At 65.6% G+C, this 43,281-nt stretch carries 43 protein-coding genes and 2 pseudogenes; 23 read left to right on the top strand and 22 right to left on the bottom strand.

The features are described 5' to 3' along the window. Together C2U70_RS21175 and ubiA are read left to right on the top strand one after the other, a co-directional pair. Window positions 1–367 (top strand): annotated as a pseudogene (locus C2U70_RS21175) (hypothetical protein); the annotation flags it as partial. After that, window positions 364–1,296, top strand: coding sequence for a 4-hydroxybenzoate octaprenyltransferase (gene ubiA, locus C2U70_RS21170; protein WP_140980356.1), 933 nt, complete (start codon window positions 364–366; stop codon window positions 1,294–1,296). The pseudogene C2U70_RS21175 and the gene ubiA, both read left to right, overlap by 4 nt. A gap of 147 nt (window positions 1,297–1,443) precedes the next feature. Here the strand turns inward: ubiA and C2U70_RS21165 are convergent, their stop codons facing one another. After that, window positions 1,444–1,962 carry a DUF6101 family protein gene (locus tag C2U70_RS21165; RefSeq protein ID WP_140980355.1) on the bottom strand — a complete coding sequence of 173 codons (519 nt, stop codon included), beginning with the start codon at window positions 1,960–1,962 and terminating at the stop codon, window positions 1,444–1,446. A gap of 276 nt (window positions 1,963–2,238) precedes the next feature. On the opposite strand from C2U70_RS21165, the gene C2U70_RS21160 reads away from it, so the two are divergent. The 6 genes from C2U70_RS21160 to lpxK are packed head-to-tail and all read left to right on the top strand — an operon-like array spanning window position 2,239 to window position 7,768. Next, complete coding sequence (locus C2U70_RS21160) at window positions 2,239–3,636, top strand: TldD/PmbA family protein (protein WP_186294391.1); 1,398 nt, start codon at window positions 2,239–2,241, stop codon at window positions 3,634–3,636. Further along, window positions 3,623–4,441 (top strand): 3'(2'),5'-bisphosphate nucleotidase CysQ, encoded by an 819-nt coding sequence (locus tag C2U70_RS21155; protein ID WP_140980353.1) that lies wholly within the window; start codon window positions 3,623–3,625, stop codon window positions 4,439–4,441. The genes C2U70_RS21160 and C2U70_RS21155 overlap by 14 nt, the downstream gene beginning before the upstream one ends. Before the next feature lie 53 nt (window positions 4,442–4,494). Beyond that, complete coding sequence (locus C2U70_RS21150; RefSeq protein WP_140980352.1) at window positions 4,495–4,755, top strand: DUF4170 domain-containing protein; 261 nt, start codon at window positions 4,495–4,497, stop codon at window positions 4,753–4,755. Further along, a complete protein-coding gene (locus C2U70_RS21145) occupies window positions 4,752–5,465 on the top strand; it encodes a lysophospholipid acyltransferase family protein (RefSeq protein ID WP_140980351.1) in 714 nt (237 codons plus the stop codon). Before C2U70_RS21150 ends, C2U70_RS21145 begins: the two co-directional genes overlap by 4 nt. Next, window positions 5,428–6,762: a 3-deoxy-D-manno-octulosonic acid transferase gene (locus C2U70_RS21140; protein WP_140980350.1), complete on the top strand. Its 1,335-nt coding sequence runs from the start codon at window positions 5,428–5,430 to the stop codon at window positions 6,760–6,762. The genes C2U70_RS21145 and C2U70_RS21140 overlap by 38 nt, the downstream gene beginning before the upstream one ends. Beyond that, window positions 6,755–7,768: a tetraacyldisaccharide 4'-kinase gene (gene lpxK, locus C2U70_RS21135; protein ID WP_140980349.1), complete on the top strand. Its 1,014-nt coding sequence runs from the start codon at window positions 6,755–6,757 to the stop codon at window positions 7,766–7,768. Before C2U70_RS21140 ends, lpxK begins: the two co-directional genes overlap by 8 nt. 127 nt (window positions 7,769–7,895) lie before the next feature. On the opposite strand, the gene C2U70_RS21130 is transcribed toward lpxK, so the two are convergent. Beyond that, a complete protein-coding gene (locus tag C2U70_RS21130; protein WP_140980348.1) occupies window positions 7,896–8,123 on the bottom strand; it encodes a DUF2093 domain-containing protein in 228 nt (75 codons plus the stop codon). Between the two features lie 177 nt (window positions 8,124–8,300). Here C2U70_RS21130 and C2U70_RS21125 point away from each other — a divergent pair, with 177 nt between their 5' ends. Next, window positions 8,301–9,131, top strand: a complete 831-nt coding sequence (locus C2U70_RS21125) for a dienelactone hydrolase family protein (RefSeq protein ID WP_140980347.1) — start codon at window positions 8,301–8,303, stop codon at window positions 9,129–9,131. An 85-nt stretch (window positions 9,132–9,216) separates the two neighbouring features. Next, window positions 9,217–9,450: a hypothetical protein gene (locus C2U70_RS21120; RefSeq protein ID WP_140980346.1), complete on the top strand. Its 234-nt coding sequence runs from the start codon at window positions 9,217–9,219 to the stop codon at window positions 9,448–9,450. Window positions 9,451–9,586: 136 nt separating this feature from the next. On the opposite strand, the gene xseA is transcribed toward C2U70_RS21120, so the two are convergent. Further along, a complete protein-coding gene (gene xseA / locus C2U70_RS21115) occupies window positions 9,587–11,203 on the bottom strand; it encodes an exodeoxyribonuclease VII large subunit (protein WP_246666815.1) in 1,617 nt (538 codons plus the stop codon). Between the two features lie 136 nt (window positions 11,204–11,339). On the opposite strand from xseA, the gene C2U70_RS21110 reads away from it, so the two are divergent. The 5 genes from C2U70_RS21110 (at window position 11,340) to C2U70_RS21090 (ending at window position 15,829) form a co-directional block, all read left to right on the top strand. Continuing rightward, a complete protein-coding gene (locus C2U70_RS21110; RefSeq protein WP_140980344.1) occupies window positions 11,340–12,350 on the top strand; it encodes an alpha/beta hydrolase in 1,011 nt (336 codons plus the stop codon). Next, window positions 12,347–12,895, top strand: coding sequence for a hypothetical protein (locus tag C2U70_RS21105; protein ID WP_140980343.1), 549 nt, complete (start codon window positions 12,347–12,349; stop codon window positions 12,893–12,895). The genes C2U70_RS21110 and C2U70_RS21105 overlap by 4 nt, the downstream gene beginning before the upstream one ends. A 3-nt stretch (window positions 12,896–12,898) precedes the next feature. After that, window positions 12,899–13,198, top strand: a complete 300-nt coding sequence (locus C2U70_RS21100) for a winged helix-turn-helix domain-containing protein (RefSeq protein WP_140980342.1) — start codon at window positions 12,899–12,901, stop codon at window positions 13,196–13,198. 290 nt (window positions 13,199–13,488) lie between these two features. Further along, a complete protein-coding gene (gene purD, locus C2U70_RS21095; RefSeq protein ID WP_140980341.1) occupies window positions 13,489–14,772 on the top strand; it encodes a phosphoribosylamine--glycine ligase in 1,284 nt (427 codons plus the stop codon). Window positions 14,773–14,926: 154 nt separating this feature from the next. Beyond that, entirely contained in the window at window positions 14,927–15,829 is a 903-nt protein-coding gene (locus C2U70_RS21090) for an alpha/beta fold hydrolase (protein ID WP_140980340.1), read from the top strand. Window positions 15,830–15,940: 111 nt separating this feature from the next. On the opposite strand, the gene C2U70_RS21085 is transcribed toward C2U70_RS21090, so the two are convergent. Beyond that, on the bottom strand, window positions 15,941–16,399 hold the full coding sequence (locus C2U70_RS21085) for a nucleoside deaminase (protein WP_140980339.1): 459 nt from the start codon (window positions 16,397–16,399) through the stop codon (window positions 15,941–15,943). A 122-nt stretch (window positions 16,400–16,521) separates the two neighbouring features. Here C2U70_RS21085 and C2U70_RS21080 point away from each other — a divergent pair, with 122 nt between their 5' ends. Both C2U70_RS21080 and rsmD read left to right on the top strand, forming a co-directional pair. Continuing rightward, entirely contained in the window at window positions 16,522–18,603 is a 2,082-nt protein-coding gene (locus C2U70_RS21080; RefSeq protein ID WP_140980338.1) for a pseudouridine synthase, read from the top strand. A 1-nt stretch (window position 18,604) separates the two neighbouring features. After that, entirely contained in the window at window positions 18,605–19,162 is a 558-nt protein-coding gene (gene rsmD, locus C2U70_RS21075) for a 16S rRNA (guanine(966)-N(2))-methyltransferase RsmD (protein WP_140980337.1), read from the top strand. Between the two features lies 1 nt (window position 19,163). Here rsmD and mutL read toward each other — a convergent pair whose 3' ends face one another. The 4 genes from mutL to C2U70_RS21055 form a co-directional block, all read right to left on the bottom strand. Next, window positions 19,164–20,969 (bottom strand): DNA mismatch repair endonuclease MutL, encoded by a 1,806-nt coding sequence (gene mutL, locus C2U70_RS21070; protein ID WP_140980336.1) that lies wholly within the window; start codon window positions 20,967–20,969, stop codon window positions 19,164–19,166. 214 nt (window positions 20,970–21,183) lie between these two features. Further along, window positions 21,184–21,600 (bottom strand): alternative ribosome rescue aminoacyl-tRNA hydrolase ArfB, encoded by a 417-nt coding sequence (gene arfB, locus C2U70_RS21065; RefSeq protein WP_140980335.1) that lies wholly within the window; start codon window positions 21,598–21,600, stop codon window positions 21,184–21,186. Window positions 21,601–21,710: 110 nt separating this feature from the next. Beyond that, window positions 21,711–23,087, bottom strand: a complete 1,377-nt coding sequence (locus C2U70_RS21060; protein ID WP_246666814.1) for a M16 family metallopeptidase — start codon at window positions 23,085–23,087, stop codon at window positions 21,711–21,713. Then, window positions 23,084–24,343, bottom strand: a complete 1,260-nt coding sequence (locus tag C2U70_RS21055) for a M16 family metallopeptidase (RefSeq protein WP_246666813.1) — start codon at window positions 24,341–24,343, stop codon at window positions 23,084–23,086. The genes C2U70_RS21060 and C2U70_RS21055 overlap by 4 nt, the downstream gene beginning before the upstream one ends. Here C2U70_RS21055 and C2U70_RS33530 point away from each other — a divergent pair. After that, window positions 24,327–24,482, top strand: a complete 156-nt coding sequence (locus C2U70_RS33530) for a hypothetical protein (RefSeq protein WP_246666812.1) — start codon at window positions 24,327–24,329, stop codon at window positions 24,480–24,482. The two genes, C2U70_RS21055 and C2U70_RS33530, sit on opposite strands and share 17 nt — an antisense overlap. A gap of 186 nt (window positions 24,483–24,668) precedes the next feature. On the opposite strand, the gene C2U70_RS21050 is transcribed toward C2U70_RS33530, so the two are convergent. The 3 genes from C2U70_RS21050 to ileS form a co-directional block, all read right to left on the bottom strand. Beyond that, window positions 24,669–25,415, bottom strand: a complete 747-nt coding sequence (locus C2U70_RS21050; RefSeq protein WP_140980359.1) for a hypothetical protein — start codon at window positions 25,413–25,415, stop codon at window positions 24,669–24,671. A gap of 106 nt (window positions 25,416–25,521) precedes the next feature. After that, window positions 25,522–26,016 (bottom strand): signal peptidase II, encoded by a 495-nt coding sequence (gene lspA / locus C2U70_RS21045; protein WP_140980332.1) that lies wholly within the window; start codon window positions 26,014–26,016, stop codon window positions 25,522–25,524. A 170-nt stretch (window positions 26,017–26,186) separates the two neighbouring features. Next, window positions 26,187–29,186: an isoleucine--tRNA ligase gene (gene ileS, locus C2U70_RS21040; RefSeq protein WP_140980331.1), complete on the bottom strand. Its 3,000-nt coding sequence runs from the start codon at window positions 29,184–29,186 to the stop codon at window positions 26,187–26,189. A gap of 287 nt (window positions 29,187–29,473) precedes the next feature. Here ileS and C2U70_RS33735 point away from each other — a divergent pair. The 3 genes and pseudogenes from C2U70_RS33735 to C2U70_RS21030 form a co-directional block, all read left to right on the top strand. Further along, a pseudogene (locus C2U70_RS33735) lies at window positions 29,474–29,629 on the top strand (NepR family anti-sigma factor); the annotation flags it as partial. Between the two features lie 36 nt (window positions 29,630–29,665). Further along, the gene (locus C2U70_RS33730; protein WP_283810395.1) at window positions 29,666–29,887 is read left to right on the top strand and encodes an MbcA/ParS/Xre antitoxin family protein; all 222 of its coding nucleotides are present in this window, start codon (window positions 29,666–29,668) and stop codon (window positions 29,885–29,887) included. Between the two features lie 9 nt (window positions 29,888–29,896). Then, complete coding sequence (locus C2U70_RS21030) at window positions 29,897–30,337, top strand: RES family NAD+ phosphorylase (protein ID WP_140980330.1); 441 nt, start codon at window positions 29,897–29,899, stop codon at window positions 30,335–30,337. 9 nt (window positions 30,338–30,346) lie between these two features. Here C2U70_RS21030 and C2U70_RS21025 read toward each other — a convergent pair whose 3' ends face one another. Next, the gene (locus tag C2U70_RS21025; protein WP_140980329.1) at window positions 30,347–31,318 is read right to left on the bottom strand and encodes a bifunctional riboflavin kinase/FAD synthetase; all 972 of its coding nucleotides are present in this window, start codon (window positions 31,316–31,318) and stop codon (window positions 30,347–30,349) included. A 228-nt stretch (window positions 31,319–31,546) separates the two neighbouring features. Here C2U70_RS21025 and C2U70_RS21020 point away from each other — a divergent pair, with 228 nt between their 5' ends. Continuing rightward, a complete protein-coding gene (locus C2U70_RS21020; RefSeq protein WP_027551917.1) occupies window positions 31,547–31,942 on the top strand; it encodes a response regulator in 396 nt (131 codons plus the stop codon). Between the two features lie 145 nt (window positions 31,943–32,087). Here the strand turns inward: C2U70_RS21020 and C2U70_RS21015 are convergent, their stop codons facing one another. The 3 genes from C2U70_RS21015 to C2U70_RS21005 form a co-directional block, all read right to left on the bottom strand. Further along, window positions 32,088–32,942: a TIGR01459 family HAD-type hydrolase gene (locus C2U70_RS21015; RefSeq protein ID WP_140980328.1), complete on the bottom strand. Its 855-nt coding sequence runs from the start codon at window positions 32,940–32,942 to the stop codon at window positions 32,088–32,090. Between the two features lie 15 nt (window positions 32,943–32,957). Further along, complete coding sequence (locus C2U70_RS21010) at window positions 32,958–34,427, bottom strand: EAL domain-containing protein (RefSeq protein WP_140980327.1); 1,470 nt, start codon at window positions 34,425–34,427, stop codon at window positions 32,958–32,960. Window positions 34,428–34,765: 338 nt separating this feature from the next. Continuing rightward, entirely contained in the window at window positions 34,766–36,313 is a 1,548-nt protein-coding gene (locus C2U70_RS21005; RefSeq protein ID WP_186294390.1) for a winged helix-turn-helix domain-containing tetratricopeptide repeat protein, read from the bottom strand. A 122-nt stretch (window positions 36,314–36,435) separates the two neighbouring features. Here C2U70_RS21005 and C2U70_RS21000 point away from each other — a divergent pair, with 122 nt between their 5' ends. Beyond that, window positions 36,436–37,275, top strand: a complete 840-nt coding sequence (locus C2U70_RS21000; protein WP_140980326.1) for a class I SAM-dependent methyltransferase — start codon at window positions 36,436–36,438, stop codon at window positions 37,273–37,275. A gap of 30 nt (window positions 37,276–37,305) precedes the next feature. On the opposite strand, the gene C2U70_RS20995 is transcribed toward C2U70_RS21000, so the two are convergent. The 7 genes from C2U70_RS20995 to uvrC all read right to left on the bottom strand — a co-directional run. Beyond that, entirely contained in the window at window positions 37,306–38,355 is a 1,050-nt protein-coding gene (locus C2U70_RS20995; RefSeq protein ID WP_140980325.1) for a YihY/virulence factor BrkB family protein, read from the bottom strand. Further along, the gene (locus tag C2U70_RS20990; protein WP_140980324.1) at window positions 38,355–38,945 is read right to left on the bottom strand and encodes a phage holin family protein; all 591 of its coding nucleotides are present in this window, start codon (window positions 38,943–38,945) and stop codon (window positions 38,355–38,357) included. The genes C2U70_RS20995 and C2U70_RS20990 overlap by 1 nt, the downstream gene beginning before the upstream one ends. 79 nt (window positions 38,946–39,024) lie before the next feature. After that, entirely contained in the window at window positions 39,025–39,984 is a 960-nt protein-coding gene (prmB, locus tag C2U70_RS20985) for a 50S ribosomal protein L3 N(5)-glutamine methyltransferase (protein ID WP_140980323.1), read from the bottom strand. Beyond that, a complete protein-coding gene (locus tag C2U70_RS20980; protein WP_140980322.1) occupies window positions 39,984–40,451 on the bottom strand; it encodes a molybdenum cofactor biosynthesis protein MoaE in 468 nt (155 codons plus the stop codon). The genes prmB and C2U70_RS20980 overlap by 1 nt, the downstream gene beginning before the upstream one ends. 6 nt (window positions 40,452–40,457) lie before the next feature. Beyond that, window positions 40,458–40,709, bottom strand: a complete 252-nt coding sequence (moaD, locus tag C2U70_RS20975; RefSeq protein ID WP_140980321.1) for a molybdopterin converting factor subunit 1 — start codon at window positions 40,707–40,709, stop codon at window positions 40,458–40,460. Next, window positions 40,706–41,335, bottom strand: a complete 630-nt coding sequence (gene pgsA / locus C2U70_RS20970) for a CDP-diacylglycerol--glycerol-3-phosphate 3-phosphatidyltransferase (protein ID WP_140980320.1) — start codon at window positions 41,333–41,335, stop codon at window positions 40,706–40,708. Before pgsA ends, moaD begins: the two co-directional genes overlap by 4 nt. A 95-nt stretch (window positions 41,336–41,430) precedes the next feature. Beyond that, a partial coding sequence (uvrC, locus tag C2U70_RS20965; protein ID WP_140980319.1) for an excinuclease ABC subunit UvrC occupies window positions 41,431–43,281 on the bottom strand: 1,851 nt, incomplete at its 5' end.

The following is a 43,281-nucleotide window of genomic DNA, read 5'->3' as shown; positions in this document are numbered from 1 at the left end:
CGAGGAAGCCGAGAAGCGCGGCAAGCTGATCAAGGCGGCGAGCGACCGGCATGCGCCGCCCGATGAGGCCTGCAAGCTGATCGGCAGTTTCTCGCAGGCTGAAATCAAGATGCTGAAATTCGTCGAGGCCAATTCCGCCAAATGCGGAATTCCGCCGCAAGTCGCCGACCAGCTCAGGGCTGGACACAAGAACACCGAAGGCATGCAGGCCAAGGTCTGCAACGTGGCGCAGCAGATGAAGCAGGCGCGGCCCGCCGGTCCGTCGCTGAGCGAGGTCATCGGCTCCGGCTCGGCTCCCGAAGCCAACACCGGCAAGAAGGGCGGCAGCACCTTCGATACGCTCAACGGTAATGTTTTGACCCGATGAGCGAGGTGAGTGCCCGCGTTGCCGACTCCACCGGCAACTGGGTCGATACCCGCGCGCCGGAATGGGCGCGGCCATACTTGCGCATCTCCCGCTACGACCGTCCGATCGGCTCCTGGCTTCTGCTGATGCCGTGCTGGTGGTCGGCGGCGCTCGCTGCCGGCATGGCGCACGACGTCAGCCGGCTGCCGCTCATCATCGTGCTGTTCCTGATCGGCGCTTTCGTCATGCGCGGCGCCGGCTGCGCCTGGAACGACATCACCGATCGCGACCTCGACGCCCAGGTCGAGCGCACGCGGTCGCGGCCGCTGCCCGCGGGGCAGGTGAGTGTGAAGCAGGCGCTGGCCTTCATGCTCGTGCAGGCGCTGATCGGCCTCGTCATTCTCCTGCAGTTCAACCGCTTCGCGGTGGCGACCGGCATCGCCTCGCTGGTGATCGTTGCGATCTATCCCTTCATGAAGCGCATCACCTGGTGGCCGCAGGTCTTCCTCGGGCTCGCCTTTTCCTGGGGCGCGCTGATGGGATTTGCCGTCACCTTCGGCAAGATCGATCTCACCGCGCTCGTGCTCTATGCCGGCTCCATCGCCTGGGTGATCGGCTACGACACGATCTATGCGCATCAGGACGCCGAGGACGACGCGCTGATCGGCGTCAAATCCACCGCGCGCCTGTTCGGCGCGCACACGCATCAGGCGCTGATCATGTTCTACGGGCTCGCGGTGGTGTTGATCGGCGTGGCGCTCGCCTCGAGCGACGCGCGGCTTCCGGCCTGGCTTGGTCTTGCCGCCTTTGCCCTGCACCTGGCCTGGCAGATCAAGCGCTTGCGGATCGACGATCCCGCCCTGTGCCTGCGGCTGTTCAAATCGAACAAGCATGCCGGGCTGCTGCTGTTTGCTGGATTGCTCGCGGATGCGGTGCTGCGCGCTTCGTAGGGTGGGTTAGCAGGGCGGCTGCGCGAAGCGCAGTCCGCCCGGCGTAACCCACCGCTTCTGTTGCCGCGGATACAAAAGAGGTGGGTTACGCCCAGCGAATTGCGCTTTGCGCAATCGCATGGCTAACCCACCCTACAATTCCCGAACTCAATTCCGCGCGATGATCTCGCGCTCGTCGCGATGAACGGAGAGATCGCGCGCGACACCGGCGCGACGGCGCACCAGAAACTTCGGACGGCGATCGCGGATCGCGTTGCGGCGACGCCGGCGCGGCGCGGGATCGCGCTTGGCCTCGTCGAGCTGGGGCAGCGCAAAAATCTCGCTCCACATTGCCCAGGCATTGATGATCTCTTCGCTGTCGGCGCTGACGCCGAGCGGCACCGAGAGCGAGGGATCGCGATGCACCAGCACGAGCGTCTGGGTCTCGTCGATGCCGCGCAGTGCGATGCCGATGAAGTCGCTGACGCGGACGTTGACCGCCATCTGCATGCCGCGCACGGCACGACGGAGCACGACGCGTTCGCGGTGAAGCTCGATCTGCCTGGTGTATCCGTCGGCGCGCGGATCATGCGCGTCGAACCGGACCGGCAGAGAAAGAGGGTCGAGCCGCAGAGCGCGGCTCGACCCGGCGGGATTGATCCCGCTTGTTACTGTTTGACGCCTCACGGCTTTAGTCTCCCCGCCAGGATTATGTTCCCGGTCGATGCGAGAGACCTTAGCGCGGCCGCTTCGGAATTGGCTTAAAAAGGCTGGTTAAGGGGGCGTGACCGCTGCGCATGATTGACAAGACCTTGGCACGCATGATTGACGAGACGTTGCGCGGAAACCGAGAATCTGAGCTTTTGACGCAGTGAAAATGCTTGAAGTCCGCGGAAATAGGGCACATCTGGTAGTTCCGGCCGCCGTCGCCTCGAAGGCGCTTATCCCAACAGGATTTCGTTCGTGAACTCTTCACCATCGCCCGCATCGGCGCTTGCCGCCAAAGCCAATGCCGATTTGTTCGATCAGTCCGCGCTGTCCGATCTCGCGCAGCGGCTGGTCGAAGCCGCCAAGCGCGCCGGCGCTGATGCGGCCGATGCGGTCGCAGTGCGCGGCATCTCGCAAGGTGTCGAGGTACGCGATGGCCGCGTCGAGGAATCCGAGCGGTCCGAAGGCGACGATGTCGGCCTGCGTGTGCTGGTCGGCCAGCGCCAAGCGGTGGTCTCAACCAACGACGTCAGCGGTGATGCCGTGACCAAGCTTGCGGAACGCGCGGTCGCGATGGCGCGCGTCGCGCCCGACGACAAATATGTCGGCCTCGCCGATCCCGCGCTGCTCGCGCGCGACTTTCCCGACCTCGATCTGCTCGATCCGAATGTCCCCGCGACGTCGGAACTGGAACGCCGCGCGCTCGCAGCCGAAGCGGCCGCGCTCGCGGTAAAGGGCGTCACCAAGTCGGGCGGTGCATCGGCCTCAGCCGGCATCGGCGGCATGGTGCTGGTCACCAGCACCGGTTTCCACGGAACTTACCTGCGTTCGAGCCAGGGCATCTCCGCGACGGCCATCTCCGGTGAAGGTACCGGCATGGAGCGCGATTATGATTTCACCTCGGCGCCGCATGGATCCGATCTGTTGTCGCCCGAGACCGTCGGCCGCTCCGCCGGCGAGCGCACGGTGGCGCGGTCCAATCCGCGCAAGGTCGAGACCTGCAAGGTGCCCGTGTTGTTCGATCCGCGCGTCTCGGGCTCGCTGGTCGGTCATCTCGTCGGCGCCATCAACGGTGCCTCGATCGCGCGCAAGACCAGCTTCCTGAAGGACAAGCTCGGCCAGCAATTGTTTGCGAAGAACATCCGCATCATCGACGATCCCCTGCGCCGCCGCGGATTGCGCTCGCAGACTTTCGATGCCGAAGGCGTCGCCGTGAAGAAGGTTGCGCTGATCGACGAGGGCGTGCTGACGACGTGGCTTCTGGATTGCGCGACAGCGCGCGAGCTCGGGCTACAGACCACCGGCCACGCCCATCGCGGCGTGTCGTCCTCGCCGTCGCCGGGGCCGTATAATCTGCATCTCGAAGCCGGTAGCGCGACGCCTGAAGAACTGATGTCCGACATCAAGCAGGGCTTTTACGTCACCGACCTGATCGGCTCCGGCGTCAACGGCGTTACCGGTGATTACAGCCGCGGCGCCTCCGGCTTCTGGATCGAGAACGGCAAGCTCACCTATCCCGTGAGCGAGGTCACTATCGCGGGCCATTTGTTCGAGATCTTCAAGTCGATGCAGCCGGCCAACGATCTCGAATTCCGTTACGGCGTCAACGCGCCGACGGTGCGCATCGAGGGGCTGACGCTTGGCGGCCGCTGACGCGAACACTCTGGACGAGAAGATCCTCAATCACGACGCCGCACTGCTGAAGGCGACGGTGCGCGAAGCAGGCCAGCTCGCGCTGTCGATGTTCCGCACCGAGCTGAAGAAGTGGACCAAAGGCGCGTCCTCGCCGGTCTCGGAAGCCGACATCGCCGTCAACGATCTCCTGGAAGCGCGCCTGCGCGCTGCGACGCCGGACTATGGCTGGCTGTCGGAGGAGAGCGCAGACGACGAGGCGCGGCTGTCGCGGCGGTTGACATGGGTGGTCGACCCCATCGACGGGACGCGCAACTATCTCAATGGCCATGACGACTGGTGCGTCAGCGTCGCGCTGGTCGAAGATTCCTCGCCGGCCCTCGCCGCGGTCTTCGCGCCCACGACCGGTGAGTTCTTCTTCGCGGCCCGCGGACGGGGCACGGTGCTCAACGACAAGCCGGTGCGGACGGCGCCGGGATCCGCGCTTGACTTCGCCCGCATGGCCGGGCCAAAGCCGCTGGTGGAGCGGCTCAATCCGCATGCCGGCGACATCAAGCTGCATCCGCGAATCGGTTCGCTCGCGCTCAGGCTGTGCCGGGTCGCCGATGGCGCGCTCGATGCGGCTTTTGCGGGGGGTAACAGCCATGACTGGGACCTTGCGGCGGCCGATTTGATCGTGCAGGAAGCGGATGGTAGAATGAGCGAGCTCTCCGGAGATCCCATCCTCTACAATCGCCGGGAAGTGGCGCACGGGGTGCTGGTGGCCGCAGGCCGCGATCGTCATGCGAGCATAGTCGCGCATTTTCGACAGCGCCCCTTGCCCTGAACTCAACCTTATCGAACCTGCTTGCCGGGCAGCCCGTTAGGAAAGAAACACGCATGCCAGATACTGCCCCGCAGCAACTGCTCCACCTCGTCATCGGCGGCGAGCTCGTCGATCTCCAGCAGAATACGTTCAAGAACCTCGACGACGTCGAGGTCGTCGGCCTGTTTCCGAACTATGCGACCGCTCATGCGGCCTGGAAGGCCAAGGCGCAGATGACCGTCGACAACGCCCAGATGCGCTATTTCATCGTCCACCTTCATCGGCTGCTCGACCCGGGCCAGGACACCTCCAAAGATCAAAAGCCGGCACGTTGAAAAGACTGCTTCGCAATACGCTGCGGAGCAGCTTCGTTCAGCGTGCCGCGGGGGTCCTCGCGGCCGAATGGCTACGACTGGTCTGGCGGACGAACAAATTCACATTCGATCCGCCGGACATCTATGGCCGCGTCGAGCCGCGGATACCGGCGATCTTCGCCTTCTGGCACGGCCAGCACTTTCTGACGCCGTTCATCAAGAACAAGGAGTCGTACCGGGCCAAGGTCCTGATCTCCCGGCATCGCGACGGCGAGTTCAACGCCATCGCCGTCGAGCGGCTCGGCATCGGCACCATCCGCGGCTCCGGCGACCATGGCGGGGCCTTCCACCGCAAGGGCGGGGTCGGGGCCTTCAGGGAGATGGTGCAGACGCTCGAGGACGGTTGTAATGTCGCGCTGACCGCCGACGTGCCGAAGCGTTCGCGGGTTGCGGGTCTCGGCATCATCATGCTGGCAAGGGAATCGGGGCGGCCGATCATGCCTTTTGCGATGGCGACCAGCCGTTTCATCCGGCTGAAGAACTGGGACCGCACCACCATCAATTTGCCATTTGGGCGAGGCGCATTGGTGGGCATCAAGGAAATCGTCGTCCCCCCGGACGCGGACGCCGCCACCATGGAGGCCCTGCGGCTGGAGCTGGAAGAGACGCTGAACGAAGCGACCCGCCGCGCCTATGCCCAACTCGGCCGCCCGGAACCGGACCATGGCTAATTCGCTGCCGATGACGCTGCGGGTCTATCAGCATTTGGCCTCCGGCCTCGTGCCGCTGGCGCCTGCGCTGATCAAGCGGCGTCTGAAGCAGGGCAAGGAAGACCCGGCGCGGGTCGGCGAACGGCGCGGGCTCTCGCAGGACGTGCGGCCGCACGGGCCTCTGGTCTGGATCCACGGCGCGAGCGTCGGCGAAGTGCTGGCGGCGGCCGCATTGATCGAGCGGCTGCGTGACCTGAACCTCCGCATCCTGCTCACTTCGGGCACCGTGACCTCGGCGGCGGTGGTCGCAAAACGCTTTCCGCCCGACGTCATCCATCAATACGTGCCTTACGATTCCCCGCGCTATGTCGCGCGCTTCCTCGACCATTGGAAGCCGTCGCTGGCGCTGTTCATCGAGTCAGACCTCTGGCCGAACCTGATCCTGGCAGGAGCTGCGCGACGGCTGCCGATGGTGCTGATCAACGGACGGATGTCGCCGCGCTCGTTCCCGCGCTGGCGCCGCGTCCAGGGCACCATCTCGGCGCTGTTGTCGCGGTTCGACATCTGCCTCGCGCAGTCGAAGACTGACGCGGAGCGCTTTTCGGCGCTCGGCAGCCGCAACGTCGTCACCACGGGCAATCTCAAGCTCGATGTCGCAGCCCCGCCCGCCGATCCCGTCAAGCTCGAACGTCTGATGTCGATGACGCGGGGACGTCCGATCATCGTCGCCGCCTCGACCCATCCGGGCGAGGACGAGATGCTGGTCGCGGCGCATCGTAGCCTCGCCGGGTTCTTCCCGTCGCTCTTGACCGTGATCGTGCCGCGGCATCCCGATCGCGGCTCGTCGATTGCGGGGCTGATCACGGCCTCCGGCTTGAAGCCCGCCTTGCGCTCGCGCGAGGAATTGCCGACCGCGGCGACCGACGTCTACATCGCCGACACCATGGGCGAGCTCGGCCTGTTCTACCGGCTGTCGCCGATCGTCTTCATGGGGGGATCGCTGATCCCGCATGGCGGGCAAAATCCGATCGAGGCGATCAAGCTGGGCGCCTCCGTGATCCATGGCCCGCACGTCTTCAACTTCACCGACGTCTACGAGGCGCTCGACGGCAGCGGCGGTGCACGCCAGGCCGACACGCAGGAGGCGCTGGTGAAGCAGCTCGGCCAGTTGCTGGCCGATCCTGCTGTGCGCGAGACCATGCATCGCGCCGGTCACGGTGTGGTCGAGCGGCTCGGCGGCGCGCTGGATCGCACCATCACGGCGCTTGAGCCCTATCTGCTGCAGCTCCGCATCGAGATGGGAGCCGCCAATGCGTGAGCCGGCCTTCTGGCACCGGCCACGTTCGCTCAGATCGCATTTTCTACGGCCGTTCGGCGCGCTCTACGGCGCGATCGCCCAACGCCGCATGCTGCGCAACGGCATCGATGCCGGCATCCCCGTGCTCTGCGTCGGCAATTATCACGTCGGCGGCGCCGGCAAGACGCCGACGGTGCTGGCGCTGACCCATTTGCTGCGCGACCTCGGCGAGACGCCGGTCGTGCTCAGCCGCGGCTATGGCGGGCGGTTGCGCGGCCCCGTGATGGTCAACGCCGAGAAGCACACGGCCGACGATGTCGGTGACGAGCCGCTGATGATGGTGCGCAACGTGCCGGTCGCGGTCGCGCGCGACCGTGTCGATGGCGTGGCGCTGGCGCGGTCGCAAGGCGCGACCGTTATCCTGATGGACGACGGCTTTCAAAATCCGCGCATCACAAAGGATGCCTCGCTGATCGTAATCGACAGCGAGCGTGGCCTCGGCAATGGCAAGGTGTTTCCCGCCGGTCCCCTGCGTGCGCCGTTGAGGGTGCAGCTCTCGCGCACCGACGCGCTGGTCGTGATCGGCGACGGTCATGCCGCAGACGGCGTCGCCGGCGAGCTCGTTGCGCGCGACAGGCCGGTGTTTCGCGCGCGGCTGAAGCCGGATGCGGCATCGGTCGAGAGGTTGTCCGGCAAGCGCGTGCTCGCCTTTGCCGGCATCGGCGACCCCGAACGCTTCTTCCGCACGCTGCGCAACCACCAGGTCGATGTCGTGCGCACGCGCGCCTTTGCCGATCACCACGCGTTCGCACCGGCCGAGATCGCCGCCCTGGTGGATGAAGCAAGAGCCCAGCAGCTCGTGCTTGTCACCACGGAGAAGGATTGCGCCCGCATGCGCGGCAACGACATGCCGCCGGAGATCTTGCCCTTCGCCGTGACGCTCGAATTCGACGAGCCCGCAAAACTGCGCGACTTCATCGCCGACCGCGTGTTCAAGGCGCGCGAGAAGAGCTTCTGGCTCGCGTAGATTCGCAGGGTGGACAAAGCCAACAGGTCGCGCGAATGCGCGCCCGATGGCGTGCCACCATTTCTATCGCAATCCGGGAGAGATGGCGGGCACGGCGCGTTGCGCCTTTGCCCACCCTACGGCACCGTCAACCCTGCGGCTTCGGCGCGCCGGGATAATGCCGCTGCAGCACGGCGCTGGGATGGGCGTAGGCTTCCTGCAGATCCACGCTCCAGTATTTCAGCTCGTCGAGCGGAATCCGCGTGTCGGTCACCGCGCAGCGCACGAAGGTCCCCGGCGAGATCACGCGGAAATCGCCGTCGAGATATTGCACCTGCGCTTCGCCATGGCCCGAGGGTCCGAACTTGTTCAGCACGGTTAGGAGTCTCCGCTGCGCCCGCTTGACGGGCCTGATGTGTTGCTGCCGATCTAGCATAGATAGGGTGGCTTGTCCGCCCGTTAAACCCACCGATTTGTGATGTTTTGCAGGTGGTTTCACGTGATAGGGCTGCCGCGAAGGACCGCCTTCGTCCATCCCCGATCCGGCACCTCAATGCGTCTTTCGCCAGCCTTCCTCGTCCTGTCGTTCCTGATGTCGTCGGCACATGCGGCTTCCTCGCCTGCGCCGCAGGCGGTCGAGATCACGGCCGGCGCCACCACCTTGCATGCCCAGCTCTACAAGCCCACCGGCGACGGTCCGTTTCCGACCGTGATCGCGCTGCATGCCTGCGGCGGCTTGAGCAATCACAGCGAGGCCGTGCTGCCGCGCTATCGCGACTGGACCGACGAGCTGTTGCGGGCGGGTAACGCCGTGCTGTGGCCGGACAGTTTTGGCTCGCGCGAGCTCGGGCCGCAGTGCCGCGTCAAGGAGACGCGCGTCAAGGCACGGCGCGAGCGCGTCGCCGACATCGTCGCGGCGCGTGGCTGGCTGCTGAAGCAGACCTGGGTCGCGCGCAACCGCATCAGCCTGATCGGCTGGGCCAATGGCGCCAGCGCGGTGCTCTGGGCCGTGCGTCCGCAAAACCTGGCGCACAAGGCGCAGCCGGATTTTCGCGCCGCTGTTGCCTTCTATCCGGATTGCCGCATCTCGGCCGGGCTCGGCTGGAGCGCGCGGGTGCCGACGCTGGTGTTGATCGGCGCGAAAGACGACGTCTCCTCGCCCTCGGCCTGTCGCCAGATGGTGGACGGCGCGCAAGGTCGTAGCGCGCTCGCCCGCATCGTCGTCTATCCCGGCGCCTATCATGATTTCGACCGCACCAACCTGCCGCTGCACCCGTCCGCAAGCAATGCCGACGCCGCTGTGCCCGACCGCGGCCATCTCGGCAGCGATGCCGACGCGCGCGCGGATTCGCAGAAGCAGGTCGCGGAGTGGCTGGCGCGGTGAGGCAGGTTCCGCTCTGAAGCGGGGCCGCCCGAGGAAACAAGCGAATGGACAGCCCCGCATCGACCACCGCCCTGCACAGGTCGTCATGGCCGACGCTGCGAGTTACGAAGCGGCCGATCCGTCAGTTTCAGAAGCCGCGCGCCATCATTCGACCAAGATGTCCGTTAAACGGCATGGCATGCGAAACCGCCTCATGCTGCTGTCATCCGCGCTGGTCGTCGTCATCGGCGCGACCCTACTCTACGAAGCCCGCGCCGGAGTTCCGGTGGAACATTGCGGCTTCTGGACCACGATCGAGGCCGGATTGTCGTGCCGGTAGATGAGTGCGTCTCACCACCGTCATTGCGCTCGCAATGACGGCTCGTAGCCCGGATGAAGCGAAGCGCAATCCGGGACAGTGAACCCGCATTCCGCTTCGCTGCATGCGGGCTACAACCTGTGGCGCCGTCGCCCGCCTAAAACAACGTCCCCTGATCCACCGGCTTCGCCACGCGCTTCGGCGCTGGCTTTGCCTCGCGCGAAGCTGCGGGCTTCGGCTGCGTCGTCGCGCGCGGCTCCGGCCGATCGGCGTCCGCCGTCGCCGCCACGCGTCCGTCGGCGAACTCGATCTCCAGCCGCGCGTTCGGCCCGACGCTATCGGCCGAATGCAGGGGATGGCCGGCCTCATCCCGCACCAGCGCGAAGCCGCGCGCCAGCACGCCACGGTACGACAGCGCAGAGAGCAGCTTGCCGCTGTTGGCAACCCGCGCATCGAGCCGCTGCAGCAGCGTCAGCAAAGCGCGGTTGGCACGTTCGGCCAGCCGATGCGTGCGCTCGCGCTGGCGCGCGATCGCATTGCGCTGCGCCTGCGCATTGGAGAGCTTTGAAGCACGCAGGCGCACCTCAAGTCCGGCAAAGCGATCGCGCCGCCGATGCAGCAGCGCGCGTGCGGACAGGCCGAGCCGTTCGCCGCACACCGTCAGCCGGTGGTTGGATTGCGCGATCTGGCCGTGCAGCACGCGCAGCGTCAACTTTGAGCTGGCCGTCGTGAACCTGCGGAAATGCGCGTGCGTGTTGGCCTTGAGGCCGCGGGGCAGCGCCGATCCTGCGGAGTCCAGCCGTTGCCGCGGGATCGCGAGCAGATCGGACGCGGCCGGTAGCGCGCGCGCGGCGGCGCGCAGCTCACTGCGGCGGCTTTCGTGAGCACGCTGCCAATAGGCGCGCGTGCGCCGCGCGAGATCGGCGACCTCGACGAACAATTCGCTGCGCACCGGCACGGCCATCTCGGCCGCGGCCGTCGGTGTCGGCGCGCGCTTGTCGGCGACGAAATCGATCAGCGTGATGTCGGTCTCGTGGCCGACCGCCGAGATCAGCGGGATCATGCTTTCGGCCGCAGCCCGCACCACGATCTCCTCATTGAACGACCAGAGATCCTCCAGCGAGCCGCCGCCGCGCGCGACGATCAGCACGTCGGGCCGCGGAATCTTCCCGCCCTCGGGCAGCGCATTGAAGCCTCGGATTGCGGCTGCGACCTGCTCGGCCGAGCCTTCGCCTTGCACCTTCACCGGCCACACCAGCACGTGGCGGGGAAAGCGGTCTTCCAGCCGATGCAGGATGTCGCGGATCACGGCACCCGTCGGCGAGGTCACGACGCCGATGACATCGGGCAGCCAGGGCAGCAATTGCTTGCGCGCCTCGTCGAACAGGCCTTCGGCGGCGAGCTTCTTCTTGCGCTCCTCCATCAGCGCCATCAGCGCGCCGATGCCGGCAGGCTCCAGCGCTTCGATCACGATCTGATATTTCGAGGAGCCCGGATAGGTCGTGAGCTTGCCGGTCGCGATGACCTCGAGCCCTTCCTGCGGCTTGAAGCGCATGCGGCCGTGCACGCCCTTCCAGATCACGGCCTCGATCTTGGCGCTCTCGTCCTTGAGCGCGAAATAGCAGTGACCGGAGGAGTGCGCGCCGCGAAAGCCGGAGATCTCGCCGCGGACCCGGACATGGCCATAGGTGTCCTCCACCGTCCGCTTCAGGGACTGGGAGAGCTCGGAGACAGTGAATTCGGGCGTATTGAGCAGGGGTTCCGCTGGCGGCATCGGCACACGATTCGGCATTTCGGGGTCGGGATCGACGTTAAGGATTTTCGCTCTCGAGTGCCAATCTTGGACTTGATCGGAAGAGTACTCTGTAATATAGAGTTCTCTAACGATACCAAGCTGAGGAGAGTGAGCCATGGCGATCCGTCTGCTGCGAGGCGCTTTGAACGTGCTGAAATGGGCGCTAGTTGCGGTCGGCGGCGCGGCGCTGATCCTGGCCGCGATGATCGCGACGCCGTTGCAGCGGTCGCCCGAGCTGAAATCGGTCTCCGACTCCGTGAAGGCGGTGGACTTCTCGACCCTGCCGGCGCTCGAGCGCTTTCAGGCCCGCGACGGCACCTGGATCGGTTTCCGCCATTACGCCCCGAATGGCCCTGTGACCGGCCGCGGCGCGGTCTTCATTCACGGCTCGTCCGGCTCCAGCGCCACCGTCAACCACGCGCTGACCTACGCGATCGCGCAGCGCGGCGTCGAAACCTGGGCGCTCGATATGCGCGGCCACGGCGCCTCCGGTACGCGCGGCGACATCGGCTATGTCGGCCAACTCGAGGACGACCTCGTCGACTTCGTCGCCCACATCCGCAAGACCGCGCCCGATTTGCCGCTGACATTGATCGGCCATTCCGCCGGCGCCGGCTTCTCGCTGCGCGTTGCCGCAACCCCGATCATGCAGGACATGTTCGTCCGCACCGTGCTGCTCGCGCCCTATCTCGGCTATGACGCGCCGACCAACGCGCCGAATTCCGGTGGCTGGGCCAGTGCCGACGTTCCGCGGCTCCTGGGTCTCGCCGCTTTGCGCAAGCTCGGCATCGACTGCTGCGCGCAGCTTCCGGTGCTGGCGCTCGCGGTGCCGGCGAACTCGGCAAAGATCCTCGTCCCCACCTATTCCGATCGCCTGATGCGCAATTTTGCAACGCGCGGTTATCGGTTGGACTTCCCGGCGACGACGCGCCCGATCACGATCTTCGGCGCGGCCGAGGACGAGATGATGATATCAGCCAATTACGCGGCGGCCGTGCAAGCCATCAAACCCTCGGTCGACGTCAAGCTGATCGACGGCATCAACCACATGGGCATCGTCACCAACCCGAAGGCGATCTCCGTGATCGCGGAGGATGTCGCAACGCGCGGGGCAGGGCAGTCATGATCAACAGCAGGGAGGCCTCGGCAGCGCTGGCCGATATCGACGATATCGTCCAGCGCGTGAAGCAGTCGCAGCTCTATGAGCTCGCGAGCCTGGCTGCTGTCTGGTGGGGCGTCCTGGTGTTCGCCGCCAATCTCGTGACCTGGCTCTGGCCGATCTATGCCGTCTACGCCTGGCCCGCCGTGGATGTCTTTGGTGTCGGCGGTCTGGTTGCGCTCCGTGTGCTCAATCCGCCGCATCGAGGCGCCAGCTTCGACATCAGGCTGCTTCTGGTCTTCGTGCTGTTCTTCGCCTTCGGCTATCTCTGCACCGATGTCATCGGCCATTTCGGTCCGCGTCAGCTGGGAACATTCTGGCCGATCTATTTCATGCTGTTCTACTCGATGGCGGGCCTCTGGTTCGGCTACGCGTTCGTGGCGATCGGTCTCGGCATCTCCGCGTTGACGTTGATCGGCTTCTTCTTCATCGGCGAGGCCTTTCCGCTCTGGATGGCCTTCGTCAATGGCGGCGGCCTGATCCTCGGCGGCCTCTGGATGCGGCGGATCTAGGGGATGGCTGAGCTCGACGACGTCATCCACCAGCCGTTGCGGCTCAAGATCATGGCGGCGCTGAACGCGCTGCCCGTGGCTGCCGGTCTCGAGTTCTCGCGCCTGAAAAAATTGACCGGCGCCACCGACGGCAATCTCGGCGCCCATATCGAGACGCTGGCGAAGGCCGGCTACGTCACGGTCGAGAAGGCCTTCGTCGGCAAGAAGCCGCAGACCACCGTGACGGCGACCGCGACCGGGCGCGGGGCGTTTGCGCGGCATGTGGCGACGTTGCAGGAGATCATTGCAGGGAAGCAGGGGTAGATGCGCCGCCGTCTGGCTATCTGTTCCGTCATCCTGAGGTGCGAGCCGCTCGGCGCAACGCGCCGGGCGGGGAGCCTCGAAGGATGAGCGGCCCCACTGCTACAGCCGGGCCGTCGCCCTTCGAGGCTCGTCCTGCGCTACGCCGCAGGACGAGCGCCTCAGGGTGACGGGCATAGTTCGTCGCACTCGGCAGCACCCCGGAATGACGGGGAGATGAAGTACGCCCCCCTTGAGACGCGCCCCGATTCGTGCGACCGACGCGTCCAACATCTCCTCATTTCGAGCCTCGCATGCACATTCTCCTGCTCGGTTCCGGCGGCCGCGAACATGCCCTCGCGTGGAAGATCGCCGGCTCGCCTCTGGTGACCAAATTCTGGTGCGCGCCCGGCAATGCCGGCATGGCGCGCGAGGCCGAATGCGTGGCGCTCGACATCGCCGACCATGCCGCCGTGATCGACTTCTGCAAGAAGAATGCGGTCGAGCTCGTCGTGGTCGGCCCCGAGACACCGCTCGCCGCCGGCATCGTCGACGATCTCTCAGCCGCCGGCATCAAGGCGTTCGGCCCGAGCAAGGCGGCGGCGCAGCTCGAAAGCTCCAAGGGCTTTACCAAGGCGCTGTGCACCGAATGCGGCATTCCGACCGGCGCCTACAAGCGCTTCACCAACGCCAAGGACGCGCTGGCCTATATCCACACCCAGGGCGCGCCGATCGTGGTCAAGGCCGACGGCCTCGCCGCCGGCAAGGGCGTGGTGGTCGCAAAGACCATGCGCGAGGCGGAAGACGCCATCGCCATGATGTTCGACGGTGCCTTTGGCGATGCCAGCGCCGAGGTGGTGATCGAGGAGTTTCTGCCGGGCCGCGAGATCAGCTTCTTCGCGCTGTGCGACGGCGAGACCGCGATCCCGCTCGCGACCGCGCAGGACCACAAGCGCGTGTTCGACCATGACGTCGGTCCCAACACCGGCGGGATGGGCGCCTATTCGCCGACGCCGCTGGTGACGCCGGCAATCCACGACGCGATCATGGCAAAAATCATCCTGCCGACGGTCGCCGGCATGAAGCAGCGCGGCACGCCGTTCCGCGGCATCCTCTACGCCGGCATTATGCTGACGACGCAGGGTCCAAAGCTGTTCGAGTTCAACGTTCGCTTCGGCGATCCCGAGTGCCAGGTGCTGATGATGCGCATGATGTCTGACATCGTGCCGGCGCTGCTGGCATCATGCGATGGCCAGCTCAAAAATTTCGATTTGCGCTGGTATCCGGAGTCCGCGCTGACCGTCGTCATGGCGGCCAAGGGCTATCCCGGCGACTACAAGAAGGGCACGCGCATCGAGGGTCTCGATGACGCCGCCAAGGTCGAGGGCGCCGAGATCTTCCATGCCGGCACCGTGGCGAAAGACGGCGCGATCCTCGCCAATGGCGGCCGCGTGCTCAACGTCTGCGCGCTCGGCAAGACCGTGACGGAGGCTCAAGCGCGCGCCTACCAGGCCGTCGACCGCATCAACTGGCCCGACGGCTTCTGCCGCCGCGATATCGGCTGGCAGGCGGTGGAGGCAGAGAAGGCCGGACGCTGACGACACCCGTCATTCCGGACGGCGCAAAGCGCCGAGCCGGACTCTCGAGGTTGTTTTGCTGTGCTGCGTTCCCCATCTCGAGATTCCACAATGCGCAATTGCGCATTGGGGTTCAATGCTCCGCATTGCCCCGGAATGACGGAGAGGAGTTGCAATGTCCGATCTCGCCGACCTCTACCCCGGCTTCGCCTCCGAATGGATCAACACCTCGTCGGGCCGCATCTTTGCCCGCGTCGGCGGCAAGGGTCCGCCGCTCTTGCTGCTGCACGGCTTCTCCGAGACGCACGTGATGTGGCACCGCGTGGCACCGCAACTCGCCGACAGGTTCACGCTGATCATTGCCGACCTGCCGGGCTATGGTTGGTCCGACATGCCCGAGAGCGACGCGCAGCATCTGCCTTACTCGAAGCGCGCGATGGCGCAGACCATGGTCGAAGCCATGGAGCGACTCGGCCATGTGCACTTCGCGCTCGCCGGTCACGACCGCGGCGGCCGCGTCTCCTATCGCCTCGCGCTCGATCATCCCGGCCGGCTCTCGCGCCTCGCCGTGCTCGATATTTTGCCGACCTATAATTACTGGGAGCGGATGAACCGCGCCTACGCGTTGAAGATCTATCACTGGACCTTCCTTGCGCAGCCCGCGCCATTGCCGGAGACGTTGATCGCGAGCAATGGCGAATTCTTCCTGCGCTTCAAGATGGCGAGCCAGACCAAGTCGAAGACGCTCGACGCCATCGACAAGCGCGCGCTCGAGCACTACATCGCCCCGTTCCGCGATCCCGCACGCATCCACGCCATGTGCGAGGACTATCGCGCTGGCGCCTACTTTGATTACGAGCTCGACAAGGCGGATTTCGAAGCCGGCAAGAAGATCACCATTCCGATGCTGGCACTGTGGGGGAGCGCGGGCGTCGCGCAAGCTGCCGCCACGCCACTCGACACCTGGAAGCAATGGGCGACCAACGTAGAGGGCGTGGCAGTGGACTCGGGGCACTTCCTGACGGAAGAGAATCCGGACGTGACGGCGAAGGCGCTGCAAGACTTCCTTGCGGCGTGAATGGCAGTGACGGTCCTGTAGCCCGGATGGAGCGAAGCGAAATCCGGGTTTTGTCCGTGCGGGGCGACTGCCCCGGATTGCGCTTCGCTCCATCCGGGCTACGCGAAGGCGTCACCTCCGCTCCCGAAAAAACTCCCGCAGCAGCTTTGCCGACTCGCTCTCGCCGACCGCCGAATACACCTCCGGTGCGTGGTGGCACGTGGGCGAGGCAAAGAACCGCACGCCTGACTCGACCGCGCCGCCCTTCGGGTCGGCCGCGCCGTAATAGAGCCGCCGGATCCTTGCAAAGGAGATCGCGCCCGCACACATGGTGCAGGGCTCTAGCGTGACGTAGAGGTCGCAGTCCACCAGGCGCTCACTGCCGATCTTCTTGGCGGCCTCCCGGAGCGCGATGATCTCGGCATGGCCGGTCGGATCATGGTCCGTCAGGGTCCTGTTGCCGGCCGTGGCGATGACCTCGAAATTCCGGACGACCACGCATCCGATCGGAACTTCGCCCGATTTTCCGGCGTTTTCGGCGGTTTTGAGCGCCAAATCCATGAAGGAAGGGGCAGTCTTGCCTCGTATCATCCCAGGAAACCTGCTAGTAGCTGCGCCTTCAGCAAGAGTGGATACCGGTTTTGCCTGAGCATGCGGCTCGGAACGAGCGCGCACAATGCCCTTTTGGCCCGGCCCCCAAACGAGATTTTCTAATGCCCCGCGACAACGACAAAGACAACGATTCCTCGCGCGGCCGCCGCGACCGGAGCCCGCCCAAAGGGCGGTCCGGCAAGCCGCGCGGCCCCGAGAAGAAATTCGCAAAGCGCGGCTCTGGCGGCAAGGACGATGGCGACAAGCGTCCGTTCGCCGCCAAGCGCGAAGGCCGTCCGTTCCGCAGCCGTGACGAGGGCGCCCCGCGCCGCGACGGTGACCGTCCGAGGTTTAACCGCGACGACCGCCCGCGCGAGGAGCGCGGCGACCGGCCGTTCAAGCCGCGCGGCGATCGTCCCAAGTTCGATCGTCCCAAGTTCGATCGTGACGACAAGCCGCGTGGTGAGCGGTCGTTCGATCGCTCGTCCCGCGACGGCGAGAAGCGCTCCTTCAAGCCGCGCGGCGACCGCCCGAATTTCAATCGTGACGACCGTCCGCCGCGCAGCCGGGATCGCGACGAGTCTCGTCCCGCCGGCCGGTTTGGCGACAAGAAGTTCGGCGACAAGAAATTTGGCGACAAGCGCCCCGCGCGGGATGGCGAGAAGCGACCCTACACGCCGCGCGGCGAGCGGCCCGACCGCAAGTTCGGCGACGACCGCAAGTTCTCGCGTGACCGCGACGATCGCGGTCCGCGCCGCGATTTCAGCGATCGCAAACCGAGGCGTGATTTCGAGGGCAGGGATCGCGGCGACGAAAAACCGTGGCAGCGGCGCGACGCCAAGCCCCGCGACGAGCGCAGTGGCGACGAACGCCCGCGTTTCTCGCGTTCGCGCGATGATCGTCCCGCGGGCGATCGCCCGTTCCGCGACCGTCCCAAGTTCGATCGGAATTCCGATCGCAAGTTCGATCGTCCCAAATTCGACCGGCCCCGCCGCGATCGTGACGGTGACGAGCGCCCGAAATTCGATCGGCCGCGGCGCCCGGAAGGCCGCAGTGACTGGCACGAACACCCGCGCAGCGAAGGCGGTTACTCCGATCGTCCGCGCCGCGACAATGAGAACGACAGCAGGATTTTTGAAAAGCGTCCGGCCTTCGGCGGCCGCGGCGCCTATCGCGAGCGCGACCGCGATTTCGACCGCCGCCCCCGGCGCGAGGAAGAGCCGAAGCCGAAGAAGGCCGGCGAGCGCATCGCAAAAGTGCTGGCGCGTGCGGGGCTGGCCTCGCGGCGCGATGCCGAGGCGATGGTCACGGAAGGCCGCGTCACCGTCAACGGCCGTGTCATCAACTCTCCGGCGCTCGACATCACGAAGAACGACGTCGTTCTGGTTGACGGCAAGCCGTTGCCGGAGCGCGAGCGCACGCGGCTGTTCCTCTATCACAAGCCGCGCGGCCTGATGACGACGCATGACGACCCCGAGGGGCGTCCAACCGTGTTCGACAATCTGCCCGAAGGCCTGCCGCGTCTGATCTCGGTCGGCCGGCTCGACTTCAACACCGAGGGCCTGCTGCTGCTCACCAATGACGGTGGGCTCGCGCGTACGCTCGAACTGCCCGACACCGGCTGGCTGCGCCGCTATCGCGTCCGCGCCCATGGCGACGTCACGCAGGCGCAGCTCGACGAGCTGAAGAACGGCATCGAGATCGAGGGCGTGAAATACGGTCCGATCGAGGCGACGCTGGAGCGCGACCAGGGCGCCAATGTCTGGCTGGTGTTCGCGATCCGCGAAGGCAAGAACCGCGAGGTGCGCAATGTCTGCGCCCATCTCGGGCTCGAGGTGAACCGGCTGATCCGCGTGTCCTACGGTCCGTTCCAGCTCGGCGAGGTTCCCGAAGGCCAGGTCGAGGAGATCAAGTCGCGCGTGCTGCGCGAGCAGCTCGGCGACAAGGTGATCGAGAAGTCGGGCGCACAGTTCGACGTGCCGTCGAAATCGGCTTCGCCCGTTACAGATGCGCCGCGCGAGCCGAAGACCAAGCGCGCCGTGATCGCCGATCGCAAGGGCCGCCGCGTACTGGTGCAGCGCACCGGCAGCGAGGAGGCACGCGAGCGCAACGAGCTCGAGGCCAACGGCTACGGCCCGCCGCGCCGACCCAAGCGCGGCTATCACGGCAAGCGCGATCTGACGCCGAAGGACGAGCAGGACTGAGATGCGCGTCGTCGGCGGTCGCTTGAAGGGGCGCAATCTGGCCTCACCGTCCTCGCGCGATATCCGCCCCACGGCGGATCGCCTGCGCGAGTCCGTGTTCAACATCCTCGTGCACGCCTATGAGGATCCGATTCAAGATGCGCGCGTGCTCGATCTCTTCGCCGGCACCGGCGCGCTCGGCATCGAGGCGTCCTCGCGGGGCGCAAAATTCACGCTGTTCGTGGACAATGGCGCGGAGGCCCGTGCTCTCCTGCGCAACAATGTCGAGTCGCTCGGATTGGGCGGCGTCACCAAGGTCTACCGCCGCGATGCCACCGATCTCGGCCCCGCCCATCCGGTCGAGCCGTTCTCGCTGGTGTTCCTCGACCCGCCCTACGGCAGGGGCTTGGCTGACAAGGCGCTGGTGAGCTTGCGCGATGGCGGTTGGCTCACGCCGGGCGCGCTGCTGGTGGTGGAAGAGGCGAAGGCTGCGCAGTTCAAGGCGCCCGAGGGGTTCGAGGAGCTCGAGCGACGTGCTTACGACGACACAGAGTTCGTGTTCCTGAGGCGATCCAACTGACTCACCGCCGTCCGAACAGCTTCTCCACATCCGCGAGCTTCAGCTCGACATAGGTCGGCCGGCCGTGATTGCACTGGCCGGAGTTCGGCGTCTCCTCCATCTCGCGGAGCAGCGCATTCATCTCTTCCGGCTTGAGCCGTCGCCCGGCGCGCACCGAGCCGTGGCAGGCCATGGTGGCGGCGACGTGCATCAGCCGCCTTTCGAGAGGCAGCGCCTCGTCCCATTCGGCCATGTGCTCGGCGAGATCGCGCAGCAGCCCGCCGGCATTGGTCTTGCCGAGCAGCGACGGCGTTTCCCGCACCGCGACAGCGCCGGGGCCGAAGGATTCGATCGCGAGCCCGAACGAACCGAGCTCGTCGGCGCGTGCCAGCAGCCGCTCCACGGTCGCCTCGTCCATCTCGACGATCTCGGGGATCAGCAAAATCTGCCGCTGCACGCCGTTCCTGGCGAGCGAGGCCTTCAGCCGCTCATAGACGATGCGCTCATGCGCGGCGTGCTGGTCGACGATGATGAGGCCGTCGCGGGTCTGCGACACGATATAGGTCTCGTGGATCTGCGTGCGCGCCGCACCGAGCGGCCGATCGACGAGATCGCCGACCGGCTCGCTCTCGAAGCGCACGTCCGCGGTCGGCGCGCCGACGTCGAAGGTCGCCTGCGCGCGCTCCGCGAAGGCCGGCGCGGCCGCGCCGTCAAAGGATGGCGCCGACGGGAAGGAAGGCGAGCTGCGCCAGTCCCAATTGCCCGGCCGCGGCGTGAAGGCCGGCCGGAACGAGGAGATCGCAGCACTGCCGCTGTTGGCCGCGGTGCGCCGGCCCTCGCGCGCCAGCGCTTCCTTCAGCCCGTGCACGATCAGCGCGCGCACCAGGCCGGCGTTGCGGAAGCGCACTTCGGTCTTGGCCGGGTGCACGTTGGCGTCGACCTCGCGCGGATCGAGCGTCACGAACAGCGCCAGCACCGGATGACGGTCGCGCGGCAGATAGTCGGAATAGGCCGCGCGCACCGCGCCGAGGATCAACTTATCGCGCACCGGGCGGCCGTTGACGAACAGATACTGCCCGAGCGCATTCGCCTTGGTCAGCGCAGGCGCGGCGGCATAGCCGGCGACCACGACGCCGTCGCGCTCGGAATGCACCTCGATGGCGTGGCTGCGAAACTCCGCTCCCAGGATGTCGCCGAGCCGCGTCAGCCGTCCGGCCGCGCCCGGCAGGGCCGCGGCCCAGGTCACCGGCGCGCGCTCCTCGCCGGCGAGCGTAAACGCGATGTCGGGCCGCGCCATCGCCAGCCGTCGCACCACTTCGCGGATCGCCTCGGCCTCGGTGCGGTCGGTCTTCAGGAATTTCAGCCGTGCCGGCGTTGCGTAGAAGAGGTCGTTGACCTCGACGCGCGTGCCATGCGCCAGCGCCGCCGGCATGATCTCGGATTTCTGTCCGCCCTCGACATTGAGTGCCCAGGCATGCGGCTCGCCGGCATGGCGGGTGGTGATGGAAAGCCGCGCCACCGAGCCGATCGAGGGCAGCGCCTCGCCGCGAAACCCGAGCGTGCGAATCTGCAGCAGATCCTCGTCGTCGAGTTTCGAGGTGGCATGGCGCTCGACGGCAAGCGCAAGATCCTTCGCGCTCATGCCACTACCGTCGTCGGTGATGCCGATCCGGCGCCGGCCGCCACCATCGGTGAAGACGTCGATCCGGCTCGCCCCGGCATCGATCGCGTTCTCGACGAGCTCCTTGACCACGCTCGCCGGACGCTCGACCACCTCGCCGGCGGCGATGCGGTTGACGACCTGTTCGGGAAGTTGGCGGACGGGCATGGGGGACTCAGGGCGCGTGGCTCTCGAGGGCCAATCTAGTCCCTCAGGGGTGCAATTGCATGGGGCAGGACCGGGCTGCCCACATGTCAAACAGCGCCGGAACCGCTGGCCTCTAGAGCTTTATCCGTTCCGATGGAATCGGAACGGAGCTCTAGATTCTTGTTTTGACGCGTTTTCTTGACGCGAACCGGCATCCACTTCGCTGGAAAACGCTCTAGTCGTCGAAGCTGCGGCCGCGCTTGGCCTTGATGTCGCTGCGGTGCTTCTTGCCTTCGAGCCGGCGCTGTTTCGAGCCGAAGGTCGGCTTGGTCGCACGCCGCGGGATCGGCCGCACCATGGCCTCCTTGAGGATCTCGAGCAGGCGGTCGATGGCGTCCTGGCGGTTGCGCTCCTGGGTGCGAAAGCGCTGCGCCTGGATCACGATGACGCCGTCCTTGGTCATGCGCTGGCCGGCGAGCCGCGCCAGCCGCAAGGCCGCGTCCTCCGGCAAGGTCAGCTTGCGCGTGTCGAAGCGCAGTTGCGCTGACGTGGCGACCTTGTTGACGTTCTGCCCGCCCGGGCCGGAGGCGCGGACGAAGCCGATCTCGATGTCGTCTTCGTCGATCACGAGGTCGCGGGAGATCCGCAGCATGGCATCACCGTTCGTCGTGCCTCTGGCAGGCATCGACGTTTCGTAATGCTGCATCACCAAAAACGCAAATGGCCGGGACGAACCCGGCCATCGCACAGCATATAGGAAGTTCAGTTCGACTTCGTCGCGGGCGCTGCGGCCGGCTGCGCCGCGGCCTGCGGGGTGCGGCCGACCACGACGGTGAGCAGGCCCTGGCCCCACAGCCGCTTGGCGGCGGCCTTGGCATCATCCATCGTCACGGCGTCGACGATGGCGTTGCGCTTTTCGATGTAGTCGATCGGCAGCTTGTCCTGCTGGTATTGCAGCAGCGCCTGGGCGAGCTTGGACGAGGTGTCGAGCGCCAGCATCTGCGAGCCCTTGAGATAGGACTTTGCCTCGTCGAGCTCCTTCTGCGTCGGTCCTTCCTCGGCGATGCGGCGGACTTCCTTCTCGACCGCATCGAGGGTCTCGCCGGCGCGATCGGCGCGGGTGCCGGTGTTGCCGATGAACAGCGCCGAATGTTCCATCCACAGCAGTGATTCGAACACCGAATAGGCGAGGCCGCGCTTCTCGCGGACCTCGCGATAAAGCCGCGACGACAATCCGCCGCCGCCGAGGATGTGGTTGACGACATAGGCCGCCATGAAGGTCGGATCGCTGCGCTTCACGCCGGGGCCGCCGAAGGTGATGACGGTCTGCGGCACGTCGAGCGGCACGAAGGCGCGTTGCGGCGGTTTTGCCGCGTCGATGTCAGGCACCGCGTTGAGGCTCGCCTTGGCGGGCAGGCTGCCAAAGGTCTGGTCGAGCAGCTTGCCGAGCGTTGCCGGATCGACGTCGCCGACGACGGCGATTTTCAAGCCGTCCTTGGCGAGCACGCGGCGGACATACTCCTTGAGGTCGGGCACCGTGATGGTGGGCACGCTCTCCAGCGTGCCGTTGGTCGGACGGCCATAGGGATGGTCGCCGCCATAGGCGATCTCGAGGAATTTGCGGCTCGCGAGCGAGGTCGGGTTGGTGGTGTCGCGGCGCAGGCCCGCGATCACCTGCGAGCGGATGCGCTCGACATCGACGGTGTTGAACTGCGGCGAGGTCAGCGCCGACCGCAACAGGTCGAAGGCTTCGTCCTTGTTGTCGCGCAGCATGCGCAGGCTGCCGCGGAAGGTGTCGCGGGCGGCCGAGAAGCTGAGCTCGATGGCGCGGCGGTCGAGCCGCTCGTGGAACGTCTTGGAATCGAGATCGCCGGAGCCCTCGTCGAGCAGGTCGGCGACCAGGTTGGCGGTGCCGGGCTTGTCCTTGGGATCCTGCGCCGCGCCGCCGCCGAACGAATATTCCATCGCGATCAGCGGCACGGTCGCATCCTGCACGAACCAGGCTTCGATGCCGCCGGGCGAGATCAGGTGCTGGATCTTTGCCGCGGCCTGCGACGGCGAGATGGTGGTGAGCGCGACAACGGCGCCGGTGGCGATGGACAGCGCGAGGCGCTTCGTGCGGACGAAGGGATAGGTCACGAACGCTTCTCCTCGCGCTTGGCGCTGCTGGTGTCCTTGATCAGATAGCCGGTCACCGAGCGCTTCTTCTCCAGCCATTTCTGCGCGGCCGCGCGCACCTGCTCGGCGGTGACGGCGCGGATGCGGTCGGGCCAGCTCCTGATGTCCTCAATGGAAAGCCCCGTCGTCAGCGCGCCGCCATACCAGCGCGCCAGCACGGCCTGATTGTCCTGGGCATAGATCGCTTCCGCGATGAGCTGGGTCTTCACCCGCTCCAGGTCCTCGGCGCGGATCGGATTCTGGATGATGTCGGCGATGACGCCGTCGATCACCTGCTCGACCTCGGCGAAGCTGACGCCCTGCTTGGGCGAGGCCGAGATCGAGAACTGGGTCGGGTCGAGCGCGGTCGAGGAATAGCTGGCGCTGGCGGAGACCGCGAGCGGCTTGTCGACGACGAGCGCACGGTAGAGATAGGAGTTGCTGCCGCTGCCCATCAATTGCGCGAGCACGTCGAGGGCTGCGCTTTCGCCCGATGCCGCGGTCGTGGCCGAAGGCACCAGATAATAGCGGCGCACGTTCGGCTGTTCGACGCGCGGATCGGCCAGCGTCACCGTGCGCGGCGCGGCCGGCTCAGGCTCCTGCGGACGAATGCGCCGGGCGGGGATCGCGGGCTGTGCCGGGATCGAGCCGAAGTTTTTCTCGACCAGCGGACGGACGTCGGCAAGCTCGACGTCGCCGGCGATGATCAGGATCGCGTTGTTCGGCGCGTAGAAGCGGCGGTAGAACGCCAGCGCATCCTCGCGATCGAGCTTCTCGATCTCCTGGTGCCAGCCGATCACCGGACGGCCATAGGGATGGTTGAGATAGAGCGCGGCCATGATCTGCTCGTTCAGGCGCGCGTCGGGATTGTTGGCGACCCGCATGTTGTACTCTTCGAGCACGACGTCGCGCTCGGGCAGCACGTTCTCGTCCTTGAGCACGAGGCCGGTCATGCGGTCGGCCTCGAACTCCATCATGGTCGGGAGTTGCTCTTTCGGCACGCGCTGGAAATAACCGGTGTAGTCGACCGAGGTGAAGGCGTTCTCGTTGCCGCCGACACGCAGCACGGTCTGGGAGAACTCGCCGACCGGATGTTTTGCCGTACCCTTGAACATCAGATGTTCGAGGAAGTGGGCGAGGCCCGACTTGCCGGGGGTCTCGTCGGCCGAGCCGACCTTGTACCAGATCATCTCGGTGACCACGGGCGTGCGGTGGTCGGGTATGACGACCACTTGCATTCCGTTCGCGAGGGTGAAGCTGGCGGGTGGTGCCGATGTGACCGTGGTCTGGGCAATGGCGCCGGTCGAAACCACACAGGAAAGCAACGCGGCAAGGAGGCAGGCGGCCGAGCGGTTTGAGGACATCATCATCCTTTGAAGGCCCGGACCCGAATGTCCGCGGCGGAAGGCACGGCATCCTATACCGCGCGGTTGACGCATGGCGTCACGAAGCAGAGAACGCGATCAACTGGTACTTAAAAATAGGTCATCTGCCGTCTGCGGCCTACACCGGACAATTGCGGCAGTTCCGCGCGTGCCAAATCCTGGAGACAGGGGAGGAACGCTATTGCGTCTTCTCCTTGCCGGACTGGACGTCGTAATAGGTTCTCTTCGTCGTGTCCGGGCCGGTGCCGTAAGCGTAGTTCGGCGACGGGGTCTGATAGCCAGCCGGGGGCTCGACCAGCGATTGGCGCGGCGGCTCGTTCGTGAACGTCTTTTGCTCGGTCGCGCTCGAGCTCTTGAAGATGTCCCAGAGCCTGCCGCTGGAGCCAAGCTGGGTCGGGCTCATCGTTGGGTTGTTGGTATCGGCGCCCGGTGCGAGCGGATCATGGGTCCCGCGGGATGCCGTGTTGGTCCTGCCCTTGTCGAGCTCGCTCGGCGAAAGCGGCTGGGCCGCCTGCCACGGTTCCTGCACCTTGGTGCTGGCGTTGGCCTTCTTCCGCGCAGCCGCGGCTTCCTTGCGGCGCCTTTCGTCGGGATCCTTCGGCCAGTTCGGCGCGGCGGCGGCCTGCTCGGAGGCCGGCGGCGGTAGGTCCAGCTTGCGCGGGACCACCAGCGGGGAGCGTTCGCGATAGTCGACGCCGGGCTTTTCCATGCTCTTGGCGCCGAGGCCCGACATCAGATTGTCGATCAGCTTCTCTTCGAAGGTCATGTCGTCCTGATCGTCGTCGTCGCCGGCCCGCACCGGGCCTGCCGACATCACGAGACCGACGCCCAGCGCGACCGCGGTGAGCTTCAAGGCACCCAGGAATGTCTTCGAGTATCCCTTGGAGCCTCGAACCATCGAGCCGCTGGTCTCGGAGCTGCGCATCACTTTACCCATTCCTTGTGGCAGATCGCCGCGCCAGACACGGCTAAAACCCACGGCTAAAACCCTTGCAGGCAAGGTTCCACTGACCGGTCCGTATCGGCCGGGATCAGGGCGCTTTTGCGGCGGTTACCCCTAGGAAGGAATCATACAATAGGGCCGCCACGCCCACAACGATCGCCACGTCGGCGAGGTTAAACACGTACCAATTATAGGTATTTCCACCGATATTGACGTGAAACAGGGCGAAATCGACCACCGCGCCATAGGCCACGCGGTCGATCCCGTTACCGATGGCGCCGCCGATGATCAGGCCCAGTGCGACGGTGGCGAGCCTTGTGTGCGAGCGGGCCATCCAGACCGCCAGCGCCACCACGGCGACGACCTTGACGGCCGTCAGCGCGAACTGACCGGCCGCGCTGTCGGTCTGCAGCAGGCCGTAGCTGATGCCGGTATTCATGGCCAGCACCAGGTCGAAGAACGGCGTCACCTTGACCGCGCCCTTCCGGGCGATGTCGAACACGTTCAGCAGCCACAGCTTCGAAGCCTGGTCGAGAACGACCGTGACCACGGCCGCGATGATGCCGGCGCGGACGGGGGTCATGCCCCAACCTCCGCCGTCGTCCTGGCGAAGGCCAGGACCCCCGCGCGAGCGCCATGCGCTCGTCGCGATAACCCCAGGCGGTCATTGTTTGAGAGACTCGGGGTCATCACCTTCGTTCGCGTTGGACTGTAGGGGTAATGGGTCCTGGCTTTCGCCAGGACGACACGGAGTTAAACACCCACCCCCAGCGCCTTCCACTCGCGCAGCGCCTTGGCGTCGCGCGGGGTGACGTCGGGATATTCAGGGTCCTCGCCGACCGTGGGCAGGATCTTCCAGGAGCGCGCGCACTTGGTGCCGACCGCCTTCTCGACGACGACGGCAACGCCAGCGACGCCGTCGAGCTTGAAGGCATCAGCCGGCGCCTTGCCCTCCCGCACCTCATAGCTCGAGGTGATGCAGACTTCGGCGAGGTCGACGTCGAACAGCGTGCCGAGCACGGCGCGATCAGCCACATAGATGACCGGAGACGCCTCGAGCGACGAGCCGATCGTCTTGGCGGCGCGCGCGAGCTCGAGCGCGCCGGTAACGACGCGGCGGACGTTGCGGATCGTCTCCCATTTCGCGGCGAGCTTCTCGTCGCGGAATTGCTCCAGCCCGACCGGGAACAGCGTGAGATGCACCGAGGGCTCGGCATCGGGGCGATACATCCGCCAGCCTTCCTCCGCGGTGAAGCTCAAGACCGGCGCAAGCCATTTCAGGATGGCATCGCACAGCATGTCGATCGTGGTCAGCGCCGCCTTGCGCGTCACCGACGACGGCGGATCGCAATACAGCGTGTCCTTGCGGATGTCGAAATAGAACGCGGAGAGCTCGCTGTTGAGGAACGCCGCCAGCGTCGCGACCACGGTCTTGTAGTCGAAGGTCTCATAGGCCTTGCGGATCACATCAGTGCGGATCGACAGCTCGTGCAGCATCAGCCGCTCAAGCTCGGGCATCTCGGCCGGCGCGACAGCGTCGGCAGCCTTGTAGTGATGCAGCGTGCCGAGCATCCAGCGCACGGTGTTGCGCAGCTTGCGATAGGTCTCGACCGTGTTCTTCAGGATCTCCGGGCCGATGCGCTGATCGTCGGTGTAGTCGCAGGACGCGACCCAGAGGCGGAGGATGTCGGCACCGGATTCCTTGATGACGGCCTGCGGCTCGATCGTGTTGCCGAGCGACTTCGACATCTTGCGGCCGTCCTCGGCCTGGGTGAAGCCGTGGGTCAGCACGATGTCGTAGGGCGCACGTCCGCGCGTGCCGCAGCTTTCCAGCAGCGAGGAGTGGAACCAGCCGCGATGCTGGTCAGACCCCTCGAGGTACATGACGGTGTCCTTGCCGCCGTCGACCTTGCGCTTGATGCCTGTCAGCCCCGGGAAGTGCACGGGGTCTTCGAGCACGAAGGCGTGGGTCGAGCCGGAATCGAACCAGACGTCGAGGATGTCGTCGACCTTCTTCCAATCCTCATTGGCGCGCGAGCCGAGGAAGCGCTCACGCGCACCCTCCATGTACCAGGCGTCGGCGCCTTCTTTCTCGAAGGCCTCGCCGATGCGCTTGTTGACGGCCTCGTCCTGCAGGATTTCCGCGGAGCCGTCGCCCTTCTCGCGCACGAACACGGCGATCGGCACGCCCCAGGCGCGCTGGCGCGAGATCACCCAGTCCGGGCGGGCCTCGATCATGCCGTTGATGCGGTTCTGGCCCGACGGCGGCACCCATTGCGTCACCGAGATCGCATGCAGCGCGCGGGCGCGCAGCGTATCGCCGGACTTGGTCTTGCCATCCGCCGCGATGGGCTTGTCCATCGCGATGAACCATTGCGGCGTGTTGCGGAAGATCACCGGCTTCTTGGAGCGCCAGGAGTGCGGGTATTGATGCTTCAAGCGGCCGCGCGCCAGCAGCTTGCCGGCGTCGACAAGCGCCTTGATCACGGCATCGTTGGCGTCGCCCTTCTCGCCCTTGTCGTTGATGACGCGCTTGCCTTCGAAGCCCGGCGCCTGGCTGGTGTAGGCGCCGTTCTCGTCGACGGTGTAGGGGATCGCGCTGTTGATGCCGCGCGCGTCAAGTTCACGTGTGCTCGCCGTCCAGACGTCAAAATCCTCGCGGCCGTGGCTGGGCGCGGTGTGTACGAAGCCGGTGCCGGTGTCGTCGGTGACGTGGTCGCCCGGCAGCAGCGGCACGGTGAAGCCGTAGCCGCCGGCAAGCCCCTTCAGCGGATGGGCGCATTCGATCGCGTCCATGGTATCGCCGGGGATGTCGCGCACCTTCTCGTAGGCGGTGACGCGCGCCTGCTTGAACACCTCTGCCGCAAGCGCATCGGCCAGGATCAGCATGTCGCCGGTCTTGGCCCAGTTGTCGGCGGGCGCGTCGGTGACCTTGTAGAGGCCATAGGCGATCTTCGGCGAGAACGAGATCGCGCGGTTGCCGGGCAGCGTCCACGGCGTGGTGGTCCAGATCACGACGCTTGCGGAAGCCAGCGCGCCATGCGCCGGCGAAGTGACCGGGAATTTCACCCACACCATGTCCGAGGTGTAGTCCTCGTACTCGACCTCGGCTTCGGCCAGCGCCGTCTTCTCGACCACGCTCCACATCACGGGTTTTGAGCCGCGATAGAGCGTGCCGTTGGCGGCGAACTTCATCAGCTCGCGCGCGATCTGGGCTTCCGCCGGATAGGTCATGGTGGCGTAGGGATGCGCCCAGTCGCCGATCACGCCGAGACGTTTGAATTCCTCGCGCTGGATGTTGAGCCAGTGCGTGGCATAGGCGCGGCATTCACGGCGGAAGGCGACCATGGCGGCAGAGTCGCGGAAGTCGGGCTTTTGCTTGCCCTTCTTGCGATAGTTCTCCTCCTCGACCTTCCACTCGATCGGCAGGCCGTGGCAGTCCCAGCCGGGCACGTAGTTGGAATCGAAGCCGAGCATCTGCTGGCTCTTGGTGACGAGATCCTTGAGGATCTTGTTCAGCGCCGTGCCGATATGGATGTTGCCGTTGGCGTAGGGCGGGCCGTCATGCAGCACGAATTTTTCGCGGCCCTTCGCAGTCTCGCGCAGCTTCTCGTAGAGCCCGATCTCGTACCAGCGCTTGAGGATCTCGGGCTCGCGCTGCGGCAGGCCGGCCCGCATCGGGAACTCGGTCTGGGGCAGGAACAGCGTCTTGGAATAGTCTTTGGCTTCGGACTTCTGCGGCTTGTCGGACATGGAGATGACTGGCTCGGAAAGGGCGCGGGGACGGATGGCGATGCGGAATCGCGGGTGAAACGACAAAATCCCGGTCTTGCGCCGAGCCAAAAGGCTCAGGCGGAAGCCGGGCCGCTAATCCCTATGATGCGCCGCGCAAACATCGGCTCTCCTTAGCAGGGGGGCGGCTGAAGCGCAAAGGCCCTGATCATGGCGACGCGCCCGGTTGCGGAATTTCTCAAAGGGACTAAATTGTTGATAGATGGAGAATATTCATGAGCGCCAAGCTTGCCGACGCTTACGAAAGGATGAAGGCGCTTCGCCGAGAGGGAGGGCTTCGCTCCGAGATTGAGTCGCGGCTCGGTCACCAACTTCGGGCGATGTACGATGATGTCGTCCGTAGTGGCGTTCCGGATCGGTTCGCTGAACTGATCAGGAAGCTCGATACCCCCTCCTTTCAGGCCCAGGAAAGTCCTTCTCAGGTCCAAGATAGTCCCTCTCTGGCCGCAAACTCGAATATTGCGGGGGAGGTCATAAGGATTCTGGAGATCAAGACTCTTGCTGATCGCGTATTTGGCGATGAGGACAAAGCTGAGGCTTGGCTGCAGCGACCAAATCGCGCTTTGTCGGGCCAAAGACCCGCTGAACTCTTGCAGGACGAGCTTGGTACCGCCGTCGTCCGCGAACTACTGGAACAGATCGACCACGGAATTTTCGCCTGAGCTCGCAAGATGGAGCTCTGGCGAATTTCGAACTACGTTGATCTTTCCGGAATTGGCGGCATGAGGGCCGCTGGCAGATGGCATTCGCAAGGTAGGCGGGTCGTGTATCTCGCTGATCATCCATCGAGTGCACTGCTGGAGATGCTGGTCCACATGGACCGCGATCTCATGCCGCCGACGTACCAGTTGCTGCGTATCGCGATCCCCGACAACCTCGTCGTTGAGGCCGTCGGGGCGGAATTGCCGCTGGATTGGCGAACCCAGACGGCGGTCAGCCGCGAGATAGGGGATCGATGGCTCGACCGGTCAGCGAGTCTGCTCTTGCAAGTGCCGTCAGCGATAAGCACGCAAGGGGCCAACTTTCTCCTGAATCCGGCACATCCAGACGCTGCGCGTGTTAGCGTGGCCGAGGTGATCCAGGCGCCATTCGATCCACGGCTGCTCGGTTAGGTCGATCGATCAATCGATTGATCCAAGCCTCGGGAAAGCATCCGGGGCGGCGGCCAGAATGCGCCGCGCCTCGGCCGAATCCAGGTCCATCTGGCGGATCAGCGCGTCGATACCGTCGAATTTCAGCTCCTCGCGGATGAAGCCGATAAAGGCGCAATCGAGCTGCTCGCCGTAAAGGTCGCCCTTGAAGTCGAACAGGAAGATTTCGAGCAGCGGCGCGCCGTTGTCGAAGGTCGGGCGGCGGCCGAAGCTCGCCACGCCATCGAGGCGCTCGGTCCCGCGGCCGACCCGCACGGCGTAGATGCCATGCTTGAGCCCGCAATTGGCATCGAGGCGGATGTTTGCGGTGGGATAGCCGAGGTCGCGGCCGCGCTTCTCGCCATGGATGACCTCGCCGGTCACGAACCAGGGCGCGCTGAGCATGGCGGTGGCTTCGTCGAGCTGCCCCTCGGCGAGCGCCATGCGGATGGCGCTGGAGGAGACCGGCCGCTCGTCGATATCGACATGGGCCTGCACGTCGACCTCGATGCCGAGCCGCGGCGCCTCACTGACGAGAAGGCTCGGCGAGCCGACCCGGCCCTTGCCGAAATGGAAGTCATAACCGACCGCGATCCCGCTCACCCCGAGCCGTCCGATCAGGTCATGGTGAATGAAGTCTTGCGCCGAGGTACCGGCGCGGCCCTTGTCGAAGGTCATCACCACGGCGCCGGAAAGCCCGGTGCCGGCCAGCAGCCGCAGCTTGGCGCGCTCGTCGGTGAGGCGGAATTGCGGGGTGGTCGGGCTGAAAAACCGGCGCGGATGCGGCTCGAAAGTCAGCGCGAAGGCTGGGCGGCCATGGGCCCGGCCCATTTCCAGGGCCGCCGCGATTACGGCGCGATGGCCGAGATGGACACCGTCGAAATTGCCCATGGCGACGACCGCGCCCTTGGGGATTTCGGAGGTCGGCGTGCGGTCGCGGATAACGGTAAAAGGCGGAGCCATCAGGGGAATTCTCTGGACGGGCGGGTCGGGCCGGACCGTGGCGTGACGCGCCCGGCGAAGTCAAGCGGGGGATGCGGCCGGATTGCACAGGATTTCCATCCTTTCCCGAACCGGCCAATTAACGCGCTGTTTAACGCCTTGGTGCTAGTCCTTGGACTTGGAACAGTGGGGCGCTGGCTCCTGCAGTTCGTTCGTTAATATTTCCTGGTTGCGTTTGGGGGAGTCGAGATGGCGGTTGATTTGTCGATGCCGGTTCTTGTGGTGGATGACTACAGCACCATGATCCGTATCATCCGGAATCTGCTGAAACAGCTTGGCTTCGATAATATCGATGATGCCAGCGACGGTTCGGCAGCGCTGAACAAGATGCGCGGCAAGAAGTACGGCCTCGTGATTTCCGACTGGAACATGGAGCCGATGACGGGCTACGACCTGCTGCGCGAAGTGCGCGCGGATCCGAACCTCGCCACCACGCCCTTCATCATGATCACGGCGGAATCCAAGACCGAGAACGTGATCGCGGCCAAGAAGGCCGGCGTGAACAATTACATCGTCAAGCCGTTCAACGCGGCGACGCTGAAGACCAAGATCGAGGCGGTCTTCCCGGACATGGCGAGCGCGTAAGGACACTTTCGTGTCCCGGACGCGGCGCGGCATGTAATGACGCGACGCTGAGCCGGGACCCAGACTGCATACCATCAAAGCAAGATAGGCCCCGGCTCGGCAGCGCACCACTTCGTGGTGCACTGCGTCCGGGGCACGATGCTTTTCACCACTTCAATTCGCGCATCAGCGCCTTCGGCGGGTGGCCGAATAATTCCATCACCGAGGCCGGGTCGAGCTGGTCGAGACCCTCGAATTCCTCGGAATGGATGCCGCGGGTCACGAACAGGCAGTCGATGCCGAATTCGCGCGCGCCGGTGAGATCGGTGCGGACGGAATCGCCGATCGCCAGCACCTTTTTGCGGTCGATCGTGTGGCCCTGCCGCTCGCCGGCAAGCGCCATGGCGCGTTCGTAGATCGGCCGGTGCGGCTTGCCGTAGAAGATCACCTCGCCGCCGAGCTCGCGATAAAGCTCGGCAATCGCGCCGGCGCAGTAGATCAGCCGGTCGCCGCTCTCCACCACGATATCGGGGTTGGCGCACACGAGCGCCAGCTTGCGCTCGCGCGCCTGGAGCAGCATGCCGCGATAGTCTTCCGCAGACTCGGTCTCTTCGTCGTAGAGGCCGGTGCAGACGATGTAGTCGGCTTCCTCCAGCGGCGCGAACTGCGCATTGAGGCCGCGGTGGATCGAACTGTCGCGCTCGGGTCCGAGCCAGAACACCTTCCGGCCGGGATGCTCGGCGACATAGAGCCGCGTCAAATCGCCGGACGAGACGATCGCGTCATAGGTCTCGTCGGCGACGCCGAGCTTGCGCAACTGCCGCTGCACCGAATCCGCCGGCCGGGGCGCATTGGTGATCAGGATCACCGTGCCGCCATGGCTGCGATAGGTGTGCAGCGCCTCGCAGGCCTCGGGGAAGGACTCCAGCCCGTTATGCACCACACCCCAGATGTCAGAGAGCACGACGTCCACATCGCTCGTGAGCTCGCGCAGGTGCTCGACGAAATGCAGCGTGGTCATGATGCGAGCGGCCGATCAGATGCGGCGCGCGAGCGCCGCGTTGCCGGTGACGCGCTGCGGCGCGGCCGCCGTCTCGCCTGGACTGGAAATGCCGGAGCCATTTGATCCCTGGTCTGCCCCTTGAGGTTCCTGCGCCTGGTTCGGCAGGGCCCCGGCGGTAGCAGAAGCCCCATCGGGCCGCAATGGCCGGGGCGGTGCGAACAGGAAACCCTGGCCGAACCGGACGTCATAGTCGAGCAGGTCGACCACGGCGCGCTCGCCCTCGATCCGCTCGGCGATCAGGTCGATGCCGAACCGGCCGAGCAGGTCGGAGAGGTCGGAGGGATGGATGTCCGAGGTCGAGGCCTGCCTTGGATCGAGCAGCAGCGAGGCCGGCACCTTGATGAAGCGCACGCCGCGGTCGGCGAGCTCGCGCGGCTCGATCCGCAGATCGGTAACGTGGTCGATCGAGAAGCGGAAGCCGCGCTGCGCGAGCGCCGCGAGATTTTCCGTCTCGGCCGGTCCGAGATTGCGGAACGTCGATTGCTTGAACTCGAGCACCAGGGCCGATGCCAGCGCGCGGTTGGCTTCGAGGAAGTCGAGGCATTGCGAGAAGGTGGTGGAATTGCCGAGCGTGGACGCCGCGACGTTGCAGAACACACCGACATCCTTGTTGCGCACCATCAGGCGGCGCAGCACCTGGACGCAACGCAGCATCACCATGTTGTCGATGCGGCCGATCAGGCCGGAGGCTTCCGCGACCGAGATGAATTCTTCCGCGGCGATCAGTTGGTCGCGCTCGTCGCGCAGCCGGGTCACCGCCTCGTAGAAGCGGACCTTGCGCTGCGGCAGCGTCACCATCGGCTGCAGGAAGATGTCGATGCGGTTCTCGTCGACGGCGCTGCGCAGCGTTGCGAGCATCTGGGTCTGGTTGCGCGAAACTGCGGTGTCGATGACGGGAACCGCAGGCGGAGCCGCCTGGACCGGCCTGGGCACCGGCGGCGGAACGGCGGCGGGCTTCGCTTCAACGCCGGCGGCCGGCTCCTTCGGCGCGTCCGGCTTTGCGATCGGCGCCGCAGCAACAGCTTGCGGAGCACCGGTGTTCGCCAGCAGATCCTCATGCGCCGACACGGTGGCGGCGAGCTGCTTGACGAGGCCGCCGAGCTCGTTGATCTCGCCGGCGACGGACTGGACCCGGTCGGCATTGGTCGAGTTGGCCGATGCCACGCGGCCCTCGACGGCGGCGAGCCTGCGGCCGAATTCCGCGACCTGGCGGGCGAGATCCGCGGTGCCGCGCGACAGATCGGCGATCTGGCCGCCGACGTCGCTGCGGTCGCGCAGGCGCATCGAGACGGCGTTGTAGAGGATCATGAAGGTCAGCGCCGCGAGCGCCACGATCGCGGATTCCGTTCCGCTGATCCCGGCGACCGAGTAGAGCGCCAGGCCGAGCGAGGCCGCAACCAGAACCATGCAGATGGCGATGAAGATCGTCGAAATGCGAATCATGCCGCGCGCTGCGCCCTCAAATGCCGACTGCCCCACCCGGGGAAAACACGGGCCCGTTCCGCCACGGTCACCTCGCACGCTTCCCCAAGCGCGACGAGCCTAACATCAATGTTGATTCGTGGGGATAGCGGCGTCGGACGCCGACGGACTGGCAATGCGCGGCCGATCCCGCCTGCTGCAATGATGCCACTATGCCAGCGATTTGCCCGACGTGTCAAGCAGAATTTCGTAAAAATCGAAACCAGGCCGAGGTCGTCACCGGCTACTGTGCATGGGGTTGTTTTCGACCTCTTTCCGGACCGTCGCCAATTTGAGACCGACCCCGGTTCCGTCGCGCCTTAGCTGAGGCCGGCGCGCCGGAAACCTTCCAGATAGCGCTCGCGATCGGCTGCAAGCCGGATCGGCATGAACTCGGCGATCCAGGCGAGCGAGATATTGGGCTGGGCGCGCTGCAATTCCTGCAAGGCTTTGCGGGCAATATCGGTCTTTTCAGCCATTCCGGCGGCTGCCGTGAGCACCCGGTGCGCGCCGACGAAGTCGCTGCGCTGTCTGAGCGACTCATGCGCCAGCCGGATCGCCTCCTCATAGTCCTCGCCGAGGAAGCGGGCATAGGCGGCGATGCCGAAATAAACCGGTGCGTAGGGATCGCGCGGGCTGAGGCGGATGGCGCGGCGCGCCGCCTCGTCGGCGTCCCGCCAGCGCCCGCAATAGCTCAGCGCAAGGCCATAATAGCCCTGCGCCAGCGCAAAATTCGGGTTGAGCTGCAGGGCGGTTTCGAACTCGGCGAGAGCATCCTCGAACCTGCGCGCGAACAAGTGGACGTGGCCGAGCGCGTTGTGGGCCCAGGGATCCTCGCCGTCGGCGCGGATCGCGGCGGTCGCGGCCCGCTCGGCCAATGGCAGCGCCGCGGCCATGTCCATCCAGCCCATATGGGCCGTGAACATGTAGCTGGTTCCGAGCAGGCCGAGCGCCTTGCCGTAGTCAGGGTCGAGCGCGATGGCCTTCTCCAGCAGGGCCTGGGCCACGACATGGTCCTGCCGCGTCACCCGCCAGTAATGCGACAGCGCGCGCATCACGAGGTCCCAGGCATCCATACTGCCCGGCGGCTTGCGCTGGGCGCGAAAGTTCTCGGCCGCATAGAGCTGCGGCTCGATCGCTGCGACGATGGCTTCGGTGATCTCGTCCTGCACCGCGAAGACGTCGGCGAGCTCGCGATCGTAGCGCTCGGCCCAGAGATGGCTGCCGGTCGCAACGTCGTTGAGCTGCGCCGTGATGCGCACGCGTTCGCCATCCTTGCGCACGCTGCCTTCGACCACGTAGCGGACGCCGAGCTCGTCGGCGACCTGGCGCAGGTGCACGGCGCGACCTTTGTAGATGAAGGAGGAGTTGCGGGCGATGACGAAGAACCAGCGCAGCTTCGACAGCGCGGTGATGATGTCCTCGCTGATCCCGTCGGAAAAATAGTCCTGCTCGATCTCGCCGCTGAGATTGCTGAAGGGCAGCACGGCGATGGCGGGGCGGTCGGGCAGGGGCAGACTTGCGGTCGCCTCGTCGCGCGGCACGGGCGGGGCGCTGGCAGTCTCGACGACCTCGCCTATGAAGCGGACGCCCTTGCGGGCCACGGTGCGGATCAGCCGCTGTTCCTCCCCGCTGTCGTTGATCGCGCGCCTGACAGCATTGATGCGGCTTGCCAGCGTGGACTCAGAGACCACGCGGCCGTTCCAGATCGCATCGAGCAGATTGTCCCGCGTCACCACGCGGTCGCGGTTGCGGACGAGAAAGGTCAGCAGGTCAAAAACCTGCGGTTCGAGCGCAACGAGGGCGCCTGCGCGCCGCAACTCGCGGCGTTCGAAATCCAGCACAAAGTCCTCGAACTGGAACGCCACGCCTGGTTCGGCTCCCGCACAAAAATCAAGGCGCTCTCAACGTAAAATAACGGGGCTCTCAAAGCCAGCAGGGGGCATGCGCCCTATCGTCCCGGCATTGCTACCCCCAACGGAGATTGCCCATGTCGACATCCGCAGCCCTCAAGCCCACCGACACCCAGCCGGACCTGTCCGCCGTCAAGCAGCGCCAGCACGGCGCCTGGTCGTCCGGCGACTACGCCGTGGTCGGCACCACCTTGCAGATCGTCGGCGAACAGCTTTGCGAGGCGCTGGACCTGCGCGCCGGCAGCAAGGTGCTCGATGTCGCCGCGGGGAACGGCAATGTGACGCTGGCCGCAGCGCGCCGGTGGTGCGACGTGACCTCCACCGACTACGTGCCGGCGTTGCTCGAACGCGGTCGCGAGCGTGCAACTGCCGAGCATCTCAAGATCGAATTCCGCGAGGCGGATGCCGAAGCGCTGCCGTTTGCGGACGCCAGCTACGACGTTGTCGTGTCGACTTTCGGCGTGATGTTCACCCCGGACCAGGACAAGGCGGCCTCGGAGCTCGCGCGCGTCTGCAGGCCCGGCGGCAAGATCGGGCTCGCGAACTGGACGCCGCAGGGTTTTATCGGCCAGCTCTTCAAGACGATCGGCAAGCATCTGCCGCCGCCGGCGGGTGTGAAGTCGCCGGCGCTGTGGGGCACCAAGGCGCGCCTTGAGGAGATGTTCGGACGCACCGCGTCCGACATTTCGGCCGAACCGCGCATGTTCGTGTTCCGTTATCGCTCGCCCGACCACTGGCTCGACGTGTTCAAGAGTTTTTACGGGCCGATGCTGAAGGCCTTTGCCGCGCTCGATGCCAACGGGCAGGCGGCGTTGAAGCGCGACCTGCTCGCGCTGGCCGGCGAGTTCAACCATGCCGATGACGGCACGGTGGTGGTGCACAGCGAATATCTCGAAGCCGTCATCACCAAGCGCTGAGCCGCACGGGACATCGGATCAGGCCGGAAGCTATCTGGCCTGATGCCGCTCGATTTCGGAGTTCAGTTCGGCCCCGAACATGACCACGATTGCGGACATCCACATCCACATCATCAAGCCGATCGCCGCCCCGAGCGAGCCGTAGGTGGCGTCGTAGTTTGCGAATTCCGACAAATACCAAGATAATAACGCCGAGCCTGCGATCCACAATATGGCTGCGGTCACCGCGCCGATGCTCAGCCATTGCCAGCGCGGGGCGTCGCGGCTTGGCCCGTAGCGGTAGAGAATGGCGAGTGCGACCAGCAGGATCACGAACAGAAGTGGCCATCGCCCCAGTGCGACGATCAGCTTGCTTTCCGGCCCTAGCCCCAGATGGTTCAAAGCAAGTGGGAAGGCGACCACGGCGGCCACCATCAGCAACAGTGCCGCGATGCCGCCGATCGTGAAGGCCAGCGACACCAGATTGAGGCGGATGAAGCTACGCTTCTCGCGCTCCTCATAGGCGACGTTGAGCGCGTCGAAGATGGATTTGACACCGGCATTGGCGCTCCAGATCGCCAGCAGCAGGCCGAACAGGAAGGTGACACCGAGCTCGGTGTTGCCCTTGGAGAGCACGCGTGCGACCTGGTCTTCGACGATCTGGAAGGTGCCGTCTGGCAGCATCATCGCGAGCGTGTGCAGGTTGGCGCTGATCGTCGAGGGATCGGCGAACAGGCCGTAGAAGGAGACGAGCGCGGTGACGGCGGGAAAGACCGCGAGCAGGCCGAAGAACACGACGCCACCTGCCGTCGCGAGCAGGCGGTCCTCGTCGATCCGCTCGTAGGTCCGCCAGAGGATGTCCTTCCAGCCTTTCCATGGAATGTGGAGCGGGCTTGTGGAGTGATGACCATGCCCGGGCTGCGCGACCGCGCGCGCGGGATCGGTCTCGGGCGAGTTGCCCTCACCGTTGCGGCGTGCTGCGACCGAGCCGGATCGCGACGTGACATAGTCGCCGAAGTAGCGTTCGGCCGTCAGGACGAAAATGGTTGTGGCGGCGACCAGGAGCCAGCTATCGGGCTCGCCGGAGCGCCGCGGCGTCATCATGCGTCCAGTTGGTGAGTGTGGCGCCGCCTGCGCGCCGCGGTGAACCCCAGGAGGCCGACGGCCGCGAGCATCAAGCCGAGCTGCACCGGTCGGTTGCCGCCCGCCCGGGAGGTTTTGCCATTGCGATGCCCCCTCTCGCCGGGCGCGAGCGGCACCAGCGGGATCGTGGTCGCGACCTCCTTCACCGCTTCCTTGACCGTGCCGCGCGGAATCCGGGGCGTTGCGATGGCGACGCGCAGGCGGCTGGCCAACGGGACGATGGTTCTTGGCCGACGCTTCATCTGCGCCATGGCGACACCGGCAAGGATCGCAGCAAGCACCAGCAGGACCGCGCCGACGGCGCCAAACCCCCAGAATTGCCCGTAAGCGATTGCAATCCAGCGATACAGCGCGATCAGGCCGACGAAGAGGGCTGCGACGACGAACAAGCCCGCCGCAGCGAACAACCCCGCAGCAACCGCATAGGACGTCACCCGGCCGGTGGTCTGGTTGGCGCGGTCGCGCAGATAGGATTGCGTGGCGCGCTTGAGGTGATTGATCTTGAGTGCCACGCCAGCGCGCAGCAATTCACCCGATGGCGCAAGCATGCGGACATCCTCCGACCGACAGACAATTCTTCGGGGATGAACGTGGCGCGGTTTGAGTTGTTCCGCTGGACGTGGTGGCTCAGCCGAGATCGACGGCGGCGATCCAGAATACTTCGCCTTCACTGTCCTCGGTGTCGAGCCAGAGCAGCGGCAGTTCCGGAAACGCTTCGTCGATCCGCTCGCGGCCACGGCCGATCTCGCACAACAGCCCACCCTCCGGTGTGAGGTGATCCGGCGCCTCGCGCAGGATGCGGCGCACCACGTCCAGCCCGTCGACGCCGCCGTCGAAGGCGAGTTTTGGCTCGGCGCGGCATTCCGGGGGCAGTGCAGCCATGCCTTCGGCATCGACATAGGGTGGGTTGGAGATGATCAGGTCATAGCGCGCGCCGCCCAGCGGCGCAAAGAGGTCGCCGCGGTGGAGAGTGAGGCGATCCTCCAGTCCATAATCGGCAACGTTGCGCGTGGCGACCTCGATCGCGCCCCTGGAGATGTCGACGGCGTCGATCTCGGCATTCGGGAAATGATGCGCGGCGAGGATCGCGAGACAGCCCGAGCCGGTGCAGAGGTCGAGCACGCGCTCAACAGCGCTGGGATCATCGATCAGCGAGCCTGCCTCGCCGTCGCCGCCGAAGTGCGAATCCAGCAATTCGCCGATGAAGGAGCGCGGCACGATCACGCGCTCGTCGACATAAAAGGGCAGGCCGCGCATGTAGACCTTGTTGACGAGATAGGCGGCCGGCTCGCGGGTGGTGACCCGCTGGTGAATCAGCGCGACGATGGTTTTGGCTTCCGCTGACGTGACGCGGGCATTGGCAAACATCTCGAACTGGTCGGGATGGAGGTGCAGGGCCTCGCCAACCAGAAAGGCCGCCTCGGCCACCGGATCCGTCGTGCCATGCGCGAAGGCAAGCTTTGCCTCGACGAAGCGGCTCACGGCATAGCGCACGAAATCGAACAGCGTCACGAGTTCGCCGCTGGCGACCTTCGCAAGTTTTGGCGCGGCGCCGCGGGGCGCGGGCTTTTTCGATGCTTTTGCCATCAGGATTTGGTCCAGCGTGCGGCGGCCTGATCGTCGCGGGCATGGGCCTCGACCCAGCCGTTGCCGGCAGCCGACTCTTCCTTCTTCCAGAACGGCGCGCTGGTCTTGAGATAGTCCATCAAGAACTCCGCGGCCTGGAACGCCGCCTGGCGGTGCTGCGAGGCCGTGACCACCAGCACGATGTTCTGGCCCGGCTCGATCCGTCCGACACGGTGAATGACGGTGACGCCGTTCAGCGGCCAGCGCGACAGCGCCTCGTCGACGTGACGGCCGATCTCTTCCTCGGCCATCCCGGGATAATGTTCGAGCGTCAGAGCTGCGATCTTCGTCTCGTCTTCGTCACCGCGGCAGATGCCGGAAAAGCTGACGACCGCGCCGATGTCGGTGCGCCCGTGCGACAAGGCTGCGATCTCGCGCGCGACGTCAAAATCGTCTGGCTGGATGCGGATGGTGACGGGGGTGGCCATGCAAGTTCAGCCGCCGGTCATCGGCGGGAAGAACGCGATCTCGCGGGCGCCGGCGATCGCCGCGTCCGGCTTGACATGGGCATGGTCGATCGCAGCGCGGATCACTTTTGGCTTCTCGAACGCATAAGCGTAAGCCTCGCCCAGACCGGACAGCCAGGCGATCAACTCTTCGACGGTGCGAACGGTTGCCGGTGGCTCGATCGTCTCTTCCGCCTTGCCGACGCGCTCGCGCACCCAGGCGAAATATTTCACCTTCATCCCTCATCCTCCTTGATGAGGTGATGGATGCCGGCGCGGAAATAATCGTAGCCGGTGTAGATCGTCAGCAGCGCCGAGGCCCACAGCAACAAGAGGCCGATCAGCGTCACCACCGGCACCACTTCGTCGCCGGCGGGGCCGGCGAGCAGGAAACCGATCGCGACGAGCTGCGCTGTCGTCTTCCACTTGGCGAGTTTCGTGACGGGCACGCTGACGCGGAGCGCGGCCAGATATTCCCGCAAGCCCGACACCAGGATCTCGCGGCACAGGATGACGATGGCAGCCCACAGCGCCCAGCCGTGGATGATCCCGTCGGCGGCGAGCATCAGGAGGCAGGAGGCGACCAGCAGCTTGTCCGCGATGGGGTCGAGCATCCGGCCGAAGGCGGATTGCTGATTCCAGATCCGGGCGTAGTAGCCGTCGAGGTAGTCGGTCACCGCCGCCGCGATGAAGATGGCGACCGCCACCCAGCGCAGCCAGAGCGGTCCGTCCAGAATCGACTGGGCATAGATACATCCGACCACCACCGGGATCGCGGCGATCCGGCCATAAGTCAGCATGTTCGGAAGGGACATCGAGCTCTTGTTCGAGCCCTTGGCGGTCCCCCGTGTCGTTGCGATGTTCATTCGTTCTACCAATACCGCTGCGGCATGAAGGTCAACCGTCCGGCCCTCAATGAGGGGTGCAGGCGACGACCATATGACCGCTGATCCCCTTTAGTTCATCCCGGCTGGGGATGGAAATAGTCGAAAATCTTGCGAGCGCTTTCGGCGCTCACTCCCGGAACCTTGCCGAGATCGGCAATCGAGGCACGCTCGATCTCCTTCAGGGTTCCGAAATGGTGCAGCAAGGCACGTTTGCGTGACGGGCCGATGCCCGGGATTTCCTGCAAACCGGCCTCGCGGATGTCCTTCTTGCGGAGTTTACGGTGCGAGCCGATGACGAAGCGGTGGGCCTCGTCCCGCAGTCGCTGGATGAAATAGAGCACGGGGTCGCGCGGCTCGAGCTTGATCGCCTCCCGGCCCGGGATGAACAGGGTTTCGCGGCCGGCGTCGCGCTCGGGCCCCTTGGCGACCCCCATCAGCGACACCTGGTTAAGGCCAAGGCGGTCAAAAATCTCCTTGGCGGCGTTGAGCTGGCCGCGGCCGCCGTCGATGATCACGAGGTCGGGCCATTGCGGGAAATCATCGTCCTTGCTCTTGCCGGCGGCATCCTCGGGCGGATTGATCAGGCGCTTGAAGCGGCGCTCCAGCACCTCGCGCATCATCGCATAGTCGTCGCCGGGCGTGAGCCCTTCGGACTTGATATTGAACTTGCGGTACTGGTTCTTCACGAACCCGTCGGGGCCGGCGACGATCATGGCGCCAACCGCGTTGGTGCCCTGGATATGGCTGTTGTCGTAGACCTCGATCCGCTTCGGCGGATGGGGCAGGGCCAGCGTGCTCGCCATCGCCTCGAGCAGGCGTCCTTGCGTGGCGGTATCCGCGAGCTTACGTCCCAGCGCCTCGCGCGCGTTGGTGAGCGCGTGGGTGACGAGCTCCTTTTTCTCGCCGCGCTTGGGCGAGGACACTTCCACCTTGCGGCCGGCCTTGATCGACAGTGCATTGGCGAGCAGCTCGCTCTCCTCGATCTCATGCGACAGCAGCACCATCTTTGGTGGCGGCTTGTCGTCGTAGAACTGCGCGAGGAACGAGCCCAGCACTTCCTCCGGCGTAAACGTCTTCTCCGCGCGCGGGAAATAGGCGCGGTTGCCCCAGTTCTGCCCGGTGCGAAAGAAGAACACCTCGACGCAGGAGAAGCCGCCCTCCTGGTGGATAGCGAACACATCAGCCTCTTCCACGGTGCGCGGATTGATGCCCTGCTGCGACTGGATCGCCGACAGCGCGGCGAGACGGTCGCGGTAGAGCGCGGCGGTCTCGAATTCGAGCTCGCCTGCGGCCTTTTCCATCTCGCCGGCGAGCTCCTGCTTTACAGCGTGGCTCTTGCCGGAGAGGAAGTCGGTGGCCTCGCGCACCAGCGTCGCATAGCCGGGAAAGTCGATCTCGCGCGTGCAGGGGCCGGCGCAGCGGCGGATCTGGTGCAGCAGGCAGGGCCGCGTGCGGCTCTCGAAGAATGAATCGGTGCAGGAGCGGATCAGGAACGCACGCTGCAGCGCCGTGATGGTGCGGTTGACGGCGCCGGCGGAGGCGAACGGTCCGAAATAGCGGCCGGGCCGCGACTGCGCGCCACGATGCTTCAGGATCTGCGGCGCCCAATGGTCGCCGGTGATCAGGATATAGGGAAACGACTTGTCGTCGCGCAGTTGCACGTTGAATCGAGGCTTGAGCTGCTTGATGAGATTGGCTTCGAGCAGCAGCGCTTCGGTCTCCGTCGTGGTCGAGACGATCTCCACGGACACCGTCGCAGCGATCATGCGCAAAATGCGCGCCGGCTGCGGTGCGCTCTGGCGCGCGTAATTGGAGAGGCGCTTTTTGACGTTCTTGGCCTTGCCGACATAGAGCACGTCGTTGTTCGCATTGAGCATGCGATAGACGCCGGCCGAGGTCGGCGCGAGCCGCACCGCGCGCTCGAT

This window comes from Bradyrhizobium guangdongense (assembly GCF_006483445.1).
In the GTDB taxonomy this organism is placed as follows: Bacteria; Pseudomonadota; Alphaproteobacteria; order Rhizobiales; family Xanthobacteraceae; genus Bradyrhizobium; species Bradyrhizobium guangdongense_A.
Note: the sequence above shows the minus strand (reverse complement) of the source record. Positions and strands in the feature narration are given on the sequence as shown.

Excerpts from the sequence above, each read along its gene's own strand:
- C2U70_RS21100 (WP_140980342.1), top strand. The coding sequence starts at position 12,899 with ATGGCTGAGCTCGACGACGTCATCCACCAGCCGTTGCGGCTCAAGATC.
- arfB (WP_140980335.1), bottom strand. The coding sequence starts at position 21,600 with ATGCTGCGGATCTCCCGCGACCTCGTGATCGACGAAGACGACATCGAG.
- mutL (WP_140980336.1), bottom strand. The coding sequence starts at position 20,969 with ATGCCCGTCCGCCAACTTCCCGAACAGGTCGTCAACCGCATCGCCGCC.
- prmB (WP_140980323.1), bottom strand. The coding sequence starts at position 39,984 with ATGGCAAAAGCATCGAAAAAGCCCGCGCCCCGCGGCGCCGCGCCAAAA.
- C2U70_RS21105 (WP_140980343.1), top strand. The coding sequence starts at position 12,347 with ATGATCAACAGCAGGGAGGCCTCGGCAGCGCTGGCCGATATCGACGAT.
- C2U70_RS21025 (WP_140980329.1), bottom strand. The coding sequence starts at position 31,318 with ATGGCTCCGCCTTTTACCGTTATCCGCGACCGCACGCCGACCTCCGAA.
- ubiA (WP_140980356.1), top strand. The coding sequence starts at position 364 with ATGAGCGAGGTGAGTGCCCGCGTTGCCGACTCCACCGGCAACTGGGTC.
- C2U70_RS21090 (WP_140980340.1), top strand. The coding sequence starts at position 14,927 with ATGTCCGATCTCGCCGACCTCTACCCCGGCTTCGCCTCCGAATGGATC.
- purD (WP_140980341.1), top strand. The coding sequence starts at position 13,489 with ATGCACATTCTCCTGCTCGGTTCCGGCGGCCGCGAACATGCCCTCGCG.
- lpxK (WP_140980349.1), top strand. The coding sequence starts at position 6,755 with ATGCGTGAGCCGGCCTTCTGGCACCGGCCACGTTCGCTCAGATCGCAT.
- moaD (WP_140980321.1), bottom strand. The coding sequence starts at position 40,709 with ATGAAGGTGAAATATTTCGCCTGGGTGCGCGAGCGCGTCGGCAAGGCG.
- C2U70_RS21000 (WP_140980326.1), top strand. The coding sequence starts at position 36,436 with ATGTCGACATCCGCAGCCCTCAAGCCCACCGACACCCAGCCGGACCTG.
- C2U70_RS21085 (WP_140980339.1), bottom strand. The coding sequence starts at position 16,399 with ATGATACGAGGCAAGACTGCCCCTTCCTTCATGGATTTGGCGCTCAAA.
- C2U70_RS20990 (WP_140980324.1), bottom strand. The coding sequence starts at position 38,945 with ATGCTTGCGCCATCGGGTGAATTGCTGCGCGCTGGCGTGGCACTCAAG.
- C2U70_RS21080 (WP_140980338.1), top strand. The coding sequence starts at position 16,522 with ATGCCCCGCGACAACGACAAAGACAACGATTCCTCGCGCGGCCGCCGC.
- xseA (WP_246666815.1), bottom strand. The coding sequence starts at position 11,203 with ATGCCGCCAGCGGAACCCCTGCTCAATACGCCCGAATTCACTGTCTCC.
- ileS (WP_140980331.1), bottom strand. The coding sequence starts at position 29,186 with ATGTCCGACAAGCCGCAGAAGTCCGAAGCCAAAGACTATTCCAAGACG.
- C2U70_RS21020 (WP_027551917.1), top strand. The coding sequence starts at position 31,547 with ATGGCGGTTGATTTGTCGATGCCGGTTCTTGTGGTGGATGACTACAGC.
- C2U70_RS21030 (WP_140980330.1), top strand. The coding sequence starts at position 29,897 with ATGGAGCTCTGGCGAATTTCGAACTACGTTGATCTTTCCGGAATTGGC.
- C2U70_RS20995 (WP_140980325.1), bottom strand. The coding sequence starts at position 38,355 with ATGACGCCGCGGCGCTCCGGCGAGCCCGATAGCTGGCTCCTGGTCGCC.
- C2U70_RS21015 (WP_140980328.1), bottom strand. The coding sequence starts at position 32,942 with ATGACCACGCTGCATTTCGTCGAGCACCTGCGCGAGCTCACGAGCGAT.
- C2U70_RS20980 (WP_140980322.1), bottom strand. The coding sequence starts at position 40,451 with ATGGCCACCCCCGTCACCATCCGCATCCAGCCAGACGATTTTGACGTC.
- C2U70_RS33530 (WP_246666812.1), top strand. The coding sequence starts at position 24,327 with ATGACGACCACTTGCATTCCGTTCGCGAGGGTGAAGCTGGCGGGTGGT.
- C2U70_RS21125 (WP_140980347.1), top strand. The coding sequence starts at position 8,301 with ATGCGTCTTTCGCCAGCCTTCCTCGTCCTGTCGTTCCTGATGTCGTCG.
- C2U70_RS21055 (WP_246666813.1), bottom strand. The coding sequence starts at position 24,343 with ATGCAAGTGGTCGTCATACCCGACCACCGCACGCCCGTGGTCACCGAG.
- pgsA (WP_140980320.1), bottom strand. The coding sequence starts at position 41,335 with ATGAACATCGCAACGACACGGGGGACCGCCAAGGGCTCGAACAAGAGC.
- C2U70_RS21140 (WP_140980350.1), top strand. The coding sequence starts at position 5,428 with ATGCCCAACTCGGCCGCCCGGAACCGGACCATGGCTAATTCGCTGCCG.
- C2U70_RS21120 (WP_140980346.1), top strand. The coding sequence starts at position 9,217 with ATGGCCGACGCTGCGAGTTACGAAGCGGCCGATCCGTCAGTTTCAGAA.
- lspA (WP_140980332.1), bottom strand. The coding sequence starts at position 26,016 with ATGACCCCCGTCCGCGCCGGCATCATCGCGGCCGTGGTCACGGTCGTT.
- rsmD (WP_140980337.1), top strand. The coding sequence starts at position 18,605 with ATGCGCGTCGTCGGCGGTCGCTTGAAGGGGCGCAATCTGGCCTCACCG.
- C2U70_RS21050 (WP_140980359.1), bottom strand. The coding sequence starts at position 25,415 with ATGCGCAGCTCCGAGACCAGCGGCTCGATGGTTCGAGGCTCCAAGGGA.
- C2U70_RS21110 (WP_140980344.1), top strand. The coding sequence starts at position 11,340 with ATGGCGATCCGTCTGCTGCGAGGCGCTTTGAACGTGCTGAAATGGGCG.
- C2U70_RS21010 (WP_140980327.1), bottom strand. The coding sequence starts at position 34,427 with ATGATTCGCATTTCGACGATCTTCATCGCCATCTGCATGGTTCTGGTT.
- C2U70_RS21150 (WP_140980352.1), top strand. The coding sequence starts at position 4,495 with ATGCCAGATACTGCCCCGCAGCAACTGCTCCACCTCGTCATCGGCGGC.